Source organism: Salmonella sp. 32100201201700099SM, from assembly GCF_017572645.1.
Taxonomy (GTDB): Bacteria; Pseudomonadota; Gammaproteobacteria; order Enterobacterales; family Enterobacteriaceae; genus Salmonella; species Salmonella enterica.
Window position 1 is genome coordinate 286,533 of the sequence record NZ_JAGERQ010000002.1, and the last position, 57,671, is coordinate 344,203.

The following is a 57,671-nucleotide window of genomic DNA, read 5'->3' on the forward strand; positions in this document are numbered from 1 at the left end:
TCGATGGATTAATCGCTACCGGTTGTCCTTCACGTAATAAATCTGAGTCGCTATGAACGATTTTGCCAATCACTTCATGACCTAAAATCATTGGCGCTTTTACTGTAAAATTGCCGACTTTGCCTTCCTGATAATAATGTAAGTCAGACCCACAAATGCCGCCACGGGTAATTTGTACGAGTGTTCCTTTATTATTCCATTCAATATTTTGTTCCGTAACGGCAACAGCACGCTTACCCGCAACAACGCAGGATTGAGTTTTTACTTCCATAAATTCCTCACTGGTCAGGTAGTTACCCTGAACGCATTTAAGCGGTTTTATTTGTCATTATTTGTGACTTATGTCACGCTGGAAAATTGTTACACTACAATGTTACGCATAACGTGATGTGCCTTAGAGTTCTTCTCTATGGAAATTAAAAAACGTGAAATTGTCGAACGTAGAGGCGTAATATTGTGGAGTGGAATATGACTCAGAGGTATTTAAATGGCCGGGGAAAGCTATATTTTAATGGGTGTTTCAGGTAGTGGTAAGTCTTTAATAGGCAGCAAAATTGCAACATTATTTTCTGCGAAGTTTATTGACGGCGATGATCTCCATCCGGCGAAAAACATTGATAAAATGTCTCAGGGAATACCGTTAACTGATGAAGACCGCTTACCCTGGCTGGAACGATTAAATGACGCTTCATACAGTCTTTATAAAAAAAATGAGACGGGATTTATTGTCTGCTCGTCATTAAAAAAACAGTACCGCGATATTTTACGTAAGAGTAGCCCTAACGTACATTTCCTGTGGCTGGATGGCGATTATGCTACCATTCTGCAGCGAATGCAGCGTCGTGCCGGGCATTTTATGCCGCCAGACCTGCTGCAAAGTCAGTTTGACGCGCTGGAGCGACCGTGTGCCGATGAACATGATATTGCGCGTATCGATGTTAATTATGACATCGAGCACGTGACGGAGCAGTGCCGACTGGCTGTACAGGCTTTTCGTCAGGCACTCAGCGCTTCCTGATCATTGTCAAAGCGCTGAGTCAGGCGGTCAGAAGTCAGCTTTTAGCACTACACGATAGCGGGCTTTGCCGTCGCGAACGTGCTGAATAGCCTCGTTGATTTGTGACATTGCGAACAGTTCCGTGATGGGTGCGACTTTACTGCGTCCGGCAAATTTCATCAGTTTGCGAAGTTCATATGGCGTTCCGGTTGCCGAGCCTGAGATACTGCGATCGCCGGCAATTAATGTAAACGCCGGTACGGGCAGCGGCTTCAATACGGCCCCAACGGTATGGAAGTTGCCGCCATAGGTCAGCGCTTCGAAGTAGGGCTGCCAGTCGAGATCGACGTTAACCGTGTTAATAATGAGATCGAACTGGCCCGCCAGTGCTTTTAACGCTTCCGGATCGCGGCTGTTCACCACGTTATTGGCCCCCATCGCCAGCACTTCCTGCTCTTTCGATGGATTTGAGCTGAACGCGGTGACTTCGCAGCCCATTGCGTGTAACAGCTTTATGGCGATATGCCCAAGCCCGCCAATACCGATGATGCCAACGCGGCTGGTAGCAGTAATATGGTGCATCAGTAGCGGTTTAAAGACCGTAATGCCGCCACATAACAGCGGGCCTGCGGACGCCATATCTATATTCTCCGGAAGAGGAATTACCCACTGCCAGCCCGCGCGAAGCTTCTCGGCAAAACCGCCACGATTGAGGATAGTGGGCACTGCCCCTTCCAGGCAGTTAATTTGATTGCCGCTGATACAGGCATCGCAGTGTCCGCAGCTGCGCGCCGTCCAGCCGATTCCAACGCGCTGGCCGACTTTTAGTCCCTTATCCTGTGCCGCGCTACCGAGTGCGGCCACCCGACCGATGACCTCGTGTCCGGCAACCAGAGGGTATTGAGAGAACCCCCATTCATTGTCGATCATCGACAGATCGGAATGGCAGATCCCGCAGTAGTCGACCCGTACCTCGACATCTTCCGGTTGGAGTTCTCCCGCGTCATATTCATAGAGTTCGAGCTCGCCGCCCGCCTCTTTGGCGGCGTAGCTTTTTATTATCGTCATTGTGCTTCCCTTAATGTGGTGTTGAACTGAAAAGTGTAGAGCATGGAGGCAAGGGACGCCCGGCGTTAATCTGCTGGAGAAGGCGGGAAGTAGCCTGATTATTCTATTTAATCCTCAACGCTGCTGAAATTTTCAGCACTTAGCGATACAGGTGTATGCTCGTGCTTGCATGGCGGCGTATGACAGGTATAATCCACAACGTTTTCCGCATACCTCTTCAGTGCCGAAGTGGCGAAATCGGTAGACGCAGTTGATTCAAAATCAACCGTAGAAATACGTGCCGGTTCGAGTCCGGCCTTCGGCACCATTAGTACTTCCAAGACCATCCGAGAAAGTCCACCAACCCCTCTAAAATCAATGCTTGCAGCGATTTTTCCGGCCCGAGTTGTCCGAGGTAGTCCGTTGAAATCCGGATGTCATTGGGGGCATAATTGGGGGCATCTTAACTTCGATTAGAAATGTGCCCCCAAATGAAGCTGAACGCCAGACAGGTCGAGACCGCAAAGCCAAAAGACAAAACCTACAAAATGGCCGATGGTGGCGGTTTGTATCTCGAGGTTTCGGCCAAGGGTTCTAAATATTGGCGCATGAAATACAGACGCCCCTCTGACAAAAAAGAGGATCGCCTCGCTTTTGGTGTTTGGCCTACAGTGACGCTTGCACAGGCAAGAGCAAAGCGAGATGAAGCTAAAAAGCTGTTAGTGCAGGGCATTGACCCAAAAGCCGAACAGAAAGAAGCTCAGGCCGAGAATTCGGGGGCATATACTTTCGAAACCATTGCTCGTGAATGGCATGAAAGTAACAAGCGATGGAGTGAAGACCATCGATCGCGCGTTCTGCGCTATCTTGAGCTTTATATTTTCCCTCATATCGGTTCGTCCGACATTCGCCAGCTCAAAACCAGCCACCTGTTAGCCCCGATTAAAGAAGTTGATACTAGTGGTAAACATGACGTTGCACAGCGTCTTCAGCAGCGTGTCACGGCTATTATGCGTTATGCCGTACAGAACGATTATATCGACTCTAATCCAGCCAGTGACATGGCCGGTGCGTTATCGACAACCAAAGCACGACACTATCCAGCTTTACCCTCTAGCCGGTTCCCTGAGTTCCTTGCACGTCTTGCTGCATATCGTGGCCGTGTAATGACGCGGATCGCGGTCGAACTTTCCTTACTAACTTTTGTGCGTTCAAGTGAGTTACGTTTCGCGCGTTGGGATGAATTCGACTTTGATAAATCTCTTTGGCGCATTCCGGCAAAAAGAGAAGAGATTAAAGGCGTGCGTTACTCCTACCGTGGGATGAAGATGAAAGAGGAGCATATTGTTCCGCTTAGTCGGCAGGCGATGATTTTATTAGAGCAGCTTAAGCAGATTAGTGGTGATAAAGAGTTACTTTTTCCAGGAGATCACGACGCAACAAAGGTCATGAGTGAAAATACGGTGAATAGTGCTTTACGGGCAATGGGATATGACACTAAAACTGAAGTTTGCGGGCATGGATTTAGAACGATGGCGCGTGGCGCATTGGGTGAGTCGGGGTTATGGAGCGAAGATGCAATCGAACGTCAATTAAGTCATTCAGAGCGTAATAGCGTCCGGGCGGCTTATATTCATACTTCTGAACATTTGGATGAAAGGCGATTAATGGTCCAATGGTGGGCTGATTATCTTGATGCAAACAAGATTAAACCTATTAGTTCATTTGACTACGCAAAACTTCACTCTTAATCATTATGCTAATGAAAAGCCAATCTGATTATATGATTGGCTTTCTTTGCGCATCAGCTAACTACGATTTGATCTTTATTTTCTCTGGAGCGTAAATCGAGTGTATTTCCATTTAATATAGTGTCATACATCTCTTGGAGTATATCTTGGCTTGTGTTTTTATCTGTAAATCTAAATACAGAAGCCGCTACATATTCAGGTGAGAGCTCAAATGAAAGCCACTTGCGTTTTAATTGTTCAGCAGCACTTCCTGTTGTGTTTGAACCTCCAAAAATATCAACAACAAGATCACCCGGCTCAGTTAACATATTAATGAAAAACTCCGGTAATTTAGATGGGAATCGTGCTGGATGACCTTTAACACCAATTTTTTTACAACCGGATAAATATCCTCCGTTAGATTCGGAGTTGGGAATTTGCAATAGATTTGGAGGTATAGCACCGCCATTATCTTTGCCAAAGCTGCTGCTTATATCATGCCCTGATGGACGCATTTTGGGGGAATAAAATTTATTAGGGTCTTCAATAAGTTTTTTCATCCTGTCACTATACGGAACAAGAACTTTAGTTATATCAGACTTTGGCCATTCAGTTTTGCTAAACCACCAAATTGTGTTAACAGAATCTTTAACACGCAACTTTCTTTTGTTAACCCACTCAATAGGACTTGGTAGTTTTGAAGGGTTAAACCAATAGAAATCCTCGGCCAGATGGAATCCAACCTCATCAATCATCCTTATCAAAACTCGGAAGTTGTAAACACTTCTAACAGGTACGCCTTTCATGTAAGCGCCACCAAAATCGACGACAAAGCTACCATCATCTTTTAGCTTCTTAAAAACCAACTCGCCAAATTTTAAAAACCAATCGATGTACTGTTCTTGATCGTGATTTCCATATTCTTTCTTACGCTGTAAAGCGAAAGGTGGGCTTGTCATCACTAAATTTAGGCTGTTGTCGGGCATCGATTCAAGCATTTCAAGCGAGTCAGCAATGTACATTGCACCCAAATCTGTTTTGTACGCAGGTTTTTTATCGTCGAACATCATAACTGCTACTCATAGTCTGTAGATCTATTGTCATCAAAGCTGCATTGTCTCGCGAATGGAACGAAAGATAAACCCCTCAAGAGCAAGAGTGATTTTTGCCCATAACATCAGGAAGTTAAGGGAGAGACAAGGTCTGTCTCAAGAAGCCTTGGCTGACTTGGCAGGCTTGCATAGGACTTACATCGGGTCAGTAGAGCGATGTGAAAGAAACATTTCTATTGATAATATCGACCGAATTGCTTCAGCCCTTGGTGTCTCTCCTAGTTCACTACTGGAGAATAATCAGGTATGAAATTTGAGTTGCATCAAGATTGGTCAAATTTAATTGCACTTTGGCCTCAGGTTGAAGAACATCAACGGTTGGCTAATAAGCACGGAATCAATGATATATTCCAAGATAATGGAGGAAAACTTCTACAAGTTCTTTTACTTCTCAGTCTTAAGGTTCTTCCTGGGCGAGAAGGTAATGATGCAGTAGATGTCACTGGTACCGAGTTTGAATTAAAATCAGTTAATGTTGAGCTAACCAAGAGTTTTTCAACTCACCATCATATGAACCCAACAATAATTGCGAAATATAGACAAGTTCCATGGGTGTTCGCAATTTATAGTAACATCACTATTCGTTCAGTTTATTTACTCATGCCTGATGATTTGGAAGTCTTCTATGATAAATGGGAGAGACAATGGTATGAAAGGGATGGTAAAGACATAAACAATCCTAAAATACCGGTTAAGTATGTTATCGAGTATGGTAAATTGCTTTGGTCAAATGCTACTCCAGAAGAATTACTTTGGACTCCTGAAATCGAAGAACAAATCGATCTTGGGGGATTTGAAGCGGAAAATTAATAAGTTAGTATTAATTAGCCGCGCGCAATGCTCTCCCCGCCACGCCTGCCCGCTTAATGGGTCGCTTTTAATGCAGGTGCAAAGATGGTCTCAGGCCGCGCCACGACTGGCGCTGGTCTGGCATGCCGGAGCGAGAAAACGCATGCAAAACCATGCACCTTATGGATGCATGGCTTATTTCGTTAAAAATAGCGGGATTTACGGGGATTTTTTGACAGGCTACTGCGCGGCCAGTCCGGCGCGTCGACGGGTGTAAATCATGTTCTGTGCAGGGGTGAATTTTTCACGATTATCATCCCGCGAAGGCGCGTCAGGCCTGTATCCGATGGCCGTTAAAATATCTTTATCCTGTGCAGAATAATTAATTTCATCTCCAGCGGTCAGCCAGACGGAAAGAGCTTCTCTCAGGTAAGAGACTGAACGGTCAAGCGCGCGATTTTTTATCATCGCGGGCTGGTTTTTAATCCCCATCAGCTCCGGTGCCAGTGCGGCGGCCAGCTCTGCGCCGTTCTGCTGCATAAAATCATGCAGCCGGTTACGGATGCTGATGCGCTGCACCTCCTCATGCGAGAAGATGTAGCGACCGGCGGCCTGATTAACTTCCCATTTTTTTACGTCAATCAGGTCACGCAGCATCTGTAATCTGCGGGAGCCTGATACATTGTCATCCAGCAATAATTCCTGATATTCCTGCATTGCGGCGGCCAGTTCGGTTTTACGGTTAAGCCACGCGGTTTTGTTCGTCTGACAGGCGTCACAGGCCTGCTGTAAGGTCAGAGTGGTCACGGGTTGTCTCTCCTGATTAATGGCGGAACGGCGAGCTGTAGCAGCCTTTTACCCGGCGGGGTGCCACGGGGGCTGTCGGCACCGGCGCGGGTTTCTCATCGACGACCGGCGAACGTATCACTTCAAAGATGGACTCATGCGTTTTGAATGTCGCCGAGCAGTGCACATTCTGGCACTGCAGGTAACTCTCTTTGACGCTCTCAGACATATAGCGGCTGGTGCGAACGTGTGCCGCTGTGCGGCAGAAAGGACAGCGCATCATGACAGTAACCCCCGTGCTTTAAGGTTGGCTTCACGTTCACGCATTTTTTCCTGCCAGACTTTTCGCTGGCCGGGCGTGGTCGCAACATCATGCTCCATATGCGGCAGTGTGGAAGCCGACAGCCCTGTTTTAAACAGCACCGGTTCATCGGTCAGACGGATATTGCAACCCTTCACGGCCTGTTCAAGCCACGCTTTCACCTGCTGCATAACGGCCTGCTCTGGTTCGATATAGCCCTGATTACCGGTGGTATTAGCAAGCGGGTTATTCAGAACCAGTATGTTGAGTTTCATTGCTCTGATGAGGGCACCGCAGCTTTCACGCAGGGCTGCATCAAGTTCATGCTCTGCATACTGACTGAGGACGCCGTGATGTGCCTGACGGTATGCTCTGGCCGTGCGGTCACAGGCTCCTTTGAGCCTGTCCAGCTCAAAAGACAGTACCTCGTTCATGCTGTCACATTCCTGCGCCAGTTCCCGCCGTGCCACGCGCGCCAGATGGCGTTGTTTCAGCTCGTCGGTAATGACAGCACCACCGGCACGAAAGGCGGCGCGCCATGCGCCGGAATCATTGCCGTTTTCCTGCTCCAGTTCATTTTTTTGCGTTTGCACCTGGCTGATGGCCGTCGTGGTTTCATCCATACGGCTGGCATTGGCGAGATGCGCCGAGCGGGCAGTCTCAAGGCGTTCCATTGCAGGTTTAAGGTAGTCGGGAATAACAGCGGTTCGAGTCATGTCGGGTCTCCTCTTCGTTTCAATCTGAGGAGATTCTGCCGCGCCGGACACAACAACACGATTCATTGCCGTTGTGGCAAAAATGGCACAAACAGACCTTAAAACCCGGCTGGCCAGAGAAAGGTCTCAGGAAAATCTTACTCACCGTTTGTTTTTTTACTTATAACTATTCACTACTGTTCACTGAAAAGAAAAAGACAAGTAATACAGTCAGATAAAGGGTGAACAGTTGAGGCTGTAACTGTTCACCGACTGTTCACTACTGTTCACCTTTCTGTTTTGCACTGGCTATACCATTTAGACTTTATTTCGATTAAAAATTTAAAAAATATAACTAAAAGCGATAGAAATTGCTGCATTGTAATGCAGTGATTTGCATATGTTTGCCAGCGTTTGCCATTGTTTGCCAGAGCGAAAAGTCAATGTTTGTTTCCCCGAAAATCTCACATGACCTGAGGAAAAATATAGACATAATAAGGAGCTACCCGAAGCCGGACGGACACGACCGGCACTGTATGGACTTTGTGAGGTAGCCCGATGCACACTGCTTTTTCTTCCCCGTCTTCTGCCCCTGCCGCGCCGCTGATGCCGGTTTCTGATACCGTTCACGAGCGCTTTATCCGTCTGCCCGAAGTGATGCATCTGTGCGGCCTGTCCCGCTCGACCATTTACGACCGCATCAGCCAGGAAGCCTTCCCGAAACAAATCTCCCTCGGCGGAAAAAATGTGGCGTGGGCGCAGTCTGAAATCACTGCATGGATGGCGGATCGCATTGCCGAACGTAACCGGGGCTATGACGCATGATGATGACCGTTCAGCAAACAGCCCCTTTTTCTGGCTTGCTTCTTTTCGCCGTTTCCAGGTATAGTTTTCCCGCTGCCGCAAAATCGGCAGCCGGGATTGGCGTCCCGTTTACAACATTGGCGACACCGGACGCGCCTTGCGTCTTTTTTTGTGTCTATGCCTCAGCGCATCCATTTTTGATCCAGAGATTTATCTGTCTATGGATCCTTCGTGTAATGGTGGCTCAGGCGGGGGCTTCTCACGAAGCGCCGGTTTCCAATGTTGCCGGTTACGCCAACCCCGTCTGGGCTACCACCAGTGAAATTGGCGTTTCCAGTGGTAGCAGTCACATGCAAACATTGGAGGTTGCCACTATGGCTACGACCCTCACCACGTCACACTCGCAGTTTGTCTTTGTATTTGCCGCCGTTCGTCGCGCAGACCGTAAACCCCGTATTTGTATGCTTCGCACCGTTGCCGGTGATGAGCACGCCGCACGCCTTTCTCTTGTTCGCGATTACGTCCTCTCGTTTGCTGGCCGTCTGCCGGTTGCGGAGGAGCACGCATGAGACACACCACCATTACCGCCCGTGACCTCGAATGTCTGGAGCATATGCGCAATGTCGGCCAGCTCGTCAATGAGCTGATGCAGGTGCAGGACTGCGCCACCGTTCGTCGTGACCCGGCGCAGCAGTTACAGCTCACCTCCGTGATTTACCTCATGACCGCCCAGCTCGACGGCGTGGTCGAACGCTGCAATCAGCAGTGGCTGACCGGGGAGGGTAATGTATGAAAAAGCCATTACCGCCCGTATTACGCGCCGCGCTGTATCGTCGCGCCGTGGCCTGTGCATGGCTGACCCTGTGTGAACGCCAGCACCGCTACCCGCACCTCACCCTTGATGCGCTGGAAAGCGCCATTGCCGCCGAGCTGGAGGGCTACTACCTGCGCCAGCACGGCGAGGAGAAAGGCCGTCAGATTGCCTGTGCGTTACTGGAAGATTTAATGGAAGCCGGACCACTCAAAGCCGCGCCGTCGCTGTCCTTTCTCGGGCTGGCCGTGATGGATGAGCTTTGCGCCCGTCATATCACGTCGCCGGTACTGCACTGAGGGAGAAAATAACCATGAAAATGAACGTAACAGAAACGGTAAAACAGGCGTGCGGCTACTGGCCGCGCATTCTCCCTGCGCTGGGTGTGAAGGTGATTAAAAACCGCCATCAGTCCTGCCCGGTGTGCGGTGGCTCTGACCGCTTTCGCTTTGACGATAAAGAGGGGCGCGGCACGTGGTTCTGTAACCAGTGCGGCGCGGGTGACGGACTGAAACTGGTCGAGAAGGTGTTCGGTGTATCAGCCTCTGAGGCCGCCGGGAAGGTGAACGCCGTGACCGGCAATCTGCCGCCGGTTGCCCCGGAAGTGATTGCGGCCGCAGAAGCAGAAACGGAGGCTGACCGCAAAGCGGCGGCCGCGCTGGCCGTCAGGCTCATGGAGAAAACCCGACCGGCCAGCGGCAACGCCTACCTCACCCACAAGGGATTCCCCGGTCATGAGTGTGTCATGCTGACGGCCACACACAAAACCGGCGGCGTGACGTTCCGCGCCGGTGATATGGTTGTCCCGCTGTATGACAATGCCGGGGCGCTGGTTAACGTTCAGCTTATCAATTCTGACGGTCTCAAACGCACCCTGAAAGACGGAGCGGTAAAAGGTACATGCCATATCATCGGGGGGCAGAAACAGGCAGGAAAACGTCTGTGGATTGCGGAGGGCTATGCGACCGCGCTCACCGTGCATCACCTGACCGGGGAAACTGTCATGGTGGCGCTGTCCTCCGTGAACCTACTTTCTCTGGCGAGCCTTGCCCGTCAGAAACACCCGGCCTGTCAGATTGTCCTCGCCGCCGACCGTGACCTTAACGGCAACGGCCAGAGTAAAGCCGCTGCGGCCGCAGACGCCTGCGAGGGCATTGTCGCCCTGCCGCCGGTGTTCGGTGACTGGAATGATGCGTTTATGCAGAAAGGTGAAGAGGCCACGCGGAAAGCCATTTATGACGCCATCCGGCCACCGGCTGACAGCCCTTTCACTACCATGAGCGAGGCGGAATTTACCGCCATGAGCACCAGTGAAAAGGCAATGCGGGTGCATGAGCATTACGGCGAAGCGCTGGCCGTGGATGCGAACGGCCAGCTTCTGTCCCGCTATGAAGCCGGGATATGGAAAATCATTCCGCCATCAGATTTTGCCCGTGACGTGGCCGGGTTGTTCCAGCGTCTGCGCGCACCGTTCTCGTCGGGGAAAATTGCCTCAGTGGTGGAGACCCTGAAACTGATTATTCCGCAGCAGGACGCCCCTGCGCGCCGTCTGATTGGTTTTCGTAACGGCGTACTTGATACCGCCACCGGCACATTCAGTCCGCACCATAAATCACACTGGCTGCGCACGCTATGTGATGTTGATTTCACCCCGCCGGTGGAGGGCGAAACGCTGGAAACCCACGCCCCTCATTTCTGGCGCTGGCTTGACCGCGCTGCCGGTGGCAAACCGGAAAAACGCGATGTGATTCTGGCCGCGCTGTTTATGGTGCTGGCGAACCGTTACGACTGGCAGCTCTTTCTCGAAGTCACCGGCCCCGGCGGGAGCGGAAAAAGTATTCTGGCCGAAATTGCGACCATGCTTGCCGGGGAAGATAACGCCACGTCGGCTACCATCGAAACGCTGGAATCACCACGTGAGCGCGCGGCGCTGATTGGCTTTTCACTGATACGCCTGCCTGACCAGGAAAAATGGAGCGGTGACGGGGCAGGACTTAAGGCCATCACCGGCGGTGATGCGGTCTCGGTCGACCCGAAATACAAGGATGCGTACTCCACCCATATTCCGGCGGTGATTCTGGCCGTGAACAATAACCCGATGCGTTTTACCGACCGCAGCGGCGGTGTTTCCCGTCGCCGGGTGATCCTGCATTTCCCGGAGCAGATTGCCCCGGAGGAGCGCGACCCGCAGCTCAAGAACAAAATCGCCCGCGAGTTGGCCGTGATTGTGCGCCAGCTAATGCAGAGGTTCAGCGACCCGATGACCGCCCACGCCCTGCTCCAGTCACAGCAGAACTCCGACGAGGCGCTCAGTATTAAACGTGATGCCGACCCGACATTTGATTTTTGTGGTTACCTTGAAGCACTGCCGGAGCCTGAAGGTATGTATATTGGCAATGCCAACATCATCCCGCGTCAGCCGCGCCTGTATCTGTATCATGCCTATCTGGCGTATATGGAAGCCCACGGCTACAAAAATACCCTGAGCCTGACTATGTTCGGTAAGGGGTTGCCAGCCATGCTGAAAGAGTACGGGCTAAGTTATGAGAAGCGCCGGAAAAATCAGGGCATACAGACCAATCTGGCGCTAAGAGAGGAAAGCAACGCCGACTGGCTGCCGAAATGCGATGACCCCATAGCGAAATAACCTCCCCTGACCGGCATCGCCGGTCTTTTTTTACCTGCAAAACGGCAAAAGTGAACAGTAAAGTGTTCACTGTTCACCAACCGTTCACCGTGTAACATAATGAATTTTATAAATAAAAATGCACAGTGAACAGTGTGAACAGTTTTTCTGAAAAAAAGTTTTTTTGTTCTGGTTTGGATCCGTGCAACGGATCCAAACCGAATAGAGGATTTGTTATCTTTTCCCAGATAAACCAATTAGTTGAGCTTAAAAACATCAAAATAAATGGTGGGGGCACAAAAGGGGGCATTTCGAAGTGCTGTTTTTATTTTTTTATTGTTTTTCATTGTGTTACATGATGATTTGAGTCCGGCCTTCGCACCATACAAAGCTTTTTTCAAGTCTACTAACGTCTACTTTAATCCACAAAAACAGTAAGTTAAGCGAATTTCTGACTTGGCTTAGTCTGTTCACGTCTACTCAATTCCTTGAACATATACCAACCGATGATGGTATAACTGATGGTATTCCCGGTTCGATTGATTTTGGTACCAACACTGGAGGTATCAACTGATGGCTCTCACCGATATCAAAGTTAGGACTACCAAGCCCTCCGACAAACCCTTCAAACTCACAGATGGGCAGGGTATGCACCTGCTGATCAACCCCAATGGTTCAAAATACTGGCAACTCCAATACCGTTTCGGGGGTAAACTGATCCTACCCGCGTAATAGGGATACAACCTTAAGCGCGGTTCTGGTTTTCAAATTGTTCCGGACTGAGACCGCCACAGGCACTGTGGCGACGCCAGCGATTGTAATCGCACTCAATATAATTAAACACTGCTGCCCGCATTATTTCCCGGCTGGCAAAGTCCTCTCCATGCATACATTCCACCTTCAGCGTGTGGAAGAAGCTTTCCGCACAGGCATTATCGTAACAACAGCCTCTGGCGCTCATCCTGCCCCGCAGATTATGCCGTTTCAGTAAGCTCTGGTAATCCGCTGAACAGTACTTACTGCCTCTGTCTGTATATATGGTGACTTTTCCGGTCGTTTACGCCGCCACAGCGCTATGTGTAATGCATCGCAGGCAAACTGTGCCGTCATCCGCGAGGACATAGACCAGCCAGTGGCTGACTGCGGCCACAGGTCAATAACCACGGCCAGATAAAGCCAGCCTTCACCGGTGCGAAGATACATGATGTCACCCACCCATTTCTGATTCGGGCCACTGACGTAAAAGTCCTGCTTCAGCAGATTCTCTGGACTGGCAGACCATGTTCGCGGTAACTGACTGGACTGATCTTCCGTGAAGCTTTCGCCCGCAGCGCCTGCCGGCGCAGGCTGGCCGCTACGGTATACACCCGTCCCTGAGCACGAAGCTCATCCGTCAGGCGTGGCGCACCATAGCGCTGTTTGCGTCACTGAATGCCTCCCGGGCGACGTTATCACAGACAAGGCGGAACTGCTGACGCTGGTTTATCTGATGACGACGCTGATGCCAGACGTACCAGCCACTACGGGCAACCTGAAGTACACGGCACATGGCTTTGATACTGAACTCAGCCTGATGTTTTTCGATGAAGACATACTTCATTTCAGGCGTTTCGCGAAGTATGTCGCGACCTTCTGGAGAATAGTCAGTTCCTCATCCCGTTCTGCCAGTTGATGCTTCAGACGGACGATCTCTGCGGACATCTCCTATTCGCGTTCAGAAGAAGAGAGCTGATTTTGCTGTTTTCTTCGCCAGTTGTAGAGCTGCGATTCATACAGGTTAAGCTCGCTGGTAGCCGCAGCCATCCCAATGCGTTAGCCAGTTTCAAGGCTTCGTCGCGAAATTCAGGCGTATGTTGCTTGCATGGCTTTTTGGTGGTTGATGCTGCTTTTGTCATGTGAGACACCTCTTTCTTGAGAGTTTACTCACTTAGTCGCATGTCCACTCTTGCTGGGTAAGATCAGACAACCCATTCTCTCAATAAATAACATAAACATTTTTATTTGGATGTGTTTTTTTGTTTATGCTTTTTAAATAAAGGGTTGATATGAAATTTTTTAAACATGTGGATATTAGATATTCCACAAAAAGTATTAATGGATCATTCGCTTATTAATGGGGGTGTCGTGTAAAGATAAAAAAATAGTGATCCTTGTTTTTTTGCTTAAATTTTTAAAATGGCGTGAGTATATTAGCATCCGCACAGATAAATTGTGCGAATGCTAATAGTTGATTTTTGGAGATTTTGTAATATGCGTAAATCAGCATCTGCAGTAGCAGTTCTTGCTTTAATTGCATGTGGCAGTGCCTACGCAGCTGGCTTTGTTGGTAACAAAGCAGAGGTTCAGGCAGCGGTTACTATTGCAGCTCAGAATACAACATCAGCCAACTGGAGTCAGGATCCTGGCTTTACAGGGCCTGCTGTTGCTGCTGGTCAGAAAGTTGGTACTCTCAGCATTACTGCTACTGGTCCACATAACTCAGTATCTATTGCAGGTAAAGGGGCTTCGGTATCTGGTGGTGTAGCCACTGTCCCGTTCGTTGATGGACAAGGACAGCCTGTTTTCCGTGGGCGTATTCAGAGAGCCAATATTAATGACCAAGTAAATACTGGAATTGACGGGTTTGCAGGTTGGCGAGTTGCCAGCTCTCAAGAAACGCTAAATGTCCCTGTCACAACCTTTGGTGAATCGACCCTGCCAGCAGGTGCTTTCACTGCGACCTTCTACGTTCAGCAGTATCAAAACTAATTTAATTTAAACTTTATAAATGCCCTCAATATGAGGGCATTTGGATAATTTTATTATTTTAAAAATATCTATTTTGAATAGATAGGTTTTATGCTTCCATGCAAAAACTTAAAGAGGGATTATGTATATTTTGAATAAATGTATACGTATAACTGTTATCTTTTTCTTTTTTTGCTACCTTCCAATTGCTTCTTCGGAAAGTAAAAAAATTGAGCAACCATTATTAACACAAAAATATTATGGCCTAAGATTGGGCACTACACGTGTTATTTATAAAGAAGATGCTCCATCAACAAGTTTTTGGATTATGAATGAAAAAGAATATCCAATCCTTGTTCAAACTCAAGTATATAATGATGATAAATCATCAAAAGCTCCATTTATTGTAACACCACCTATTTTGAAAGTTGAAAGTAATGCGCGAACAAGATTGAAGGTAATACCAACAAGTAATCTATTCAATAAAAATGAGGAGTCTTTGTATTGGTTGTGTGTAAAAGGAGTCCCACCACTAAATGATAATGAAAGCAATAATAAAAACAACATAACTACGAATCTTAATGTGAATGTGGTTACGAATAGTTGTATTAAATTAATTTATAGGCCTAAAACTATAGACTTAACGACAATGGAGATTGCAGATAAATTAAAGTTAGAGAGAAAAGGAAATAGTATAGTTATAAAGAATCCAACATCATCATATGTGAATATTGCAAATATTAAATCTGGTAATTTAAGTTTTAATATTCCAAATGGATATATTGAGCCATTTGGATATGCTCAATTACCTGGTGGAGTACATAGTAAAATAACTTTGACTATTTTGGATGATAACGGCGCTGAAATTATAAGAGATTATTATTTTAAGGTGTAAACAAATGAAGAAAACCACAATTACTCTATTTGTTTTAACCAGTGTATTTCACTCTGGAAATGTTTTCTCCAGACAATATAATTTCGACTATGGAAGTTTGAGTCTTCCTCCCGGTGAGAATGCATCTTTTCTAAGTGTTGAAACGCTTCCTGGTAATTATGTTGTTGATGTATATTTGAATAATCAGTTAAAAGAAACTACTGAGTTGTATTTCAAATCAATGACTCAGACTCTAGAACCATGCTTAACAAAAGAAAAACTTATAAAGTATGGGATCGCCATCCAGGAGCTTCATGGGTTGCAGTTTGATAATGAACAATGCGTTCTCTTAGAGCATTCTCCTCTTAAATATACTTATAACGCGGCTAACCAAAGTTTGCTTTTAAATGCACCATCTAAAATTCTATCTCCAATAGACAGTGAAATTGCTGATGAAAATATCTGGGATGATGGCATTAACGCTTTTCTTTTAAATTACAGAGCTAATTATTTGCATTCTAAGGTTGGAGGAGAAGATTCATACTTTGGTCAAATTCAACCTGGTTTTAATTTTGGTCCCTGGCGGCTAAGGAATCTATCATCTTGGCAAAACTTGTCAAGCGAAAAAAAATTTGAATCAGCATATATTTATGCTGAGCGAGGTTTAAAAAAAATAAAGAGCAAACTAACAGTTGGGGACAAATATACCAGTGCAGATTTATTCGATAGCGTACCATTTAGAGGCTTTTCTTTAAATAAAGATGAAAGTATGATACCTTTCTCACAGAGAATATATTATCCAACAATACGTGGTATTGCGAAAACCAATGCGACTGTAGAAGTAAGACAAAATGGATACTTGATATATTCTACTTCAGTCCCCCCCGGGCAATTCGAGATAGGTAGAGAACAAATTGCTGATCTTGGTGTTGGGGTTGGGGTTCTTGATGTTAGCATTTATGAAAAAAATGGGCAGGTCCAAAACTATACAGTGCCATATTCAACTCCTGTATTATCTTTGCCTGATGGATATTCTAAATATAGTGTAACTATTGGTAGATACAGGGAGGTTAACAATGATTATATCGATCCTGTTTTTTTTGAAGGGACTTATATATATGGTCTGCCTTATGGGTTTACTTTATTTGGTGGAGTGCAATGGGCAAATATTTATAATTCATACGCCATAGGCGCAAGTAAAGATATTGGTGAGTATGGTGCTCTGTCTTTTGACTGGAAAACATCTGTTTCGAAGACTGATACATCCAATGAAAATGGTCATGCATATGGGATTAGATACAATAAAAATATCGCTCAGACAAACACCGAAGTATCTTTGGCTAGTCATTACTATTATTCGAAAAATTATAGAACTTTTTCTGAAGCAATTCATAGTAGCGAGCATGATGAATTTTACGATAAAAATAAGAAATCAACAACCTCTATGTTATTAAGTCAGGCATTAGGATCTCTGGGCTCTGTTAACTTAAGCTACAATTATGATAAATATTGGAAACATGAAGGTAAAAAATCAATAATTGCTAGTTATGGGAAGAATTTAAATGGTGTTTCGTTATCGCTTTCATATACGAAAAGTACATCAAAGATTAGTGAAGAAAATGAAGATTTATTCAGTTTTCTACTCAGTGTACCTTTGCAAAAACTTACAAATCATGAAATGTATGCTACATATCAAAACTCATCCTCTTCAAAGCATGATATGAATCATGATTTAGGTATTACTGGTGTGGCATTTGATAGCCAATTGACATGGCAAGCAAGAGGGCAAATAGAAGATAAATCGAAAAATCAAAAGGCTACATTTTTAAATGCTTCTTGGCGAGGTACTTATGGGGAGATCGGAGCAAACTATAGTCATAATGAAATAAATCGTGATATTGGGATGAATGTTTCTGGTGGGGTGATTGCTCATTCATCAGGAATTACGTTTGGTCAGAGTATATCGGATACTGCTGCACTGGTAGAGGCTAAAGGTGTAAGTGGGGCAAAAGTTCTGGGCCTACCAGGTGTTAGAACCGATTTTAGAGGCTATACAATATCCAGTTATCTTACTCCATATATGAATAACTTCATATCTATAGATCCAACAACGTTACCAATAAATACGGATATTAGGCAAACTGATATTCAAGTAGTTCCTACCGAAGGTGCTATTGTAAAAGCTGTATATAAAACAAGCGTGGGTACTAATGCATTAATTAGAATTACAAGAACAAATGGAAAGCCACTAGCTCTTGGCACAGTTCTTTCACTTAAGAATAATGATGGAGTAATCCAATCAACATCTATTGTTGGCGAAGATGGTCAGGCATATGTATCTGGATTGTCAGGAGTGCAAAAATTAATCGCTTCGTGGGGGAATAAGCCCTCCGATACTTGTACAGTTTTTTACTCTCTTCCCGATAAAAACAAAGGTCAGATTAGCTTTTTAAATGGAGTGTGCAAATGAATCAGTATAATTCGTCAATACCTAAGTTCATTGTCTCTGTTTTTCTGATTGTTACTGGTTTTTTCAGCTCAACTATTAAAGCACAAGAACTTAAATTAATGATTAAAATAAATGAGGCTGTTTTTTATGACCGTATTACAAGTAATAAAATAATAGGTACGGGGCATCTATTTAACAGAGAGGGAAAAAATCCTCATTAGTTCAAGTTTAGAAAAAATTAAAAATACCCCAGGGGCATATATTATTAGAGGTCAGAATAACTCAGCCCATAAGCTTAGGATAAGAATAGGTGGAGAAGACTGGCAACCAGATAATTCAGGTATTGGTATGGTATCTCATTCTGATTTTACTAATGAATTTAATATTTATTATTTTGGGAATGGAAACATTCCCGTTGATACCTATTTAATAAGCATATATGCGACAGAAATTGAATTATAATAAAGGGTGCGCAAATTGGCGCACCTATAACTCTTAATTATAAAGCATAAATGCAGCTTTTTCTCCTGTATTTCTATGCTTATATTTTAGATGGAATTGTTTTGGGGTTAAACCATAATAGTCAGAAAATAACTTAATGAAATATGATACGCTTGACATTCCTACGGCATATGATACTTTATTAATATGTGTGTCGCTATCAAGTACCAAACGCGCTGCTTTTTGCATCCTGGCATCTAGAAGGATTCTGTAAAAATTAGTATTTTCATTCTCAAGTTTTTTTCTGATAGTCACTTCTGATAAATTTAGTTTTTCGGATAATGTTTTTAATCTCCATTTTGTTGAAATGTCATTATCTATTGTTTTTCTAACAATATCAGAAAAACTACGTGAGACTGAAATGCACAGAGATGTGTATAGCTGCTCGATATTATTCACTTTTGAAAATAAGCAGGCAATTTCATAAATATCGTTGTTGTTATTTTTTCTCTTTTTTAAATATTCAAATAAAATTCCATTAATTCCACTGTCGGTTATAATAAAAACCTTATCGCTAAATGTTCTGTAGCGTATTGGTGATAAACTTTCTGAGCAATTAGAAGCCTCAAATAAGCATAAAACTCTACTTAATAATTCATCTGGTAAAGTAATAATATCAAATGATTCAATATCATCCATATATTCAATTTCCACAACAGCTTCTATATTTTTTTTCTATTAAGGCTATGTTGCCTCTAGTTATTTTTATTTCCTCTGGCTTTGACTTGTTCTTAATGGTAACAATACAGTTTTTCGAATGTAAAATAGCATAACGATATAGTTTTATTTTTATGGCGTTTTTTTTCAACATGGAATTGCACCTAATTTTTACGCTTCACTGCAGAAGCCGATTTTATATTATTGTAGGTATTGTTTTATGATATAAAAATAACTTTATTAGATATGATTAGCCGAAGATGATGTTTTAAAATATCTAAATACAGTGTAAGCCATGTGTGGTTGTTATAAGTGCTTTATAGGAGTTGTTGTTTCGTTATGCTCAATTAATTGTGTTCATCTATATCCAACGGAGAGCCATGTGATATTTCTTTTAATGCCGGTACTGTACAGTCCGGGCAGGCTTGATTGGACCTATAAAAATAGATATGACTATCTCCTAAGATTTTAAATACTCCGTATAAATGTTGAATGGGGATACTGAAATGCCTTTGATGTGACGTCTTAAAGGTAGGGCTTTATACATAACCAATACTCGAGTGACTCTGATGAAAGTGAATACGCATAAATGAACCATCAAAATATTCATATATTTTTACTTTTCGTCTTGGTTTGACCATATCGTAATGAGGTTGCTATAGAATGGATTAGTATTATTTTGTGGTAGTGGTAAATACATTTATTTTAACCTTGAAGAGTGGGGCCGTTTATGGGTGAATCCATCATTACAAACATCATCTCCATCATCCGGGAGCGTCAGAGTACGGACAACGCGCCTGTTAAAATCCGCGATATTGCTGATGCTGCCGGACTCAGTATCTACTAGGTCCGCTCATATCTTGAGCAACTCCGTGCTGTCGGGGTGCTTGAGAAAGTAAATGCCGGAAAGGGAGCGCCCGGATTATGGCGTCTGCTTTGACCGCTTTCCCGGAAGACGGGGACATCAGCCGGATATGGTACGATCGGCTTTGTATCGAATTTAACAGCGACGGCGGACTGAGTCCGGCTGAACTGCGGGTTATCCGACTGCTGCTGCAGGGCTATAACTGCGGGCAGATTGCTGCCCTCTGTTTTCGCAGCGTCAAAACCATTTCAGCCCAGAAAGGCCTGGCTTTCAGGCGCCTCGGCGTCAGGAATGATGCCACCCTGTTGCCAACCCTGATGCTTCTGGGGATGGTGACACTGTATACAGACCTGAACCGGTGTCATTCACTGGAGGAGAGCGGCCCGGAATGTGGGTCGGAAGCTGGATAAGTATCACTGAAAGTTATTTTATCATGTTCATGAAATTCGTTTATTACGCCTGTCTGGCCGTCGTCATATTAATGGCAATGGTCTTTTGTGTGTCAGTGCTTTTTATTCTGGAAAACTCATGACCGGAATATTCCGGCTGCCGGCTTAATGACCGTGCCGGATGAATTAAGATTTACTGCTGCTGTCAGGCGGTACCGTTAAGCGGCCTTTCATTCTGTATATCTGTTATCCATGGAGTGTTTCCGTGACGATGAATTATGCCCGGGAGCTGTTTTTCCTGAGGGGAATATTATTTTCTTTTTTTTACCTGGCCGCGCCCGTCCTGTGATTGCGCAGGAGTGGGAGTTCATAACTCCCTTGGTGGCTGATGCCCCCGCCGAGGTGGAACTATTTTCCTTTTACTGTCCGCCCTGCTATGCGTTCTCACAGACGATGGGCGTGGCCCGGGCCATCCGGCACGTACTGCCGCACGGTGACCGGATGATCAAGTACCATGTCAGCCTGCTGGGCCCCCTCGGCCATGAGCTGACACGGGCCTGGGCGCTGGCCATGATGATGAAGGAAACTGACGTGGTCGAGAAGGCCTTCTTCACGGCCGACATGGTGGAGAAACGCCTGCATTCCCCGGACGATGTCCGTCGGGTGTTTATGTCTGCTACCGGTATCAGTCGCGGGGAGTATGACAGAAGTATAAAAAGTCCCGCCGTGAATGACATGGTGGCATTACAGGAACGGTTGTTTAAGGAATATGGCGTGAGGGGGACGCCTTCCGTGTATGTCCGTGGCCGTTACCATATCAACAATGCCGCCTTCGGTGCATTCTCCGTCGAAGATTTCAGGAGCCGTTATGCCGCGGTGGTCCGGAAACTGCTGGCCGGTAACCCTGATGCCGACTGATGATAAAGGCACCATACAGGCCGGAGATATCCCCCCGCTCCGCGCGCTGATTCTCCTGCTGCTGACCAGCGTCTTTATCTCCGGCTTTCTGACCGGCGTCTTGGCCATGCTCTGGCTTATCTGCCGTGGGGCATGATGTGAAGTCCGGTCTCCCCTGTAACAGAAAACATAACTTTCACCACCACGATGTTCAGATATTTATGTAACCAGAAAGCTGCACTGCTGACCGCCATTCTCCTGATGGCGGCCGGCGTGCTCACCCTGTGTTTCCCGGAGTCCTGGTACCCGCAGGAAACAGAATGGCAGCTCACGGCAGAAAAAGAAATTACCGGGATACACGGCGGCCTCTCCGGCCTGACATGGAACCCGGACAGCAGAACGCTGTTTGCCGTGACCGACCACCCCTCCTCGGTGGTGGAGCTGGACACGGAAGGGAACGTGCTGCGGGTGATACCGTCAGACGGCGACCACGATTTTGAGGCCATCGAATACCTCGGCGGGAACCGCTATGCCCTGTCCCGGGAGCGGACGCTCACCACCCACTGCATTGACAGCAGCACGACCGTCCTCCCGCCGGCAACATACAGCCTGACGCTGGATGTGAACAGGCACAGCGACAATGCCGGTTTTGAAGGCCTTGCCTGGGGACGGGGAGAGCATGCCCTGATGGTGGCGCAGGAGAAAAAACCGCTGCGGCTTTACGTGACGGACCGGAGCCCTGATGCGCTGTCGGTGAGTGACTCGCTGACACACCGGGCGTCCCTGCCATGGTTCCTGAAGGATATCTCCGGTCTGCATTATGACCGGAACAACGGGCTCCTGTATGTACTTTCCCATGAATCTGCCGTGGTCGTGGTGTCGGATCTGGACGGCGGGAGGAAGGTGATGTCGCTGCGCCGGGGACACTGTGGCCTGCGAAGGGATATCCCGCAGGCGGAGGGGATAGCCTCAGATGACCGGGACACGCTGTGGATAGTCAGTGAACCGAATCTGTTTTACCGCTTCACCCGCACGGCTTCGTCCTGAGGATGAGGCGGCGCGGAAGGTGAAGTAAAATTCGCCGCGTGAAGCCGACCGGTGTTGGTGCCGGTGTCAGCGGTGGATTCTGACAGTGGAAAGATGATGAAAAACATAACATTCAGCGCATCTTTTTTCAGGGAATTATTCTGGTTTGTGGTGATGGTGGGAAGCTGGTTGATGACCTTCCCCTGACCTTCCCCCTGTAAACAGTGCCAGTCTAAACTGAAGTTTCCGGTCTTTCTTCCATCTCACAGAGAGGCGCATTGCCATGAAAAAGACCCGTTATACCGAAGAACAGACTGCATTTGCCCTGAAACAGGCTGAAACCGGCACCCGCGTCGGGGAAGTCTGCAGAAAGATGGGAATTTCTGAGGCCACATTTTACAACTGGAAGAAAAAATTTGCCGGGCCGGGCGTGACGGAACAGCGGCGTCTGCGGCAACTGGAGGATGAGAATCAGCGGCTGAAGAAGCTGGTCGCTGAGCTGAGTCTCGACAAGGAGATGCTGCAGGAGGTACTGAAGCAAAAGTTCTGAGGCCGGCTCAGAAGCGCCAGGCGGTTACATTTTTGCGGGAGGCTTACTGTATCAGCGTCCGGTGGGGATGCGGGTTGCTGATGCAGAGCAGAACCGTTTACCACTGGCAGAGCCGGCGTGACGATCGGGCGATAACCCTGCGTATCCGGGAAATAGCGGAAACCCGGATACGCTACGGTTGCCCGCGTATTCATATTCAGTTGCGGCGGGAGGGATGGCCTGTTAACCACAAGAAAACCAACCGGATTTATTGTCCGGAAGGCCTGAACCTGCGCAGAAAACGTCCCCGCAGACATGTCAGTGCAGCACGCCGTCAGCAGCGCCCGGTTCTGACGCATGTCGATCAGTGCCGGAGTATGGATTTTGTGTCAGATAATCTGTTTAACGGGCGGCGTTTTCGGGCGCTGGCTGTAGTGGATAATTTTAGTCGGGAATGCCTGGCGATCCATGCCGGAAAATCGTTAAAAGGCGAGGATGTGGTCAGAATAATGGAGGCACTGCGGGTGCCGGATAAGCGGCTGCCGGTACGAATCCAGACGGATAACGGCAGCGAGTTTATCTCAAAAAGTCTGGATAAATGGGCGTATGAACACGGCGTCACAATGGACTTCTCGCGCCCCGGAAAGCCGACAGATAACCCGTTTATTGAACCATTTAACGGCAGTCTGCGGGATGAATGCCTGAACATTCACTGGTTCCTGTCACTGGAAGATGCGCAGGAAAAAACCCGACAACTGGCGCAGGGAATACAATCATGAGAGAACGCATTCATCATTAAATGACATGACTCCGGCTGAATTTATCCGAAGTCTCCGGAAAGACGAAGCTCTCTGATTTAGCACTGTACTGAATTTGTGCCAGGGTCATTATCGACATGATTACCGGCAAGCGCACCACCGCCTGATGTTAGCCGCTCCCGATGTTTAATCGGGAGCGGTTTCGCATTAAGGGACTATCACCTGCACCAGCACATCGGTTGCCCAACTTTCCTCGCTGTTGACCACCTGACCTTCAACGCAGGCTTTTGCCATATTCCCGAGCTGGAAAGCCACATCATCGTTAAAATCAAAATCGCGATACGCTCGCGCAAAGACGATGCGCCAGTATCCCATCCCTTGGTCAAAACGGATCTTCAGCGCCTGACCATTACTGAAGGTCACCATCAGTTTACGATGGTGTGGAATATCACGCGGCGAGCCAACGGTGTTAACCACGACGGCTCTGCCCATAGATGCCGCAAACCACTGGTCGGCAAAATCCTGAAAATCCGCTTCACTCATCCAGTCATGGAACGGCTTGTTGCCTGGCCGCTCTTTACTCTTAAACAGCGTATCAATCGTCACTTGCGCATCCTGCGCCAGGATCGATTTCAGCGGTTTTAACAGCCCGCCTAATAACGCCAGCGCCACCGGGTTTTGCAGATAACGATCGCTATAGTGAATGCGCGTCACCTGGTTTTCCTTCAGCAGCGTCTGAATATCTTCCTGCGCCCCGGTTAACACGCCCCAGAAACGCTGACCAAACTGAGAAACCGGGCCATTAAGCTGCTTATGGATCTCAATATCGTTGACCAGGCCTCTGCTACCTGCGGCATCGGATAATAGCTCTGCTTTACTAAGCGTTATCGGCTCAAACGCATGGCTGCGAATAACCATCTGGCTATTCAGATGCCAGTTCGGGCCGGGGATGGTGGCCTCTGGGCTGCGAGAAATCAACGTCATCAGGCGATCGTTGAATGCTACCTGTGCGACAACCGGCGTATCCGTATTCAGCTCAGACTGGCAAAGCTGCACACCAATGGCGGCAAACTGCGCAATCTCCTGTAAAAGCTCCGGATCTTCAATATGACCGGGCACAACCAGCGTAACCTCAACCTCATCTTTCAGCCGATAGTTCTGGATCGCCGTTCGGAACTGGCGGGCATACAAATCCCACTCGTTAAGCGGCCCATTCATCCACAACGTGAGTTTGCGCGCCCCGTCGTTAATGGCACGACGGATAGCATCCTCAATGCTGCCTGGGCAATACTGCGCGTCGGCCAGGGAGAATTTTTCCGCCTCCGGCAAACCGATATAGTGACTGAAATCCTCCCCCAGCCAGGCCTGCGCGGCTTTACGATCCAGCTGATCGTGATCGTGGCGGGTCTGCGAATCGAGCAGACATTCGCTACAGGCGGTATCACAGTGGCGGCATCCCAGCTGTTTCACCATCCCTTTGAGGACCGCTTCAATATGCAATGGCGCACTGGAAGCAAACCCCGCACCGCCGCTGATAATGTCGTAAAGCTGCACCGCCAGGACCGATTGCTCATTATCCAGTCTGACCGGACGCACCGCATAGCCCAGTTCTGTCGCCGATACCCCCAGCACGCTGGCCAGCGCTCGACGTAGTGCAACCGCCAGCGTCATGGCCACAATACGGCCTTCATCAGAATTATCGGGGATATACTCCCCGTTTTGCGGACGGCGCAAAATGAGTTCAAACACATCGGTGCGCGCCAGCGCACCCAGCGTGACATTCTTATTCAGCGCCGTGGAGCCAGGGCAGATAATCCGCTGATTCTGGCTGTCGCGATCAGATTTACCGGGGCGCGGAGGATAATGCGCTTCCATCGATTTCGGCGTATCGGTGGCATTGAGCATTGACTCCGCCCGGCCGCAGCTCAGGCACAGCGCATAACCGTGTCCACCTTCGCCCATGCTCTGCTGGAAAACATGACCATCCGCGCCTGACGCCATAAAACCCATCAGCGGGTTTGGCAGTGGCACGCGTTCTGCTTTCACAAACACCCAGGCAGGCACCACCGGGATGAATTTCATTGTTTCAATGTTGTTCGTAACGGGAGTATGGGCATCGGTGACAAAACCGGCGGGCTGTAATACCTGACGTCGGTTATCCAGCGTGATCCGCTCCCCGCACGCGCTATTGGTACAGAATAAATCCCCCGAGCCACCAATACCTTCCTCATAGCCTAAAGTACCGCATTTATGGCAACGCCAGGCGCTGTCCAGACGCTGGGCTTCGTTAGTATCGGCGTTAAGGTTATGCCAGTGCAGCGAAACACCGGCCGAGCGGAATACCCGACCATCAAGGATAATCTCCGCGCCCGGCGCATACTCACGGATCGCAACGGAAAGGTTGCGCGAAGGCAGCCCTTTATAACGCGAAACGTTATCCTCCCGGTCATTCTTATCACTGCTTTTGTGCGTTTTCTCGCGGATATAATCTTCCATGGTGAAGTTATCAAAAGTGACAACATCCGTTGGGAAGCCATATCCGGGTAGGAAAGTTCGGGCCGCCAGATCGCGTAACAGGTATTCACCACAATGCCGTTTTTTCTCCAGTTCCAGTCGCCTGCGGTACGGCGTATTGGGCTGCGATTCACTTTCCTGTTTCACGAGATCGCGGAAGATCCCCAGCCAGCGTGTCTGTAAGACGGCAATAGCCTCCTGCGTTTTATCCCGCAGTTTTTCTGCCGTAACGCCGTGCAATGCCGTCCCTTTAACCAGACGCTCCAGCGCGTTATCAATGCTCAGCGTCGGACGTTCGAGCCAGGCTTTAAAACGATTGCATACCGACTGGTCGAGCTCTTCGCCAAAGAACCACTGGCTATTAAGGCTGGTACGCTCTTTTTCGGTTTCACCGACCACATGGCATAAGTATTCTGACAGTAACAGGGAATTGACGTGACGCTGCACCAGACGCTCTGAGTTCATTGCCACCATTGGAGCCGGGATCACCGTCTCAAACGGCCAGAGGGGATTAGCAAAAACCTGCTGATCGTGCGGGTTCCCTTTGCACAAGGTGTACGAAATAGCGCGTGACTCTTTACTACGCCCGGCACGCCCGGCTCGCTGTAAATAGTTGGCCGGATGCGGAGGAACGTTGTTCATCACCACTGCAGAAATACCGCCAATATCCACACCCATTTCCATCGTGGTTGAGCAGTTAAGGACGTTAAGCTGCCCGTTTTTAAACATTCTTTCGTAGCTTTGCAGGCGCTCCGACGATTGCTGTGCCGAGTGTTCTGCGGTGCGGTAGTAAAATCCACCTTCTACCACGCGATCGTTAATGTCCGTCCAGAGGTTTTGCGAGCGTAATGGTAGCACTTGCGGATCCTGGCTTACCCAGTCACGCACTTTTGTTAACCCGTCGACATAATCATCCTGAGAGCGATCGTGTTCCCAGATCGCTGGCAGCGTGACTTCCTGAGCCAAAAACGCGTCGTACTGTGCACTCGTCAGTCGCTCGAACTGGATATGCATGGGCAAATAGGGGGTCAGACCTTTGAAGGTTGTCGCCAGTAATTTATTGGTCACTGGACAAATGCGTGCTTTTTGCACCAGAGAGAATGTCAGATGCTCTTTCGGTAAATAAAAACGGTTTCCATCAGGCTTCAATACCGCCAGAGATCCTGTTAGCTGGAGCCAGGCTTCTTTCAGCCAGGCGTTAACAATATCAATAGTTACCGTATTTACGGTGTTAAATTTGGCCCCTAAAATCAACAGCTTGACCAGGCGCTGAGTCACATTACCGTGGCGAATTTGCGGCCAGCGTTTAACCTGGTTGTCATCTGGCTCTTTCGAATCTGGGTTGCGGACAAATTTGGAAGAGAAACGGCTACCGATCCAGTTTCTTAGATCGTCATCCAGTTGGATGTAGTTGCTTTCTCTGACATAGAAATCCAGCGCCACCTTCAGAAAATCGCGCCAGTCATCAAGGGTTAAGCCTTTAGCCTGCCAGTGAGTAGGAACACTGTGAGCCTTCTCCAGCCCCTGATAGCCAACCTGAACCAGCCCCTGGGTTTCCAGGCTGTTGGTTCGTTTCGGGCGTCGCATAAACTCACGGAAAAGCAGCATTTCGGCGAGTTTCAAAGGGCCGCCATTTTCGGTGAAAATTTCAGGCTTCAGATAATGGTTATATTGTAAAATTGGTCCCTGTATATCGGCTTTCTCTTTCAGATCATTGACCATTTCCGTCCAGGTTCGGCAAACTAAAATGGTTGCAGCCTTTCCCCCCGTCGCCGTCTGGATTGCCTGTTCAAGGCGTTCGGCCTGAGCTTCAGAAAGTTTTGCTTCCTCGGGCATTCCCCACTCGCGATACTCCCGGGCTTCTTCACGGTATTGTGTCACCCTTGCAACCAGTTTCATCACGTCAGCCTGGTCATTCGGAGCACTCGTTGGCTGTTTTCGTTGGTGCCAGCCAAGAATTTCTACTACGCTACCACGTAATCGGCTGCGCTCTGCTTCCTGCTGCATACGTACTGCCATTCGCGCCGTCCCCTGACGACTGTCGGTAAAGGTAATCAGGCGACGACCTCGACCAGGCAAAGAGAGCGGGCCGACACCATCTTTACCTTCATCACTAGTGAAGTCCTGACAATACTCCAGCACCGTAGGCACAATATTGGTGACATAAAAAGGCCCGCCCAGTAACGCCCTTCGGAAGGGCTGTTTACCCTTTCCGCCTTTATAGCCACAATTGCTGGCACTACAGATTTGTTCGATATCATTAATTGCCAGCGGAATACTGTCCGGGTTCACCACGCCGATACTGCGGGTCTGACGATCGAGCCGCTGCATAATATAGCCAGCTTCCGTATTACATTCCGCAGCAATAATTTGTGGCGACTGGAATACAAAATCCTTCTGAATCTTTTCTCCGGATGTTTCAAAATCGTCAGAAATTTCATCCTGTAGGGAGAATTCATCTCCACCTTTATTATCCCACTGTACGAGTTTGCCTTTTTTATCCCGTGCAAGAAGATGCGGTTCATTACACTCATTGCAGAATGCCAGTTCAAAAACGGGACTGCCGCACTCGCAGTTTTGCCGCTGATTTACATACACATTGCCAAAAGACCAGTTTTTTTCCAGCGCGGTATTTTTTTTAGCTGCACAGTTCTTATCCACACATGCCCAGATGCCCTGGGTGTTTCGCTGGAAAATATGTGCTCTGACTTTCAGAAATGCAGGATCCTTTGCATTAGGGAGTGTGCCAGAGCAAAGATCGATCCAGCGTAAAACATCCTGCTGCGTGTACTGATGTTTGGTCAGCTCGTTCAAACGCTGGGTCAGCGTATCAAGTTTCATTGGTCGGGGTTGGCTAACCAGCATTTCGCGTAAACAGCGCGCTTCCGGAGAGTGGGTCAACGCACTATAACGCTCCGGACTGATCCCTTCACTCTCCGAATCAGGGATATGCTCAATCTCATCCAGTGACAGAGAATATTGTTTGCAGGGTTCGAGCTCAGGAATAACGCGGCTTCCGCCCAGAACATCAATACGTTCCTGTGGCACTCCTGACAGCTCAGACAAGAATTTTTTCAGCTGCTTTTCAGCATCACTTCCGGCAATGGTGGCCGACGTCGCCACAAAGCGAACATCATCAGGCGTGACGCCAAATGCCGTCATGACGCGACGGAGCTGTAGAGCCAACTCAGCGGCCTGAGAACCAACGTAGGTATGGGCTTCATCCAGAACTATCCAGCGTAATGATTTTTCAGCTTTTGATTTCTGAATAATCGGTGCATCAACCTGACGAACCATCATGTATTCCAGCATGGTACCGTTGGTCACTAAAATGGGGGCGGGTTCTTCACGCATCTTCTCTCGTGACAAAACCTCATTAGGCCTGTTTGCCTGCTCACTTTTGACCAAAGCGTGCAATTCTTCTGTGTTACCGTTATACAGACAGTACCGAATTCCGGAACCAAAACTACGGGTCCACGCATCTAAACGCTCGCGCTGGGAATTAATCAGGGCATTCAGTGGGTAAAGAAAAAGTGCTCTCACACCTATCAACGGTTTTTTGTTCTTGACCTGAAGCTCACGATAGAGGTCTTCCAGTACCGGGACCATAAAGCATTCCGTTTTGCCAGAGCCTGTCCCGCTGGTCACCACGACTGAGTGTTTTTTCTCAAGTAATGATTGCCAGCTGGCTAACTGATGCGTGAAAGGTTTCCAGTCAGAGCCAAAACGATAACGACCATTTTCCTCACTATCCAGCGAGTCCACCACCTCCTTGCTTAGCAACGTTTGTTTTGTTGCAAGGTCTTTCATTGTGCTGTTGGACTCTTTCCAGCCAAATGTCTGTTCAAATACGGGGGAGGCAAGAAACGATCCTTCTTTCCCGCAATCGGCCGCCATTTGTTGCGTGAGATGCTCGCGAAGATTCGGGTTGGTCACCCCCATAATACTCAGCGTCGCCTCCGTAGAACGCGACAGTGATTGTTCAATCAGCGAAGAAAAATAGCGTGTAGTCATTCTTATTCCTTTTTATTTTTCAGTAACATTACGCAATAGACAGTATTGGAAAATGGCGTTAAACCATCGTGAGTCAAAATCTCTAACCTGTCTCAAGAAAAATACGGCGCCGGGCTTATTCTCAAAAACACTTTCAAATGTTGTTTTACCGCTGGCAACAGCAGCAGCAAATACGGGGAGCAAGGTGACGGAATAGCGGTAGCTGGCATCAGGGGAAATATCGATAACAGGATTTTGTTGCGACATATACCAACGTAAAAGGCCTGGGCCACCAAATTCTGGCCAGCGAGATTCACCATGTTCGCGTAGAAGTTCCTGATACCACTCAAGGATAATACCTTTCATCGTCAACTCAGGAAAAACCGGTGGTAATTTCCCTTGACTCAACCATAATTGCACCTCACTGGCATAAGTCGGGAATGTTGTGCCCAGCTGTTGATACATTCTGTCCAGCAGCCTTATCTGCATTTCCTCCGGTGCACCTTTATGAGTCAAAAAAGCACGAAAACGTGTGGCGGAACGTTTAACTTTTGTAATGGATAAAAACTCCCAGAAAACGGGAAACTCACTTTCAATACGGCTGAGATAATCAATGGACATTTCAAATTTGAACAGCGACATCGCCAACGCTTGTGGATGCTGAACAAGTGCCCGCCATACTTCAAAGGTAGCCAAAGGTAAATACCCGAACTGATCGTATAAATTGCGTAAGAACTGCCAGCCCGAGTGTGCCGGGTCGCTCGCCATTTGTTCCAGAACTAACATAATGGTGTTGACATCTGAACGAGGATTAAAAAGCTGCGTTGCTTTTTGTAAAGACTGTATTGCTGTCGCGTCGCTTTGAATTACCGGCTCACCTGCAATAAAGCAAGGTCGAAATGAGGCTTCTTCACCTGGTTTCGGCAGCACCAGCCATGGGCCATTCTTTTGTATTATCGAACTTAGTTCAAATTCACCAACTGGTACACCTTCGCTCATTCTTGACGTCAGCAGTACAACTTTTCTCTCCGGTTCGCTGAGTAACATAATGACGGGCGAAGGGATCTGGCCTGTACGATTACTTATTGAGTTTGCGAGAAGAATCTGCCTGCCACGATCATAGTCCAGACTATATTTATAACGTCGGATCTGCCAGGTAAAAGAACTACCACCTCCTTTTATGCGCATATCAACTGTTTGATCAATTCCTTCCTCCAGGGAGAGTAAATTATCAATATGTTCCCTTAAGCTATATAAAGTAAGCTCTACCGGACATTCTCCCGCACTGTAGTGCCACTCATACCAGGCCTGCATTCCACTACGCGAACGTAAACGTAGTTCAAGCTGGTATCGCGTAGGCTCACCATTTTTTCCGAAAAGATATGCTCTGGCACCCAGAAGATCGTTAATCGTTAAATTTTTCGGGAGAGGTTTCTCATCTTTATCGAACGCAAGACAGCCTCGTGCAGGAAATGGTAACCAAATAACAATCGGGTTTGCAGTGAGGTTTGGCGTTATTTGTAATGAAATTGATGCAGGAGGAATGCCCTCCGCCTTCATCATTATTTCTGTACTACCGGGCAACCGCTTCCGTCCAACTTCAAGTGTTTTTTCCTTCAAGCTATACAAACAAGGGTGCTGAGTAGTAATAATGACAGAACCTTCGTTCGCCTGTTGTCCATTTTTTATTTCCAGACTAAAATCATTGGGGAGAATGCCAATTTTCTTACGCAGTAACGTTTCATCATTTTCGTTACGCACCGAAATAAACTGTGCTCCCATTTTTTCTTGTACATCACAATTTTCTATAAATGTTCCGTTGAAAAAACGCTTGTAATGGCGCGTTGATAGATTCTCAGAATGTTGAGTAATTCCAGGAACACCGAGGAAGAGTTCATCCGGATAACTTGTCCAATTTAATCGCTTCCCCTGGAAAGAGAATCCAGTATGGATAATCTGATCTCTTCCTATCTTTATCCGGTACGTTTCATCGCCTTTAATGATGATATCCTGGCGACCTTTGATGGTCAGAGCATGGCATCCCAAAGCCGAAAAGCCAGAGTCACAATCCTCATGTTCTGAAGCCAGACAGCCATCCTTTGGCAGCACAATAAGTACATGGCTGCCACGTACGCTGCAAGAGGCTTGTCCCTGTAACAGCCATTCATTTTTATCAGAAACAAAAACCAATGGAACATCGCCAACCGCAACTTCACTGCCTTCTAAAAGATTGGAGCCGAAAAACATACCCCCAGCTCTCGCCACAATAAACAAACTGACCGTGGGATTTCTTCGGTAAAATTTAATCTCGCGCTTACGAACTTTTATTTTTGCCTGGGAGTTACTTAGCGTTGCATATGCAGGTCCCAGACTTGCGATTTCGTTACCATCTTCATAGATAGCAAGCTCGAAGCGCGTTGTTGAAGGCTCAATATCAATTGAAAAACTCAGTTCTTCAGGCAGAGAAATGAGAGCCTGGAGGGCTTCAGGATGATTTTCTGACCATAAAAACTGACAGAGAGTGGTTTTATTCTTTTGAAGGCGGGGTTTTGATTCAGTAGAAGCTGTTCGTAAAAGTCCATTAAGGAAACTGGTACCCGTATCATCATCGAGAGGGACAGGGAAACTGTCACGCCACTTAGGATGAACACGTTCAAGTTCTTTTACGGGTTCGGTATGATTACTTAAATTATAAATTTGAACAAGAGATACTAACTGTTCAGCCATCCGACTAATAAGCTCAACTGAAGTATCCTCTTTGAAAACGACTGGCAGGGATGATTTTTCTACCGCTGCATGGACTAACGCGAACGTGGAAATGTTAGAAGATTTAGCCTGATCGTATTGATTTAGAATGAGAGAAAACATCGACTGAAAACGGCTATTAGATTCCTTTAGCAACCTGAAAGGTAGACCGCCTTCACTGAATAAGGAGCCTAAGAAATTCCGCCTTTCTGTGTCATAAAACCGCACTGGACGCCCCCAGTAACCATCCAGGCCTTTAGGGATAATTTTCCCCATTTCCGAGGAAGATGCTGAGATACCTATCGTCTTGTAAATTGGCTCCCATGCCCATCCATACTCTCTTTCATAATCTCTTCGATACCACTCTGAGCAGAACAATGTGAAACAGGCTGCGTACCCTTTATCACTTTTATAACCATCGGGTACCCCTATAGCTCGCAGCAGCCGTTTCAATTCATCATATTCTTCACTCGTTGCGTGGTATTCATATAACGGACGATGGTCTGGTTGCTTCAATCCTCTGCGGGTGAGGAATTTAGCTAGCCATGGGGTACACTTTAGAATGGATGTGTATTCGGACTGACTCAAAGCAAGCTCCTTGCATTAGAACAGTGAATGGCTGAAAGTTATTATAACTTTTTGTTATTTTGAAAAAACAGATAACAATAATTGAATTATGAATTTAATTAAATTTGAAATTGATATTAGTTTGATTTTAATCAATAAGTTAAGTTTATTATACGGAGGGGCTACTCGCCATTTGTTTTAATCTGTAAGGAGATGATTTGTAGCTACAAATCTTTTCAACCCCATATCATCCCATTGAACCTCCGGCCGGAACCGTCTTTACGATGGTTCCGGCCTTCTTTTTACCTGCCTGCCTACAAAGGAGTGATATGGAGCTGAATAACGAATACCAAAACTACGAAGACGAGGACGACGAAAGCGCTGACGACCTCCCTCCATCCCACCACCCGCGCTCTTTCCAGTCCATCATCGGTTGGCTCTACGACAAAGCAGTCAGTGGTATCGCAGGCATCGAATCCGCTGAAATGCTTGCCGCCCGTTATCTTGAGGACGCGAAAGGGTGATGCACAGCTCGCCGTCCGCACCATGATCCACTGGGAGAGCATCATCGCAACTATGTGCTCATGAATTCTTCAATGTAATGACCTCTGACAAAACCCTAAAGCAAGCGATATCAAATATTACTATTTGGCGCAAAGGCGAACAGCGAGCGCCGCATAAGCCGTTATTGCTGTTATATGTTCTCTCGCACTATCGGCAGGGTCACGATCGTCTGTTTGATTATGGTTCTGAAATTCATGAGCAATTGCTGGATTTGCTGGAGCGCTATGGGCCACAGCGCCGTGAACAGCGCCCGGATATGCCGTTCTGGCGTCTGAAGGGCGATGGTTTCTGGGAATTGCAAAACGCGGAATTCTGCTCAACGAGTGGTAGCCGCCAGCCGCCCAAGCGCGAACTCATTGAATATAATGTCGCTGGTGGGTTTGATGCCGTCAATTTCGCGCTGGTAACAAAAAAACGTAATCTAATCGACGCGCTGGCGCAGCAGATCCTTGAGGCGCATTTTCCGACCAGTATTCAGGAAGACATCGCTGACGAGATGGGTTTTGATATTCGCGCCTCTCTCAGGCAACGCGATCCGAAATTCCGCCTGGCGGTGCTACGAGCTTACAATTATCAATGTGCGGTCTGCGGCTTCAATATGCGCCACGACAACGCCCCTATAGCCCTTGAAGCAGCCCATATCAGATGGAAGCAGCATCATGGTCCTTGTGAAGTACCTAATGGCCTGGCGTTGTGCGCAATTCATCATAAAGCGTTCGATCGTGGTTCGATTGGCCTGGATGAAAATATGCGCGTGGTGGTTTCCGACGCGGTGAATGGTGGCGGGGTGGTACAGCGGCTGTTCTGGGATTTTGCGGGGAAAGAGATCGCGTTGCCGCAGATGAAAGAAAATTATCCGGGTGAACGGTTTGTGGAATGGCACAAGAGGGAGGTGTTCAGAGGAGGGCATTGATCTGGGGGAGTATTTTGAGTGGGGTATACGTTATCTGTAAAAAATAGCTCCACATCAAAGGCATCAAAGTAATCGGCCACGGTTCTCGCACTATGGTCTGTAGCGCGCTGGTGGAGTCACACCTGTGGTCAATCGACGCGTAGAGCGCCAGATGAGCCATCATGAGCGCAAGCGGAATTTATGAGGCGCGGCACCTTAAAGAGCACAGGGAGATTGTAAGTAGCCCGATATTGCTGGCTTTTGCTTAGCTTGCTGACGGGATTCGTCGTATGAAGCATGAAAATTACCTCATGTTTTATATAAGGATTTGACACCATATCAAAACCGGTAACTCTCAACCTTTTAAGGCTATGTGTCAGATCAGGTCGTGATAAGACACATAAATTTAAAAATCTATATATCTGGCCAAATAGACTTTTTTATTACAGCTTTATAAATTAAACAAATCTGCCATAGAGACAGATTTGTTTAATTTATAATTAGAGGTTTGCAACGTTATGATATACTTTTTGCACATCATCATCATCTTCAAGGGCATCAACAAGTCCTTCAAAGATTTCTAAATCTTCTGGTGAAAGTTCAACTTCTGATTGAGCAATCATTTCTAATTCTGTTGTTGAGAATTCAGTAATTCCAGCTGCTTTTAGCGCTGCAATTCCTTTGTGCAGGTCTGTCGCTTCAGTATAAATAACGATGTTTCCTTCTTCTTCGGTTACATCACGAACATCAACTTCAGCATCAAGCAAAATTTCAAAAATATGGTCAGGGTCTGTTCCTTTAAATACAATCACTCCAGTATTGTCAAACATATAGCTGACAGCACCTGCCGCTCCGATATTCCCGCCCTTTTTATTAAAAATTGTGCGAATATTAGCAATCGTACGGTTAACATTAGACGTCAACGTTTCAGCGATAACCATTGAACCATTGGGTCCAAAGCCTTCATAACGCCCTTGCACGAACGTTTCATCTCCGCCACCTTTGGCTTTATCAATGGCTTTATCAATAACATGTTTTGGAACCTGTGCTTGTTTCGCACGTTCAATAACGAATTTTAAAGCTGAATTTGATTCCGGGTCTGGTTCACCTTGTTTAGCCGCAGCATAGATTTCTACACCAAATTTTGCATATACTTTAGACGTTGCACCGTCTTTAGCCGTTTTTTTAGCAACAATATTTGCCCATTTACGTCCCACTGGAAACATCTCCTCAAAGAATTATTTACATTAATGGCAGGTTAATAACCTGCATATTTTTCTACCGTATTATATCATAATATATAAATTCTCGTCTATGAGAAATAAATACATCCAGCTTTTACGAGGGATTACTTTGATTTTAACAATAGCTAATATGGTGGATAAGTCATTTTTTAATTTTCTTCTGGTTCTTTTTTTATTCTTAATAATTGAATTGCAGCAATAACGTCTTATTGAGGGGGGGGCGCTCAGCAGGTGAGGTGGAACGCTTGCACGTCTTGCGACATATTGTGGCAGAAACTTAATGGCGAAATTAAGGCGATATATTCCCGCCTTGAGCCGTGTTAATTTGTTGCATACTTTTAAACGGAGGTATACCTCTTGTAGGCTATACCTCCTGCTTCACGTTATCGCGCGATTAACGCAAATACGCCCCAGCCAAAGTATTCTCGCGTCCAGGTGACGTGACGTTTGGGGGCTGCCGTCAGTTCTGTTCGAACCTCTTGCGCAAACTCATCGTCAGGGTTTTCCTCCAGCCAGCGGCGCATGGTCATCCACTTAGCGGCTTCATATCTGTCCCAGCCTTGCGGGTCCGCCAGCACCATTTCCACTACGTCATAGCCGAGTTGGTCGAAAAAGACGACCAGCTCGGGCAAGGGGCGAAAATCGGCGACGGATGAGACGCCACAGGCGTGGGCGATCTCTTCCGTTGCGGGGATCCGACGCCAGTATGGTTCACCGATGAGAATGATCCCGCCTGGTTTGAGGCTTTTGGCCAGCAGATCTATTGTCCCCGCGACACCGCCCGCAATCCAGGTAGCGCCTACGCAGGCCGCCACGTCATATTTTTCCTCATCAATATAACCGGCCGCGTCGTTATGAATAAAATGTACATATTCACTGACGCCGAGCTCTTCTGCACGTTGTTTTGCCTGTGTGGTGAAGAGCGGGCTTATGTCAATGCCAGTACCTGTAACACCGTAATCGCGAGCCCAGGTGCGGAGCATCTCACCCGAACCGCTACCGAGATCGAGAATCCGCGTGCCTGGCTTCATGCGTAACGCATGGCCCAGTGTGGCGTACTTTTCCGCTGTAAACGGATTATGGATACGGTGTTCGCTTTCGCTAATGGTAAAAATACGTGGGATATCCATTGGGTTATTCCTTTTACTGAGGGCGATTCCCTCAGCGAGAGGGGCTTTTTCAGCCAGCAGCGCAAACAGCTTGCCTGCAAAAGTCTCGCCGACCGGCCAGGTGTGACTGTCCGGGCGCTGCAACACAGTGAAGCCAGCATCACCAAGCAGGCTGATATATTCATCATCGCGCCAGGCCTTCATTTGACTGCCGAAACGGGTGGTACAGCCGTTTTCCGCTATCGCCCAGAACTGCGTTGAGCTGGTTTGGGCCTCTTCATCCCAGGCATTTTCCGTTAACAGCAGATGGGGCACGGCAAGAAACAGGCCGTGCGAACAACGCTGCCAGCCTGGCTGCTCCATGCCCTGGCGTTTAACTTCATCGAAGGTATGCACTTCAACAAGCAGTTTGCCGTCCGGTTTCAACCACTGCGCGCAATGACTGATGAGGCTTTGCGCATCCGCAGCGCTAAAGACATTCAGTTCCCCAAACGTCATCATAATGAAATCGAAAGGTTCCGTGGGGTGGTATGTACGAATATCCTGCTGAATGTAGTCAATATTCAGGTTTGCGGCTTGCGCCTGCTGGCGAGCCCATGTGATGGATGCCGGAGAGAAATCTACGCCTGTGCAGTGAAACCCACGCTCCGCTAACAGGCGGGTATAAAAACCGGGTCCACAGCCGAGATCCAGAATGCGGGCGCCAGCGGGTAACTGACGGGTAATCCATGTTACCTGTTGCTCAATCACGGTTAGCCGGCGGCTGGCCCAGTCGTGGTCCTGTGACAGATGATTTTCCAGCATGCGTTGGCTGAAGGCTGGCTCGTCCCAGGGGATTTTGCCTTCATCGGGTAATAGCCGAATGCGATGCGTTGCAAAAATAACGGCGCTGATATCCATCATCATCTCCTTAGCGATTATCAGGCTGGGCGCGAACGTTGTTCAGCCCGGTTGTATTAATGCGGTAGGGCTGACCGTTAACGGATTTGATCAGCTTTTTGGTTTTGAGTTTTTTGAATACAGCGAGCGTGCAATCGGCGAGCAACAGCCCTTCGCGGCTATAGCACTCAACGGCGGTGACGCGGCCTGACGCATCGCGGATGTGCGTAATGCGTCCGCCTTTGGCGAGAACGTGTAAGGTACGTTGTTCCTGGCGGGATAAATTCATACTGAAGAACCTGTTTAATCATCATAGGCAAAACGTGCAAACACACTGCGGTGTCCGCATTCGATTTCGGCGCATTGATAATCAGTCCGGCCTGAAAAGGTCGGGGAACTGATTATCAGATGATGACATTCTCCAGCATCAAAGCCTCGGGTTGAGTTGAAATGTATTTACGTCGTGAATGATAACACCTGATTTCTGTAAGTGAATAACCGGGAGTGAAAAGTGTGATCTCAAAGGGAGGATCATGCGTTTAGTAAGTCAGTTGAATAGATCCCGCCGCTACCATAATGAATATTGATTAAACTCATATACCCGATAATGGCCGCTTTGATAATCTCGGCGTATCTTTTTAGCCATTGACAGGGTTGTTGCGTTGGAAATCTTTTTTTAACCCACTGAAAAATATCACTTAAATATTTTTCATACATAAACATTTATGGTCCGCTGAGTTCGGATCCGGTTTTGTATGGGTTAAAAAAAGGTACGTTATGAAAGTCATATGGACTGTCACTCCTGTGGGGTATCAGCGCATAGCGAAACGTTGCCCTTCATGCAGCGTAAAACGGGACTTCACGCCTTCTGGGGCATTTCGGGTTAATTCGCAAAAGAAGGTACTCGATGTCTGGAGTATCTATAAATGCACACACTGCGATTACACCTGGAATATCTCCCTGTTCTCGCGCTTGCCAGTCAGCAAAATTAACCGCGATCTTTATGGCCGACTGATGGCGAATGATGCTGCCACGGTGCAATATTTTGCTTATGACAACGCGATCCTGAAGCGAAACAATGCTGAATTATCGGGGCAGCCTGATTTTCACATTCAGGAACGGTGGCTGGTCAGTATCGCCTCCCACAAGCAGGTCAGTGTTAGCGTCAGGATTTCCCGTTCTTTTCAGGTCAGCCTGCTGTCCATTTTGAAGAGGCAACTCCTGTTAAGCGCAGCCGAAATCAAGAGACGGATTGAAACAGGGCAAATAAGTGGCGTCACGATGAAAATGCTTAAATCGCGAAAACTGAAGAATGCGAAATATGACTTGCAGCTCTCTGTTGAAACACTGTATGACCGGCGAAGGATTGTTCTGACCCGTCGATAAAAACAATAAGCTCACCTTACGTTTAAGTGTGCTGGTATGGCAACGAAGTAACGGAATGAAAGAAGGGTTAAGGGACAGGTGAGCTTTAGTTGAATAACCCTTGTCTGTGGCATTCAGTGAAGACTGAATGCCATGGTTAATCCAGATTTTCGCACCAGTGATGATATTGTATGGATTCTTTGCGCAAGCCAGCAGAATGACAAAGGGCGATGGGTTACAATTATCTGTAGAGTAAATAAATATTCACGCAACACCATTAAAAAATAATAAAAGATGGCTCACTGTTGAGCTGATATTAATACCTGAACCACTTAATTAGAGTAATGTGGCGCTATTCATAGCGTAATTTTTTCTGTTGCGGTTACAGGGGGAGGAATGCACACCTTTAGACCATACTCACTAAGGCATAGCGATCTGTTATATGAAGATATTCCGTTAGAAATACGCGAGCAAATAATCTTATTGATTATTAATACGTTAGGGAATTGCTCCTCTTTTTATGATATGACATTATACTGCTATCATAATAGTCATTCTGACGAAGTTTATCGAAGAATATGTAAAACGTTGCGCAAAGAGTATGGCTTATTCACCTTATATGCGCATTCAACGTCATATCTGGATGAAATGAGTAATCTGTTATTAAAAACAGATGATAAAAGAAAGCATATTGATACCATTGAGCTTGCTTTTAACTATATAGATACCTACCTTCGAACCTATGAAGTTACGCTTGGGTTAGAACCGGATAAGGCGATTAGTGAATTAAACAATATATTTCATGAGCATAGTTTAAAATATCGCTATGAAAATGGTAGAATTGTAAGGTTGCGCAGAATAAAACGGCTTAAAAACATATGTTATTATTTGTACTCTCCTGGAGAGTATGGCTTTGTCGAATATGATCTTATGGAAGCGTATAATCGCCTGATACTTAATGATTTTTCCTGTGTCGTAAAGGAATGTCATGCAGCCTTCAGAAGCGTTCTTCTCAGAATTCATGAGAGAAAAGGTATCGTGTATCATGAACAAGATAGTTTAAATACACTAATGGCTAATCTGATGGCGAGAGGCGTTATATCTGCTGAATATGTACATAAATTTCATTTTTTAAGTGACGTGCTGGAGTCAGAAATATTTCTGCCGATGGCGCCAGAAAAATCGCATCATCATTACGCAATGATGCTCCGTATCTCTGAAGAGTTGGCCTGTAGTATTTATTATCTTACTGAGCGGAGTATATTCTTTCTTACCCAGCGGGCTGAAGAAGATGGTGTCGCGCCATAATAATGATCGCGCTGTCGCTCAGTCAGACTGGATCATCGTTATTTAAATTTGTTCAGACGTCGGAATTTTTTGTTCTGCCGTCTGTTTTTTTAGTGATGAGCTGTTCAGTGCAATAATAAGGGGTACAGTACGATGACTGATTTTTAAACCGCATATCATCTGTGTCGCATTTACTCATGGGTATTGGGTCAGGGAGAGAGAAGAATGAGTACTATTTTAAAGCCTTTTTTATCGGCGGTAACCCTGATGTTAATCTTAATAAGGCCTGGCTTTGCAACGGAGGATGGAGCGATAACCATGGTTAAAACCTACAGCGCTTATGACTATTTGCAGACCCGAGCGCGGTTGATGCACGCTGTCGCCGATCACGGTCTGGTGTTATTTGGGGAATTTGACCATGCCAGAGCGGCACAGAATGTTAACCTGAAAATGCCGCCGACAACGGTTCTGGTCTTTGGCAATCCTAAAGGCGGAACGCCTCTCATGCTGGCGCATCCCGAACTGGCGCTGGATTTACCGTTTCGGGTGCTCATTAGCCAGCAGGCCGATGGGCGAACGTTGGTCAGTTATCATCCCGCCGAAACGCTGCAACGTTATAGTCTTGATGCCGCAGACATACAGGCTTTGAAAAAACTGGAACAGCTCGTTGAAAAAAGTCTCCACTAAAGCTGAAAATCTGGCTTCAATCGGGCGATGTGTTTGCACGAGTGATGTCGCGAATAAATGCGCTCACATCGTCCATTACCTGATGCGATAAGGCGGCATCGAAGGTGGCGCTATCAGCATCACAGAACCCGTGCCGCGCATCGTACATTTTACACTGCACCCGGGGGCGCTTTTCCAGCGTCTGTCGCATGGCGAGGGGATCAAACGCCGGCTCATAACGCGCGATAATAACCAGTGTCGGACAGAGAGGCGCAAGATGAAGGTACTGGCGTATACGGGAACCGTAATAGCAAATGACGCCATCGCATAACCCACTGGCTGCACTTAGCCATGCGAGCGTTGCGCCGACGCTATACCCTACGACGATTAGCGTCTCGTACTGCGTTCTGAGCTCGTGGAGTAATGTGGTAACGACGGCGGGATCAAAGCCGACATTTGCTGAAAAGTGACGGTAAGCCTCCTCCTGCTGTTCATAGCGAAAGGGGGTATGGTGAGGAAACAGCGCGGGAATATAGATGTCGAATCCGCGCGTCATCCATTCATGGCCTGCGCGTTGGATATGAGCGTTAATACCATAAATTTCATGCAGAATAATCGCTGCCCGGCGATGGCGGCTCGACAGACTGGAGGCGTTGCTTCCCCCGGATACGCCTGGGGCGAAAAACACGGTGTCTTTTATCATAACGCGTTCTTGATACAAAGAGAGCGGCTGGATTTTCGCCGATCACGCTATGTCAGAGGCGTTGTTCCTGTCAATGTACAGACACATTTTATGGCGTAATTTTTGGTTGATAAATTTCATATTGGTAAACCAATATGCTGTTCATATTCAGGCGTCAGGGCTAAAGGTGGAACATCAGTCGTGTATTGTCTACTGCCTTTCCTTTCATCTGGCTTCACTAACGAAACGGGGCGCATTATTGTTTTGTTGGTTGACCAGTTTCGCGTTTTTGGTGTGCTACGCGTGCTATCCCCCTTTACAAATGCTATAGTCTGATACAGGGAAATCGCATCGGACGGGCACGACCAATATGAAATCAAACACTTCTCAGCAAAGACCTTACCAGGAAGTGGGCGCAATGATACGGGATCTGATTGTGCAGACGCCGTACCGCCCCGGGGAGCGCTTGCCGCCGGAAAGAGAGATCGCTGAGAGGCTCAATGTGACGCGTACCGTCGTGCGTGAAGCGCTGATCATGCTGGAAATTAAAGGTCTGGTTGAAGTCCGCCGCGGCGCCGGGATCTACGTGCTCGACAGCGCGGATAATAACGAGATGGAAGGCGCTGACGTCAATCACTGTAATGACGCCGGGCCGTTTGAACTGTTACAGGCGCGTCAGTTGCTGGAAAGTAATATCGCTGAATTTGCCGCTCTGCAGGCCACCCGCGAGGACATCATTAAAATGCGCCAGGCGTTACAACTGGAAGAGCGAGAACTCGCCTCCAGCGCGCCGGGCGGCTCAGAAAGCGGCGATATGCAGTTTCATCTGGCCATTGCCGAAGCGACCCATAACAGTATGTTGGTCGAGCTCTTCCGTCAGTCCTGGCAATGGCGTGAAAATAATCCGATGTGGCTCCAGCTTCATAGCCATCTGGGCGATACGCTTTACCGTAAGGAGTGGCTGGGCGATCATAAGCAGATCCTCGCGGCGTTAATTAAGAAAGACGCCCGCGCAGCGAAGCTGGCGATGTGGCAGCACCTGGAAAACGTGAAGCAGCGTCTGCTGGAGTTTTCCAATGTTGATGACATCTACTTTGATGGCTATCTGTTTGAGTCATGGCCGCTGGACAACGTTGATGCCTGATTATACCTGGAATAGCGTGGGCAGACCCAGTCCACGTTTTACTTCCTGTAGCGTCTTTTGAGTGACCTCATGCGCCCGCTCGCTACCTTTTTTCAGCAATTCCATTAGCATTCCCTTATCCGCAATAAAGGTTGCCCGTCGTTCGCGTATTGGCGCGATCAGTTCTTGCAGGCAGGTCTCCAGCTCATTTTTACAGACACGATCGCCTAATCCGCCTTGTTGATAATGTGCTTTCATCGCCGCGACTTTGGCTTTATCCGGATGGAACGCATCCAGCCACGTAAAGACGACGTTACCTTCTATTTTTCCCGGATCGTTAATTTTTAAATGATTGGGATCGGTGTACATCGCGCTGACCGCACGGTGGATGGTCTCTTCGCTGGCGGAAAGAAGCAGGGTATTGCCGAGCGATTTCGACATCTTGGCGCTGCCGTCAATGCCTGGCAGACGGCCCGTATCGCTCAGGAGCGCCTGACAGGGTCGCAATACCGGCGAGGAGAAAAGACTATTCATCTTATGAACGATCTCATTCGTTTGCTCAATCATGGGCAATTGGTCGTCGCCAACCGGTACCATTTCGGCCTTAAAGGCGGTGATATCTGCCGCCTGGCTAATGGGATACGCCATGAACCCGACCGGCAGGGAACGGGTAAAGCCTTTTTGGGCAATCTCATTTTTTACCGTAGGATTACGCTCCACTCGGGCGACGGTAACAATATTCATATACAGCACCGTTAATTCAGCGAGGGCGGGTAATGCGGATTGCAGGCAGATCGTCGTTAGCGCGGGATCGATGCCGACGGCCAGATAGTCAGCTAACACTTGCGGAATATTATCGCGGATTTTTTGCGGATTACTGCCGTTATCGGTGAGTCCCTGCAGGTCGGCAATCAGGACATACTGTTGGTGATCCTGCTGTAGCGCGACGTGCTGGCGCAGTGAACCGACATAATGGCCGAGGTGCAGCGAGCCGGTGGGGCGATCGCCAGTCAGAATGATAGGAAGGGTGTTCATTAAGGACTCCTTTATGCTTACTGTAAAGCCGAAAGACGTCCCGAAACGCAGTAGCCGCCTTTCGGCGGCTACTTAAAAAGGGATAGTGATCCGTGCCGCCTTCAGGAAGGCAGCCACCAGCGGAGATGACGTTGCGTAGCGTTGGATCGTTTCGTGTTCATGTGGTCTAACGTATCACGACTAAACGTAAGGGTAAAGCGGCTGGCGTGTCGTCCGGGCATAAAGTCATATCGCCTGCACAGAGAACATGTCACTGACTTTGAAACGCGATTTTATAATTTGCTGCCCAAAAATACGTGGCGCTGAAAGGCGCATTTTTGATGCAAGTCATTTATTACTGTGATAACACTGCGCGCGATAAAAACATTAAATATATTCACATAGTAAATATGTTCTATTGGAATGGTTGTTTTCGATATGACAAAAGTCTAAAAAACCCATTGATGTGAAAAGGAATAAGAATTGTCTATATTCCGATTCTGTGGAATTAAGTAATTTCTCGGATAAAAATAAGAAATGATATTGATATTTCTTTTTTGATATGGTTCTTATAGCGGCTATGGTTATTCAGGAAACGATGCTTGAATGCCAGGCGTAATAGATTTCAGGTCAGTAGCGCTATTGTAAAATGGATTGTTGATGGCAGAAGGTATTTAGCAAGAATCCAGTTATAGCAGATTGTCGGTATTTAATCTGGTATACAGAGACACCAACGAAATGGCTGGAAAATGGAACGTTCTTTCATTGTTGGCGTTCCGTCCTTGTCAGCCTGCTTTGCCGCATGATAATCACGGAGGGGGGATGGACGCCATCTATTTAAAACTGGACGGTATTGAAGGCGAAAGCCAGATCAAAGGTTTTGAAAACCAAATAAAACTTATTGCTTACAACCACAACCCGACGAAACGGGAGTCCGGCGAAGCGAGAGGGACATATATTGGAGGGTTGACGCTGACAAAGCCAGTCGATCTTGCTACGCCTGGCCTCTATGAGCACTATTGTAACGGGAAAACGGTGAAAGAAGGCGTGCTGACATTATGCCGTAGTGATAAGGGCGCAATGCTGCCATTTATTATTTATACGCTCACCAATGTGCGAATTTCACGCATGAGCAATCATGGCGACGCCGAAGGCAGCGCCATGGAGACCGTGGATTTGGTTTATAGCCATATTCGCTGGGATATTCCCGCATTGGCGTCGAAAAGCAAAACACGGCGGCCCCTTCACCGACAGGCGCTGTGGCGATGAGGATAAAACAAGCTTGCGGACTCGCAGTGGGCGATGCTGTATAGCGAAATGGCATTTAGCGGCTTGCGAAGGTCGATGAGCGCTCATGTAACCAATCGATTGCCTGAAAAGGCGATAACGCGTGACCCTTACACCCGTTATGATTTTTACGCATAGCCGCTAATAAAACGGCATTTTTTATATACACATCAAGTTGATAGTGTGTTTCTGACCTTGACGTAAATAAGCGGGAAAAGCGATGAAACACACCATTGGGATACTGGGGGGGATGGGACCTGCGGCAACGGCGGATATGTTGGAAAAATTTGTTGAATTGCGACATGCCAGTTGTGATCAACAACACATCCCGCTCATTGTCAGCTCTATCCCTGATATTCCCGATCGTACAGCATGTCTGTTATCCGGCGGGCCTTCGCCATACCGTTATCTGGAGCGTTATCTGCATATGCTGGAAGACGCCGGGGCGGAGTGTATCGTTATCCCATGCAACACTGCGCATTATTGGTTTGATGATTTACAGAACGTCGCGAAAGCGCGAATGATCAGCATCCTGGACGCCACCCTGGGGGATATTCCGCCATCGGCGCGGCACGTTGGTCTGCTGGCGACCAATGCGACGCTGGCGACCGGGTTATATCAAAAGAAAGCGCTGGCGCGGGGGCTGACGTTAATTCAGCCAGAAGACGCGGGGCAGGCGTTGGTAATGCAGGCTATTTATACGCTTAAACGTGGCGATAAAACTGCGGCGCAAGCGCTGCTGCTGCCGCAAATCGATAGCCTTATTGCCCGTGGCGCTCAGGCAATTATTATGGGGTGTACCGAAATTCCGCTTATTGTGGCCGGACATGAACGCGCGATAGCGTGCCCGATGATTGATTCCACAGCGTCGCTGGTGCGCGCGGCGATTCGTTGGTATGAGTCCTGGCCAGACACCCGCGCCTCTTTGACCGGGGAACAACGCCTTACCGCCTGATGTGTTTACAGCGCGGCCTGAAGCCCACGCAGGTCGCGCCAAAATGTTTCGGCTACCTGACTCATGCGGGTATTCATGCGATAAGCATAAGCCTGGATCGGGATAACCAGTTCGTCGGCATCAAGCACTATCAGGCGCCCGTCGGTAATCTCCTGACGGATAGCATACTCGGGTAACCAGGCGATTCCGCAGCCGTCCATCGCAACCTGTTTTAACAATTCACTCATCGAAGAGACGAAAAATGTACTGAAACTCAGTTCAGCATGGCGAGTCAGGGTACGATTTATCAGCCGGCCCATATAGGAGTTTTGACTGTAATTAAGCAGGGGAAAGTGCGGCTGCTCAAGCGTATAGCGCGGCTCGCCCCGGCCATTGTTGGCGCAAACCGGAAACAGTCTCGACTCAAACAGGCGGATATTATCAAACGGCGCTTGTTGCAGGTTTTCATCGTGATAGGAAAAGATAAAATCGCTTTGCCCCTCACGTAACATATCCACCGCCTGGTCGACATCTATCGCCTCAACGGCGTAGGTAAACTGCGTCGGCATCTGCTTAACGATGGTCGGTAACAGGCCGAGGGAGAGCGAGTGGGCGGCGGCAATCTTGATTTTACGCAGCGTATAATCGCTGCCGCCGCGCAGTTCGGTCAGATTACTTTCCAGCTGCTGTAACAGGTGGCGAACCTGGGAGTGAAAGATTTTACCCTGTTCGGAAAGCTGTAGCGGCGAGACCTGTCGGTTAAACAGTTCAACGCCCACGGCATGTTCCAGGGCGCGAATCCGCCGGCTAAAAGCGGGTTGCGATACGTTGCGGATAATGGCGGCCTGAGAGAAATTGCGGCACTTTTCCAGCGTCAGAAAATCATATAGCCATTTTGTCTCAATATTGTGCAAACCTGCTCCAGTTACATCCATTTACCGTTATCCTGTCAGCCGTCCGAAGGGGCATTCTACGTCCATTCGGGCGGCTGACAACCACTTATCCCGTCCTCTTTCAGAATGCCGTGATGGGGCAGTCTGAAACTAGCGGGAATTACGCCGGTTCAAAGGTACCTTTTACGCAGGCTTTCCCCTCATTGACCATGCGTTTGCCGCGCGCATACACCTGCTCAATGCGTAAATCTGCGCTAAAGACGAGCAGATCCGCATCGTTACCGGGACGGATTTCGCCTTTGCCGTCCAGACTGAGGAAGGCGGCTACGCTGGTTGTCAGCGGACGCAGAGCATCGGTCAGGCTGAATCCGTAGTGGTTAACCAGCGTCTGCAACGTCTCCAGCAAACTTTCGAAGCCCGCGACGCCGATACCCGTCAGATTTCCGGCAGCGTCAAATAGCGGCTGGCTGCCGTTGCCGTCTGAACTGAGCGTCACCCGGGAAAGCGGGACGCCGGCTTTTACCGCTCTGGCAATGCCCTCCGCCGGCGCGACGGGATCCGGGATACTGGTGGTAATGTCGATCACGCCGCCTTTAAGCGCAAACGCCAGCGCCTGCTCGAAAAGCGATTCGCTACGGTTGACGTGGGTAGGCAGCAGTTTACCGATCGGCACGTCGCTGTTTTCCAAGATGTCATACAGCGGCTGTAACCCTTTTTTGCTGCTGCCCATATGAAAAACGCTGACACCGGGTTTGCCGCCCAGCAGGCCGCCAACGCGTGATTCGGCGGCCATGCTGGCGAGTTGATTCCCGCCGGGCGCGGCGGAACGGTGGTCGGAGACTGCGCATTTCACGCCAATGACGCGATCGATCAGCGCGACGTCTTTTTCTACCGAGCCAGTAATGGTCGGCGACGGAACGTGATAAGCGCCCGTGAGCATCCAGGCGGTGATCCCCTCCTCATTTAGCGCTCGCGTTTTGGCTAACAGCGACGCGGGATGACGGCTGACGGAGTCGGTGCCAAGCAGGCCGACGACCGTTGTTATCCCGGCTTCCGTCAGGCGGCTCAGAGAGACTTCCGGCGTCCGCGTCGTCGGCCCCGCTTCGCCGCCGCCGCCGATCAGATGAACGTGTTGGTCGATAAAGCCCGGGCACAGCATACGACCGCTAAGATTAATCACCGCACAGTCCGGTACGATATCGCCGGGGATGTCAGCGCCGACGGCAATAATTTTGCCATTCGCGAGCAGAACATCGCAGATGCCCCGGTCTTCTGGCGCAAACAGGTGCGCACCCTGTAACAAGGTAAACTCCGCGGCGGATAAATCAGGCATGATAACTCCTTATTAAACAATAAGCTGCATGACCCAGATCGACAGCAGCGCATTGATGGCGCAGACTGCGATAATATGCGGGTAATATTTGGCGTTGACTTCGGCAGTACCGAGACAGCGGCCGACATTCTGTACCGGGTTTCCCATCAGGTAAATGGCTGGCAGTAGTACGGTAACATCGTGGCCGCTTAGCGCGCCGGCGGTAGCCAGACTGGCCGCCACGCCAACGGCGCCGCCCATACTCATCAGCGAAGCCAGAAGCACCGTAGCCGCTTCGCCGGGAAGCCCCCACAACGCCATCACGGGCTGGCAGATATGGCCTACCCAGTCGAGCAGACCGGTAATTTTCAGCGCCTGAATAATGACAAATGCCATGACCACATTGGGTAACAGGTTGGTCGTGGCGATGGTAAAACCGCGGCGTGCGCCATCGATAAACATATCCATGACATTCTTACGTACCTGAGTCGTCATGATTGGGCTCCTTGCGCAGGATGACGGCGTTCTTCGATGTTAATCCAGATGCGCAAAAGGTTTGCGCCGATAAATTTGAATAGCAGAATGACCACCAGCGGAATGATGACTGACGTTCCCAGAAAGGCGAATACCGCAACGCCGGAGGAGAAATAGTTGGTGATAATAGCGCTGCCGCTGGTCTGCCAGGCGGCAAAAATCACTTTATCGCGTTCGGTGATTTCGCCTTCCTGCGCCAGCTCTTTGGTCATACCCGCCGCGGCGTCGGTATTTTGCAGGTTGGCGATCAGCGCCAGTGAGCAAATGCCGGGAATGCCAAGCAATGGTTTCAGGATGGGCGTCATCAATTGCTGTGCCGCCCGCAGACCGCCAAGCCCATCCGTAATCGCGATGATACCCAGAGAAAGGATAACCGACGGCGCCAGCTCCAGCGCAAAAAGGAAGCCATCTTTCGCGCCCGTTCCGCCCGCGCCGCGAAAGGTCTGCGTACCGGTCACATGACCGAATGACCCGTTGAGTACGGTAAAATCAAAAACGCGCCACCAGCCTTCGCTTCCGGAAAATACGCCGGAAAAGAAAATAATGGTGAGAAAAAACGCCAGGTATCCCTTTATCCCGACCTTTTCTGTATCAAGCGGCATGGCCGCCCCGTCCACTTGTTGCGCCATAGCGATCCCCGAATTTTTTTGATGATGTGTTGGTTGTAGCCACAGGCCAAAAAGCCCGAAACAGAAAGACCTTATCAGCCATAAGGGTAAGGACAAAATGCAAGTATGTATCGTGCTATGCGTTTCTTGCATAGCAGCGCGAAAAATCACCATCCTCGCTACTGCCGGAGGCGCGGGGAACCGTGGACGGTATAACGCGCGGTAAAAAAGCAAAGAAACAGGTGTTGACGCAGGCCAGAGCCGGGAGCAGGAAAAAGGGGAAATAAATTTGACGTTAGTCAATTTCACGCCACTTAATTATCGTTGTTAAAAAATAGGGTTTTTTAACCTAAATTTTACTTTTTTACTGTAATTTTTCACGCCTTAAGAGGAATTGTCACGGTCAGGTCAGTAGCCGCTGATGGGTCAGCTTGCGCCCTAAGAATCCTACGGGCAGGTAATAAAAAACGAATAATCGAATTAATTTCATGATGTGATTTATTTATAATTGTGATGATTTGAGAGGGAGCGATAATCATCATAATGGAATATATAGCCAAAATAATTCGAGTTGCGTAAAGGCGGCAAGGGAGTGAGTCCCCAGGAGCATAATAACGATGTGACTGGGGTGAGCAACGGCCCGTCAGGGCGAGGCCCATGGATGGGCCGGGTAATCCGTAGCCAACACATAAGCCACTTGAAGTAGGAAGGGTATATAAAATAATAGACAGATTGATAACACTAAAAACCATAGAATAAGTATAGTTTTTAGTGGCATCTTTACCTTGAAATAACGTGTTGAGGATGTGCTATTAAAAACAGATCCGCATTGCGCCGCGAATAGCATTAAAGATACAACCCGGTGCGGATAGCGCGGGTTTACTCTACCGCTTATTCACGTATCACAAACCGTTTTTGTTTTATCTGCTGCGCGGCGCTGATCAGCGCGGCAAAAAAGAGCGCCGCGGCGCCGCAAAGCGTGGCGTTGATAATTGCCGACGCGCCATTGCCTGACAGACTGGCGGCGAGCGGACCGAGAATTTGCCCAATACCATACGTTAGCGTCACCAGGCCTAACAAATTAATATTGCCCGGCGCGCTGAGCTGGCGGGCAAGCGGCATCACCAGTGAGGTTGTGCCCATAAACGTGGCGCCAAAACCAATACTGCTCAGTATTAACAGCAACAACGAGTCGCTGGCGAGAGACAGCAGCACGCAGGCGCTCTGGATCAACAGGTTCGCGGTCAGACATGGCAGGACGCCCCAATGTTTTGCCGCCCACAGCCAGCCGAAGCAGCCGGGAATGATCGCCAGGCCGACCAACGACCAAAGGTGTGCCGTGAGTAGCGAAGAGCCCGCGCTTTTCGCCATCAGTGGCAAATAGGTAGCGACAATGATGTAGCCGAATCCGGCGAAACCGTATAACAGCGCCAGTTGCCACCAGGACATAGGCTGATTTTCGATTCTTGCTAAGGGCGCAGGCGGCAGCGCATGAGCGCGGGGGGGAATCAACATTGCCACGATTAATAGCAATATACCGGCGAGCGCTCCGGCCCCCAGCCATAGCGAATGGGCCGAAAGCGCATAATGTAAACCGCCAATGACATATTCGTTGCCCAGTGCAATCCCGGCCCCGACGCCGGAAAAGAGCGCGGCGATCACAAACGGATGGCGGGTATGATGCAACACAATCATTGATCCAAAAATCATCATTCCCGCACTCGCGACGCCTGCCAGGAAGCGCACCAACATGACGACCGCGGGCTGAGTAAATATCGCCATAGACAGAATAAGAATACCGGTGGCGACCGCCGAAGCCAGCAGCATGGGGCGTAGACGAGAGGGGAGATGAAAAAGGCCAAAGGAAAACAGTAAGCTTCCCGCCAGGTACCCTGCATAATTGGCGCTGGCAATCCAGGAGAGTTGGTTAAACGTTAGCTGCTTTTCCGCCAGCATTACCGGCAGCATGGGCGTATACAGAAAGCGGCCAACTCCCATCCCCAGCGTCAATACCATCATACCGAAAAGCGCCGTAAAAATGGGATGGCGAGGTGAAGCGCTCTGAGCATGAACCATGGTTTTTCTCTTTGCTAAAGTAAGGCAGGAATGCCGGATTGTCGTTGTAAGTGATAATAAAAAGTAAAATTAATGTTTCAAATTTGCAAGAAAAGAAAGTGAAGCGCAGGCGAATAACGGATTGAGAAGAGGGGCATCGGTGGGAAATGGCATTAAATTAATGCCTCCCACGTGCGGGGTTTGGTAGTTAATCTGAACGAGAATTGCGCCTTCCCCTTCTTAGATACTGAGCAGTGCCGGTATTTGCGACAGTAAATATAACACCAGACCAATAGCGCCGCCGACCAGCGTGCCGTTCACGCGGATAAACTGCAAATCTTTACCGATATTAAGCTCAATCTGCTGCGACATATCGCGCGCATCCCAGCCTTTTACGGTATCGCTGATGTGGCGCGTCAGGAAGGCGGCGAATTCCGGCGCGACGCGGTGCGCGGCCTGTTCCAGATGACCGTTAAGCGAGGCGCGTAATGCGTCGTCGGCGATCAGCGTCTCGCCAAACCATTGTCCGGCATGAGCGATGCGCTGCTTCACCTTTGAGTCTTCGGCGTTGATATCTGTTTTTAACCACTGGCGCAGATCCGCCCAGCTCTCGCCGAGATAACGGTTAAACGCCTCATCTTCCTTCAGGTAACTTTTAATGTTTTCTGCCCGGGCAGCCATTTCCGGATCATGTTTAAGTTTATCGATCAGCTTATACGTCGCGCGATCGAAGGCATGACGAATCTGATGCGCGCGGTCGTGACTGATATCATCCAGCAGAGAATTTACCGCGTCGGAGACCAGTTCAGCGCTGTGTTCTCCCAGCCATTCGGTCGGCAGAATCTTCGCTTTTAACGGATGTTCGGTCTCCAGCCAGCGTATGATCTGTCTGGCGATAAATGTTCGGGAGCTGTCACGCTGTAACAGGGCGATAAGCTGGGCGATCAGCGTATCGAGTAACACCTGGTGACGATCGTTTTTGGTCATGCTTTCCAGCATCAGGGCGCTGGTGCTGGAAAGATCCACTTTATCAATCGCCTTATGTACCGCTCGCTTGAGCAGCCGCTGAATACGGGCGTCATCGGTTAGTTCCAGAAAGCCGCTCATAATTTGCAGCAGATGCTGCCCGACCCGGCTGGCGTTGTCCGGCTGGCTGAACCAGTTTCCGATAAGCAGCGCGGGTTCATGGCGGCGGATTAGCGCGATCAGTGACTGCGTATCAAGGAACTTCTCCTGCACAAATTGCCCAAGATTTTCGCCGATTCGGTCTTTATTACGGGGAATAATCGCCGTATGTCGTGAAATAAACGGAATGGGAATGCGGCGAAACAGCGCCACCACGGCAAACCAGTCCGCCAGCGCGCCAACCATCGCCGCTTCGGCAATAGCTTTTACGCCCAGCACCCAAAAACTGGGCGGCAGGAAAAGCGTGGTTACAAACGTCGCGGCGGCTATCAGCAACAGTGAGAGCGCCAGGCGTTTGGCGCGTTTGAGTTCGGCGATTTTATTCATAGGGTTAAGGATAGAGCCAGACGGCAGGAGCGTGCAAAAAAACATCAGATTATCCTGTGCCGGATAAGCCTCTATCCGGCAGAGTGTTTACTTCTCAGCGGCCAGTTCTGCCGCCTCATGCTGGCGCACGCGCTGTAATAGTGTCGCCAGAGTGAAGACCACAATCACCCCGGCCACCGCTGCCAGCAGGTGAAACGGCAGTCTCCCGCCGTGAAACCACAGCCAGCGGCCAACTTCGACCGACACCGCCATCACCGTCAGAATCACCATGTTCAGTGAGGCTGAAACCGTCCCTTTTGGCAAGTTGTTGGAGAAAAGCGTGAAGCGAAATAGCGTCGGGAAAATCATTCCAATGCCGAACGCGTACAGGCTGGTGCCCAGCACAGACCAAAGCCAGACGTGCGGCAGAAGAAGATTACCGAGGAGTAATGTCGCCAGCCCGCTTAACTGGATTGGTACGGCGCGCCAGATAAAACGCGGTCGGGTTGGATCTTTCACCAGGCGCACAACGATCATATTGGCCACGATCACCGCGCCGAATACGGGCACCTGCGCCCAGGCGAATTGCGAAGTACTCATCCCGCCGGCATCGATCAGGATCACCGGTGACACCGCCACCCAGCTCATCATCGGGATGTAGCTCAACGACAGCGTCGCCGCCCCGGTGAGAAAAATCGGGTTGCGAAACACATTACGAAAATCGCGCAGTACGCTCACCGCGCTGAACGGCACCGCGCCGCGTTGCACCGTTTCTGGCATCGCCAGCAGCAGGCCGCACAACGCCAACAGTCCCATCACCGCAATAATACCAACAGTACCTTCCAGTGAACGAAGTGCATCAGCGCGGCGCCGGAGAGCGGGCCGATAACCGGAGCGACCAGCACAATGGAGGTAATAATCGCCATCAGCTTAATGGCTTTGGTTTGACCGAAGGCCTCCTGTACCGTGACGTAGCCGACCGTTGCGATAAAGCAAATGCTGGTGCCCTGCGCAAAACGGGCAACCAGAAACTGCGTCATTGAGGTCGTCAACAGCGTTGCCGCGCAGGCGAGAGTAAAAACTAATGCGCCTGCAATCAGCACTGGCCGGCGGCCAATCCTGTCGGATAGCGGCCCCAGAAGCCATTGCAACGCCATTCCGCCTGCCAGATAGAGACTGACCGAGGCCGGCGCAAGACTGACGTCAGCATTAAAATCGCGCACGACGTTAATGATGCCAGGCTGAATCAGATCCGTCGTCAGATAGGCGGCAAAATCGTACAAAATCAGCGCCATCGGGAAAAATAACGTTGTGGCGCGTTGGGAGAAAAACTGAATAATCCGTTGCATAAAAAATGCGCTCCATGTCGGAGAACCCTATGATGGGACAGCGAAACTCAATACCGTCATCGTGACGTCAGGCAGGCGATGGAAACAGCGGCTGCGGATGTACTGAATTTCATGTAATCAAAAACGCTGCCGGTGAAAACACAGACAGGAAGAGACGCGTTCTGAATCTCGTCAGAACGTGTGGCGATTACAGATAACAATCAGCACATCACACCTCGGGAAATTTACGTTGCACGGAAAATATACACATTAAGTGTAATTAAATTTTGATGTTAATCAAAAGAGTTTGTCTGGTTAATAAAGATAAAGGCAGGGCGCGCAGGCTGGTATTTTGCGTGTTCAGTTCCGAAAATGCATGTGCATTACAGATAACAGGATTTATCTTTCGTCGCGCCTCGCAATGCTGAAAAGGTACGGATGAGAAAGGAATTTTCAGGAGGTAGAGTCGCAGCATCCTGGTTTGGGGTGACGGAGCGCCATGAAAAAATCGACGACCTCAACACCGCATGATGCGGTGTTTAAAACCTTTTTGCGCCACCCGGAAACCGCACGCGATTTTATGGAGATTCATCTGCCGGTGTCGTTACGCCAGCTTTGCGACCTGCGGACGCTAAAGCTGGAGCCCGGCAGTTTTATTGAAAAAAATCTGCGAGCCTATTATTCCGATGTGCTTTGGTCGCTGAAAACGCGCGAGGGCGACGGTTATATCTATGTCGTGATTGAACATCAGAGCACGCCGGATGCGCATATGGCGTTTCGGCTGATGCGGTATGCGATGGCGGCAATGCAACAGCATCTGGATGCGGGGCATAAGCATCTTCCGCTGGTGGTGCCGATGCTGTTTTATCACGGTGTTGATAGCCCGTATCCTTTTTCGCTGTGCTGGCTGGATGAGTTTGCGAACCCGGAAGTGGCAAGAAGACTCTATGCCGCTGCCTTTCCGCTGGTCGACATTACGGTGGTATCGGATGATGACATTATGCAGCACCGCCGCATTGCGCTGCTGGAGCTCATCCAAAAACATATCCGCCAGCGCGACCTGCTGGGACTGGTTGAACGAATTGCTTCGCTGTTAGTTACTGGTTGCGCTAATGACAGGCAGCTTAAAGCGCTGTTTAATTATCTTATGATTCAGCACGGACATACGCCTCGTTTCACCACGTTTATTCGTAATGTGGTAGGGCATGTCCCGCACACTAAGGAGAGACTGATGACGCTGATAGAGAGGATCCGCGCAGCGGATCGCAGAAAAGGGGAACGGCAAGGAAGACAGCTAGGTCTGGAGGAAGGATTAGCAGAAGGATTAGAAAAAGGGCTGGAAAAAGGTCAGCACGTTGCCGCATTGCGTATCGCCAGACAGATGCTGGTGGACGGACTTGACCGCGAGACTGTCCAGCGGTTCACCGGCCTTACGGCTGAAGAGCTTCAGGATGTTAGTCACTAACGCGGCTCCAGTCTGAATGTTGCAGGCCCGGTGCCCGCCGGGCAACGCTCTCTATAATTATCGTTGATAACCGCACGAATATACCGAACTTTACCGATAGCGCCAGCCATCTCTACTACCCTTATTGTTCTGAGCGGCATTTACGGCTGCCTTAATGACGATAACAAGGAGACATGTGATATGGCTTACCAGACAGTGAATCCTGCCAATAATCAGCTCATTAAAGAGTACCCCCCGCACACGGACGCGGATATTGAAGCCGCGCTGCAAAAAGCTGACGCGCTCTATCACTCCGACTGGTCCAAGGGAGAGATTGACCAACGTCTGCCGGTACTGCATAAGCTGGCTGACTTGATCGACAGCCGTGTTGAAGAACTGGCAAAAATCGCCAGCCAGGAGATGGGCAAGCTCATCGAGCAGAGCCGTGGCGAAGTCAAACTGTGTGCGCAGATCGCTCGCTATTATGCGGATAACGCGAAGCAGTTTCTTGCCCCGGTGCCTTATAAAACCGAGTTTGGCGACGCGTGGGTAGAACATCATCCGATTGGCGTCATCATGGCCGTTGAGCCGTGGAACTTCCCGTACTATCAGTTGATGCGTGTGCTGGCGCCGAACCTGGCCGCTGGTAACCCGGTGCTGGCGAAACATGCCAGCATCGTACCGCACTGCGCCGAGACGTTTGCCCATCTGGTGCGTGAAGCTGGCGCGCCGGAAGGCGCATGGACCAACCTGTTTATTTCCTCCGATCAGGTGGCGAACATCATCGCCGGCCCGCGCGTGCAGGGCGCGGCGCTGACCGGATCTGAAAAAGCGGGGAGTGCCGTGGCGGCACAGGCGGCGAAGCACATTAAAAAATCGACGCTGGAACTGGGCGGGAACGATGTGTTCGTCGTGCTGGACGATGCCGATCTTGAGAAAGCGGTGAAAATTGGCGTGCAGGCACGGCTCACTAATGCGGGGCAGGTATGTACGGCGGCGAAGCGCTTTATCCTGCATGAGAAAATCGCCGATCAATTCCTCAGCCAGTTCACCGAGGCGTTCAGGAAGGTGAAGGTGGGGGATCAGATGGACGCTTCTACCGAACTGGGGCCGCTGTCATCGAAAGATGCTCTGGATACACTGACCAGACAGGTCGAGGAAGCGGTGAAAAATGGCGCGACGCTGCACGTTGGCGGCACGTCGCTGGAAAGCAAAGGCAACTTCTTTGAGCCGACCATTCTGACCAATATTACGCGTGACAACCCGGCGTACTTTGAAGAGTTCTTCGGCCCGGTGGCGCAGATGTATGTGGTGAAAGACGATGATGAGGCGGTAAAACTCGCCAACGATTCCCACTACGGCCTGGGCGGCGCGGTGTTTAGTCAGGATATCGAACGCGCTAAACGCATGGCCTCCCGGATTGAAACCGGGATGGTTTATATCAACTGGCTGGCCGACACCGCAGCGGAGCTGCCGTTCGGCGGCGTTAAGCGTTCGGGCTTCGGACGTGAGCTATCGGATCTGGGGATTAAGGAGTTTGTGAACCAGAAGCTGGTAGTGGTGCGCCGCTAATCCCTGTTGCCCCTCTGAAAACGGGAGGGGCTGGCTTTTTTGCAGCGAAGGACGCGGATCTTAAATCAGAACGAAATAAGCGAACAAAACACCCTCAATCGCCCTCCTTATTTATCCACGTTGCACTAACCGTGCTTTTGATCCCGATATTGTTTGTACAGACATTCATGATGCCCGCATTTTCTGTTCTATGCGGAGG

48 protein-coding genes, 1 tRNA gene and 6 pseudogenes (2 of these 55 cut by a window edge) are annotated in these 57,671 nt (G+C 48.8%); 32 read left to right on the forward strand and 23 right to left on the reverse strand.

Annotated features, from left to right (window positions below; all coding sequences use genetic code 11):
* Window positions 1-271 carry the 5' portion of an L-idonate 5-dehydrogenase gene (gene idnD / locus J4685_RS04750; protein ID WP_000453352.1) on the reverse strand. It extends 761 nt beyond the left edge of the window, so the window shows 271 of its 1,032 coding nt (coding positions 1-271); it begins with the start codon at window positions 269-271; its stop codon lies beyond the left edge, outside the window.
* Between the two features lie 216 nt (window positions 272-487).
* Here idnD and idnK point away from each other — a divergent pair, with 216 nt between their 5' ends.
* Window positions 488-1,018, forward strand: coding sequence for a gluconokinase (idnK, locus tag J4685_RS04755; RefSeq protein ID WP_000896759.1), 531 nt, complete (start codon window positions 488-490; stop codon window positions 1,016-1,018).
* Between the two features lie 27 nt (window positions 1,019-1,045).
* Here idnK and J4685_RS04760 read toward each other — a convergent pair whose 3' ends face one another.
* On the reverse strand, window positions 1,046-2,065 hold the full coding sequence (locus J4685_RS04760) for an NAD(P)-dependent alcohol dehydrogenase (RefSeq protein ID WP_000152556.1): 1,020 nt from the start codon (window positions 2,063-2,065) through the stop codon (window positions 1,046-1,048).
* A gap of 222 nt (window positions 2,066-2,287) precedes the next feature.
* Here J4685_RS04760 and J4685_RS04765 point away from each other — a divergent pair.
* Together J4685_RS04765 and J4685_RS04770 are read left to right on the forward strand one after the other, a co-directional pair.
* Window positions 2,288-2,372: transfer RNA gene (locus tag J4685_RS04765), tRNA-Leu, on the forward strand.
* 163 nt (window positions 2,373-2,535) lie between these two features.
* Entirely contained in the window at window positions 2,536-3,795 is a 1,260-nt protein-coding gene (locus tag J4685_RS04770; RefSeq protein ID WP_000772671.1) for a tyrosine-type recombinase/integrase, read from the forward strand.
* A gap of 53 nt (window positions 3,796-3,848) precedes the next feature.
* On the opposite strand, the gene J4685_RS04775 is transcribed toward J4685_RS04770, so the two are convergent.
* Window positions 3,849-4,844, reverse strand: coding sequence for a DNA-methyltransferase (locus tag J4685_RS04775; protein ID WP_000970946.1), 996 nt, complete (start codon window positions 4,842-4,844; stop codon window positions 3,849-3,851).
* Between the two features lie 55 nt (window positions 4,845-4,899).
* On the opposite strand from J4685_RS04775, the gene J4685_RS04780 reads away from it, so the two are divergent.
* Both J4685_RS04780 and J4685_RS04785 read left to right on the forward strand, forming a co-directional pair.
* Window positions 4,900-5,136 carry a helix-turn-helix domain-containing protein gene (locus J4685_RS04780; protein WP_010376679.1) on the forward strand — a complete coding sequence of 79 codons (237 nt, stop codon included), beginning with the start codon at window positions 4,900-4,902 and terminating at the stop codon, window positions 5,134-5,136.
* On the forward strand, window positions 5,133-5,696 hold the full coding sequence (locus tag J4685_RS04785) for a type II restriction endonuclease PvuII (protein WP_000667328.1): 564 nt from the start codon (window positions 5,133-5,135) through the stop codon (window positions 5,694-5,696). The genes J4685_RS04780 and J4685_RS04785 overlap by 4 nt, the downstream gene beginning before the upstream one ends.
* A gap of 219 nt (window positions 5,697-5,915) precedes the next feature.
* Here J4685_RS04785 and J4685_RS04790 read toward each other — a convergent pair whose 3' ends face one another.
* The 3 genes from J4685_RS04790 to J4685_RS04800 are packed head-to-tail and all read right to left on the reverse strand — an operon-like array spanning window position 5,916 to window position 7,478.
* Window positions 5,916-6,482: a phage polarity suppression protein gene (locus J4685_RS04790; protein WP_000210078.1), complete on the reverse strand. Its 567-nt coding sequence runs from the start codon at window positions 6,480-6,482 to the stop codon at window positions 5,916-5,918.
* Window positions 6,483-6,498: 16 nt separating this feature from the next.
* Complete coding sequence (locus J4685_RS04795; RefSeq protein ID WP_000984211.1) at window positions 6,499-6,744, reverse strand: ogr/Delta-like zinc finger family protein; 246 nt, start codon at window positions 6,742-6,744, stop codon at window positions 6,499-6,501.
* Window positions 6,741-7,478 carry a hypothetical protein gene (locus tag J4685_RS04800; RefSeq protein ID WP_000198637.1) on the reverse strand — a complete coding sequence of 246 codons (738 nt, stop codon included), beginning with the start codon at window positions 7,476-7,478 and terminating at the stop codon, window positions 6,741-6,743. Before J4685_RS04800 ends, J4685_RS04795 begins: the two co-directional genes overlap by 4 nt.
* Window positions 7,479-8,015: 537 nt before the next feature.
* On the opposite strand from J4685_RS04800, the gene J4685_RS04805 reads away from it, so the two are divergent.
* From J4685_RS04805 to J4685_RS04830, 6 genes and pseudogenes are all read left to right on the forward strand, one after another.
* Complete coding sequence (locus tag J4685_RS04805; RefSeq protein WP_000556591.1) at window positions 8,016-8,282, forward strand: helix-turn-helix transcriptional regulator; 267 nt, start codon at window positions 8,016-8,018, stop codon at window positions 8,280-8,282.
* Entirely contained in the window at window positions 8,279-8,830 is a 552-nt protein-coding gene (locus J4685_RS04810; protein WP_000980371.1) for a host cell division inhibitor Icd-like protein, read from the forward strand. The genes J4685_RS04805 and J4685_RS04810 overlap by 4 nt, the downstream gene beginning before the upstream one ends.
* Entirely contained in the window at window positions 8,827-9,054 is a 228-nt protein-coding gene (locus J4685_RS04815) for a hypothetical protein (RefSeq protein WP_001216601.1), read from the forward strand. Before J4685_RS04810 ends, J4685_RS04815 begins: the two co-directional genes overlap by 4 nt.
* Entirely contained in the window at window positions 9,051-9,371 is a 321-nt protein-coding gene (locus tag J4685_RS04820) for a DUF5375 domain-containing protein (protein WP_000743148.1), read from the forward strand. Before J4685_RS04815 ends, J4685_RS04820 begins: the two co-directional genes overlap by 4 nt.
* 14 nt (window positions 9,372-9,385) lie before the next feature.
* The gene (locus tag J4685_RS04825; protein WP_000783718.1) at window positions 9,386-11,719 is read left to right on the forward strand and encodes a primase-helicase zinc-binding domain-containing protein; all 2,334 of its coding nucleotides are present in this window, start codon (window positions 9,386-9,388) and stop codon (window positions 11,717-11,719) included.
* A 552-nt stretch (window positions 11,720-12,271) separates the two neighbouring features.
* Window positions 12,272-12,412: pseudogene (locus tag J4685_RS04830) on the forward strand (Arm DNA-binding domain-containing protein); the annotation flags it as partial.
* Between the two features lie 31 nt (window positions 12,413-12,443).
* On the opposite strand, the pseudogene J4685_RS04835 reads toward J4685_RS04830, so the two are convergent.
* Window positions 12,444-13,593, reverse strand: a pseudogene (locus J4685_RS04835) (IS3 family transposase).
* Between the two features lie 355 nt (window positions 13,594-13,948).
* Here J4685_RS04835 and sefA point away from each other — a divergent pair.
* The 5 genes from sefA to afaD all read left to right on the forward strand — a co-directional run bounded on the left by sefA (window position 13,949) and on the right by afaD (window position 18,210).
* Window positions 13,949-14,446: an SEF14 fimbria major subunit SefA gene (gene sefA / locus J4685_RS04840; protein WP_011233254.1), complete on the forward strand. Its 498-nt coding sequence runs from the start codon at window positions 13,949-13,951 to the stop codon at window positions 14,444-14,446.
* A 121-nt stretch (window positions 14,447-14,567) separates the two neighbouring features.
* A complete protein-coding gene (sefB, locus tag J4685_RS04845; RefSeq protein ID WP_001772663.1) occupies window positions 14,568-15,320 on the forward strand; it encodes an SEF14/SEF18 fimbria chaperone SefB in 753 nt (250 codons plus the stop codon).
* A gap of 4 nt (window positions 15,321-15,324) precedes the next feature.
* Window positions 15,325-17,769, forward strand: coding sequence for an SEF14/SEF18 fimbria usher protein SefC (sefC, locus tag J4685_RS04850; protein WP_000753923.1), 2,445 nt, complete (start codon window positions 15,325-15,327; stop codon window positions 17,767-17,769).
* Window positions 17,766-17,969, forward strand: coding sequence for a hypothetical protein (locus J4685_RS22465; protein ID WP_001077815.1), 204 nt, complete (start codon window positions 17,766-17,768; stop codon window positions 17,967-17,969). Before sefC ends, J4685_RS22465 begins: the two co-directional genes overlap by 4 nt.
* Before the next feature lie 43 nt (window positions 17,970-18,012).
* The gene (afaD, locus tag J4685_RS22470) at window positions 18,013-18,210 is read left to right on the forward strand and encodes an AfaD family invasin (RefSeq protein WP_230374043.1); all 198 of its coding nucleotides are present in this window, start codon (window positions 18,013-18,015) and stop codon (window positions 18,208-18,210) included.
* A gap of 33 nt (window positions 18,211-18,243) precedes the next feature.
* Here afaD and J4685_RS04860 read toward each other — a convergent pair whose 3' ends face one another.
* Complete coding sequence (locus J4685_RS04860) at window positions 18,244-18,888, reverse strand: AraC family transcriptional regulator (protein ID WP_011233255.1); 645 nt, start codon at window positions 18,886-18,888, stop codon at window positions 18,244-18,246.
* Between the two features lie 748 nt (window positions 18,889-19,636).
* On the opposite strand from J4685_RS04860, the pseudogene pefI reads away from it, so the two are divergent.
* From pefI to J4685_RS04890, 6 genes and pseudogenes are all read left to right on the forward strand, one after another.
* A pseudogene (gene pefI, locus J4685_RS04865) lies at window positions 19,637-19,846 on the forward strand (transcriptional regulator PefI).
* Window positions 19,831-20,181 carry a helix-turn-helix domain-containing protein gene (locus tag J4685_RS04870; RefSeq protein ID WP_000135400.1) on the forward strand — a complete coding sequence of 117 codons (351 nt, stop codon included), beginning with the start codon at window positions 19,831-19,833 and terminating at the stop codon, window positions 20,179-20,181. The pseudogene pefI and the gene J4685_RS04870 overlap by 16 nt, the downstream one beginning before the upstream one ends.
* A 244-nt stretch (window positions 20,182-20,425) precedes the next feature.
* Window positions 20,426-21,078: pseudogene (locus J4685_RS04875) on the forward strand (DsbA family protein).
* Window positions 21,068-21,214, forward strand: coding sequence for a hypothetical protein (locus tag J4685_RS04880; protein WP_001141719.1), 147 nt, complete (start codon window positions 21,068-21,070; stop codon window positions 21,212-21,214). The pseudogene J4685_RS04875 and the gene J4685_RS04880 overlap by 11 nt, the downstream one beginning before the upstream one ends.
* Before the next feature lie 50 nt (window positions 21,215-21,264).
* Window positions 21,265-22,104, forward strand: coding sequence for an SdiA-regulated domain-containing protein (locus J4685_RS04885; protein ID WP_000490325.1), 840 nt, complete (start codon window positions 21,265-21,267; stop codon window positions 22,102-22,104).
* A 262-nt stretch (window positions 22,105-22,366) separates the two neighbouring features.
* A pseudogene (locus tag J4685_RS04890) lies at window positions 22,367-23,467 on the forward strand (IS3 family transposase).
* A 110-nt stretch (window positions 23,468-23,577) separates the two neighbouring features.
* Here J4685_RS04890 and J4685_RS04895 read toward each other — a convergent pair.
* Together J4685_RS04895 and J4685_RS04900 are read right to left on the reverse strand one after the other, a co-directional pair.
* Window positions 23,578-29,898, reverse strand: coding sequence for a DEAD/DEAH box helicase (locus J4685_RS04895; protein WP_000213429.1), 6,321 nt, complete (start codon window positions 29,896-29,898; stop codon window positions 23,578-23,580).
* Between the two features lie 12 nt (window positions 29,899-29,910).
* The gene (locus J4685_RS04900; RefSeq protein ID WP_000083328.1) at window positions 29,911-33,210 is read right to left on the reverse strand and encodes an STY4851/ECs_5259 family protein; all 3,300 of its coding nucleotides are present in this window, start codon (window positions 33,208-33,210) and stop codon (window positions 29,911-29,913) included.
* Window positions 33,211-33,518: 308 nt separating this feature from the next.
* On the opposite strand from J4685_RS04900, the gene J4685_RS04905 reads away from it, so the two are divergent.
* Window positions 33,519-33,713: a hypothetical protein gene (locus J4685_RS04905; RefSeq protein WP_000422446.1), complete on the forward strand. Its 195-nt coding sequence runs from the start codon at window positions 33,519-33,521 to the stop codon at window positions 33,711-33,713.
* Between the two features lie 77 nt (window positions 33,714-33,790).
* Complete coding sequence (locus J4685_RS04910; protein ID WP_000199882.1) at window positions 33,791-34,666, forward strand: phosphorothioated DNA-binding restriction endonuclease; 876 nt, start codon at window positions 33,791-33,793, stop codon at window positions 34,664-34,666.
* Between the two features lie 479 nt (window positions 34,667-35,145).
* On the opposite strand, the gene J4685_RS04915 is transcribed toward J4685_RS04910, so the two are convergent.
* The 3 genes from J4685_RS04915 to J4685_RS04925 all read right to left on the reverse strand — a co-directional run bounded on the left by J4685_RS04915 (window position 35,146) and on the right by J4685_RS04925 (window position 38,166).
* A complete protein-coding gene (locus J4685_RS04915) occupies window positions 35,146-35,862 on the reverse strand; it encodes a YebC/PmpR family DNA-binding transcriptional regulator (protein ID WP_000532939.1) in 717 nt (238 codons plus the stop codon).
* Between the two features lie 410 nt (window positions 35,863-36,272).
* Entirely contained in the window at window positions 36,273-37,904 is a 1,632-nt protein-coding gene (locus J4685_RS04920) for a class I SAM-dependent methyltransferase (RefSeq protein ID WP_077905021.1), read from the reverse strand.
* 4 nt (window positions 37,905-37,908) lie between these two features.
* Complete coding sequence (locus J4685_RS04925; RefSeq protein ID WP_001054380.1) at window positions 37,909-38,166, reverse strand: YjhX family toxin; 258 nt, start codon at window positions 38,164-38,166, stop codon at window positions 37,909-37,911.
* A 488-nt stretch (window positions 38,167-38,654) separates the two neighbouring features.
* On the opposite strand from J4685_RS04925, the gene J4685_RS04930 reads away from it, so the two are divergent.
* From J4685_RS04930 to J4685_RS04940, 3 genes are all read left to right on the forward strand, one after another.
* Window positions 38,655-39,263 (forward strand): DUF1062 domain-containing protein, encoded by a 609-nt coding sequence (locus J4685_RS04930; protein WP_000864867.1) that lies wholly within the window; start codon window positions 38,655-38,657, stop codon window positions 39,261-39,263.
* A 375-nt stretch (window positions 39,264-39,638) separates the two neighbouring features.
* Window positions 39,639-40,550 (forward strand): STM4504/CBY_0614 family protein, encoded by a 912-nt coding sequence (locus tag J4685_RS04935; protein ID WP_000556774.1) that lies wholly within the window; start codon window positions 39,639-39,641, stop codon window positions 40,548-40,550.
* Window positions 40,551-40,754: 204 nt separating this feature from the next.
* Complete coding sequence (locus tag J4685_RS04940; protein ID WP_011233258.1) at window positions 40,755-41,216, forward strand: DUF302 domain-containing protein; 462 nt, start codon at window positions 40,755-40,757, stop codon at window positions 41,214-41,216.
* A gap of 16 nt (window positions 41,217-41,232) precedes the next feature.
* Here J4685_RS04940 and J4685_RS04945 read toward each other — a convergent pair whose 3' ends face one another.
* Window positions 41,233-41,898, reverse strand: coding sequence for a dienelactone hydrolase family protein (locus tag J4685_RS04945; protein WP_000588695.1), 666 nt, complete (start codon window positions 41,896-41,898; stop codon window positions 41,233-41,235).
* A 349-nt stretch (window positions 41,899-42,247) separates the two neighbouring features.
* Between J4685_RS04945 and uxuR the strand changes: the two genes are divergently transcribed.
* Window positions 42,248-43,021: a Uxu operon transcriptional regulator gene (gene uxuR, locus J4685_RS04950; protein ID WP_000841652.1), complete on the forward strand. Its 774-nt coding sequence runs from the start codon at window positions 42,248-42,250 to the stop codon at window positions 43,019-43,021.
* Here the strand turns inward: uxuR and trpS are convergent, their stop codons facing one another.
* Entirely contained in the window at window positions 43,022-44,035 is a 1,014-nt protein-coding gene (gene trpS / locus J4685_RS04955; protein WP_001094605.1) for a tryptophan--tRNA ligase, read from the reverse strand.
* Between the two features lie 717 nt (window positions 44,036-44,752).
* Between trpS and J4685_RS04960 the strand changes: the two genes are divergently transcribed.
* Entirely contained in the window at window positions 44,753-45,283 is a 531-nt protein-coding gene (locus J4685_RS04960; protein ID WP_000907668.1) for an Hcp family type VI secretion system effector, read from the forward strand.
* Between the two features lie 238 nt (window positions 45,284-45,521).
* Window positions 45,522-46,256: an aspartate/glutamate racemase family protein gene (locus tag J4685_RS04965; RefSeq protein WP_000683247.1), complete on the forward strand. Its 735-nt coding sequence runs from the start codon at window positions 45,522-45,524 to the stop codon at window positions 46,254-46,256.
* A 5-nt stretch (window positions 46,257-46,261) separates the two neighbouring features.
* On the opposite strand, the gene hypT is transcribed toward J4685_RS04965, so the two are convergent.
* The 7 genes and pseudogenes from hypT to mdtM all read right to left on the reverse strand — a co-directional run bounded on the left by hypT (window position 46,262) and on the right by mdtM (window position 54,477).
* Window positions 46,262-47,170, reverse strand: a complete 909-nt coding sequence (gene hypT / locus J4685_RS04970) for a hypochlorite stress DNA-binding transcriptional regulator HypT (RefSeq protein WP_000383509.1) — start codon at window positions 47,168-47,170, stop codon at window positions 46,262-46,264.
* A gap of 118 nt (window positions 47,171-47,288) precedes the next feature.
* Window positions 47,289-48,461, reverse strand: a complete 1,173-nt coding sequence (gene iadA / locus J4685_RS04975; RefSeq protein WP_001113051.1) for a beta-aspartyl-peptidase — start codon at window positions 48,459-48,461, stop codon at window positions 47,289-47,291.
* A 12-nt stretch (window positions 48,462-48,473) separates the two neighbouring features.
* The gene (locus J4685_RS04980; RefSeq protein WP_000211979.1) at window positions 48,474-48,935 is read right to left on the reverse strand and encodes a YjiG family protein; all 462 of its coding nucleotides are present in this window, start codon (window positions 48,933-48,935) and stop codon (window positions 48,474-48,476) included.
* On the reverse strand, window positions 48,932-49,603 hold the full coding sequence (locus J4685_RS04985) for a nucleoside recognition domain-containing protein (RefSeq protein ID WP_000068750.1): 672 nt from the start codon (window positions 49,601-49,603) through the stop codon (window positions 48,932-48,934). The genes J4685_RS04980 and J4685_RS04985 overlap by 4 nt, the downstream gene beginning before the upstream one ends.
* Window positions 49,604-50,473: 870 nt before the next feature.
* A complete protein-coding gene (locus J4685_RS04990; RefSeq protein WP_000233271.1) occupies window positions 50,474-51,658 on the reverse strand; it encodes an MFS transporter in 1,185 nt (394 codons plus the stop codon).
* Window positions 51,659-51,877: 219 nt separating this feature from the next.
* Window positions 51,878-53,149, reverse strand: coding sequence for a DUF445 domain-containing protein (locus J4685_RS04995; RefSeq protein ID WP_024132438.1), 1,272 nt, complete (start codon window positions 53,147-53,149; stop codon window positions 51,878-51,880).
* Window positions 53,150-53,236: 87 nt separating this feature from the next.
* A pseudogene (gene mdtM / locus J4685_RS05000) lies at window positions 53,237-54,477 on the reverse strand (multidrug efflux MFS transporter MdtM).
* A gap of 478 nt (window positions 54,478-54,955) precedes the next feature.
* Here mdtM and J4685_RS05005 point away from each other — a divergent pair.
* Both J4685_RS05005 and J4685_RS05010 read left to right on the forward strand, forming a co-directional pair.
* The gene (locus tag J4685_RS05005) at window positions 54,956-55,921 is read left to right on the forward strand and encodes an Rpn family recombination-promoting nuclease/putative transposase (protein WP_000749998.1); all 966 of its coding nucleotides are present in this window, start codon (window positions 54,956-54,958) and stop codon (window positions 55,919-55,921) included.
* Between the two features lie 180 nt (window positions 55,922-56,101).
* Window positions 56,102-57,472: an NAD-dependent succinate-semialdehyde dehydrogenase gene (locus J4685_RS05010; RefSeq protein ID WP_000331419.1), complete on the forward strand. Its 1,371-nt coding sequence runs from the start codon at window positions 56,102-56,104 to the stop codon at window positions 57,470-57,472.
* 94 nt (window positions 57,473-57,566) lie between these two features.
* On the opposite strand, the gene J4685_RS05015 is transcribed toward J4685_RS05010, so the two are convergent.
* Window positions 57,567-57,671, reverse strand: the 3' portion of a protein-coding gene (locus J4685_RS05015; protein ID WP_001581776.1) for a hypothetical protein. The gene runs 39 nt beyond the window's last position; 105 of the gene's 144 nt are visible here — the last part of the coding sequence; its start codon lies beyond the right edge, outside the window; its stop codon occupies window positions 57,567-57,569.

What these genes read in the sequence shown, in the direction of transcription:
- idnK (WP_000896759.1), top strand. Translation starts at nt 488, where the DNA reads ATGGCCGGGGAAAGCTATATTTTAATGGGTGTTTCAGGTAGTGGTAAG.
- J4685_RS04760 (WP_000152556.1), bottom strand. Translation starts at nt 2,065, where the DNA reads ATGACGATAATAAAAAGCTACGCCGCCAAAGAGGCGGGCGGCGAGCTC.
- J4685_RS04770 (WP_000772671.1), top strand. Translation starts at nt 2,536, where the DNA reads ATGAAGCTGAACGCCAGACAGGTCGAGACCGCAAAGCCAAAAGACAAA.
- J4685_RS04775 (WP_000970946.1), bottom strand. Translation starts at nt 4,844, where the DNA reads ATGATGTTCGACGATAAAAAACCTGCGTACAAAACAGATTTGGGTGCA.
- J4685_RS04780 (WP_010376679.1), top strand. Translation starts at nt 4,900, where the DNA reads ATGGAACGAAAGATAAACCCCTCAAGAGCAAGAGTGATTTTTGCCCAT.
- J4685_RS04785 (WP_000667328.1), top strand. Translation starts at nt 5,133, where the DNA reads ATGAAATTTGAGTTGCATCAAGATTGGTCAAATTTAATTGCACTTTGG.
- J4685_RS04795 (WP_000984211.1), bottom strand. Translation starts at nt 6,744, where the DNA reads ATGATGCGCTGTCCTTTCTGCCGCACAGCGGCACACGTTCGCACCAGC.
- J4685_RS04800 (WP_000198637.1), bottom strand. Translation starts at nt 7,478, where the DNA reads ATGACTCGAACCGCTGTTATTCCCGACTACCTTAAACCTGCAATGGAA.
- J4685_RS04805 (WP_000556591.1), top strand. Translation starts at nt 8,016, where the DNA reads ATGCACACTGCTTTTTCTTCCCCGTCTTCTGCCCCTGCCGCGCCGCTG.
- J4685_RS04810 (WP_000980371.1), top strand. Translation starts at nt 8,279, where the DNA reads ATGATGATGACCGTTCAGCAAACAGCCCCTTTTTCTGGCTTGCTTCTT.
- J4685_RS04815 (WP_001216601.1), top strand. Translation starts at nt 8,827, where the DNA reads ATGAGACACACCACCATTACCGCCCGTGACCTCGAATGTCTGGAGCAT.
- J4685_RS04820 (WP_000743148.1), top strand. Translation starts at nt 9,051, where the DNA reads ATGAAAAAGCCATTACCGCCCGTATTACGCGCCGCGCTGTATCGTCGC.
- J4685_RS04825 (WP_000783718.1), top strand. Translation starts at nt 9,386, where the DNA reads ATGAAAATGAACGTAACAGAAACGGTAAAACAGGCGTGCGGCTACTGG.
- sefA (WP_011233254.1), top strand. Translation starts at nt 13,949, where the DNA reads ATGCGTAAATCAGCATCTGCAGTAGCAGTTCTTGCTTTAATTGCATGT.
- sefB (WP_001772663.1), top strand. Translation starts at nt 14,568, where the DNA reads ATGTATATTTTGAATAAATGTATACGTATAACTGTTATCTTTTTCTTT.
- sefC (WP_000753923.1), top strand. Translation starts at nt 15,325, where the DNA reads ATGAAGAAAACCACAATTACTCTATTTGTTTTAACCAGTGTATTTCAC.
- J4685_RS22465 (WP_001077815.1), top strand. Translation starts at nt 17,766, where the DNA reads ATGAATCAGTATAATTCGTCAATACCTAAGTTCATTGTCTCTGTTTTT.
- J4685_RS04860 (WP_011233255.1), bottom strand. Translation starts at nt 18,888, where the DNA reads ATGGATGATATTGAATCATTTGATATTATTACTTTACCAGATGAATTA.
- J4685_RS04870 (WP_000135400.1), top strand. Translation starts at nt 19,831, where the DNA reads ATGGCGTCTGCTTTGACCGCTTTCCCGGAAGACGGGGACATCAGCCGG.
- J4685_RS04880 (WP_001141719.1), top strand. Translation starts at nt 21,068, where the DNA reads ATGCCGACTGATGATAAAGGCACCATACAGGCCGGAGATATCCCCCCG.
- J4685_RS04885 (WP_000490325.1), top strand. Translation starts at nt 21,265, where the DNA reads ATGTTCAGATATTTATGTAACCAGAAAGCTGCACTGCTGACCGCCATT.
- J4685_RS04895 (WP_000213429.1), bottom strand. Translation starts at nt 29,898, where the DNA reads ATGACTACACGCTATTTTTCTTCGCTGATTGAACAATCACTGTCGCGT.
- J4685_RS04905 (WP_000422446.1), top strand. Translation starts at nt 33,519, where the DNA reads ATGGAGCTGAATAACGAATACCAAAACTACGAAGACGAGGACGACGAA.
- J4685_RS04910 (WP_000199882.1), top strand. Translation starts at nt 33,791, where the DNA reads ATGACCTCTGACAAAACCCTAAAGCAAGCGATATCAAATATTACTATT.
- J4685_RS04920 (WP_077905021.1), bottom strand. Translation starts at nt 37,904, where the DNA reads ATGATGATGGATATCAGCGCCGTTATTTTTGCAACGCATCGCATTCGG.
- J4685_RS04925 (WP_001054380.1), bottom strand. Translation starts at nt 38,166, where the DNA reads ATGAATTTATCCCGCCAGGAACAACGTACCTTACACGTTCTCGCCAAA.
- J4685_RS04930 (WP_000864867.1), top strand. Translation starts at nt 38,655, where the DNA reads ATGAAAGTCATATGGACTGTCACTCCTGTGGGGTATCAGCGCATAGCG.
- J4685_RS04935 (WP_000556774.1), top strand. Translation starts at nt 39,639, where the DNA reads ATGCACACCTTTAGACCATACTCACTAAGGCATAGCGATCTGTTATAT.
- J4685_RS04940 (WP_011233258.1), top strand. Translation starts at nt 40,755, where the DNA reads ATGAGTACTATTTTAAAGCCTTTTTTATCGGCGGTAACCCTGATGTTA.
- J4685_RS04945 (WP_000588695.1), bottom strand. Translation starts at nt 41,898, where the DNA reads ATGATAAAAGACACCGTGTTTTTCGCCCCAGGCGTATCCGGGGGAAGC.
- uxuR (WP_000841652.1), top strand. Translation starts at nt 42,248, where the DNA reads ATGAAATCAAACACTTCTCAGCAAAGACCTTACCAGGAAGTGGGCGCA.
- trpS (WP_001094605.1), bottom strand. Translation starts at nt 44,035, where the DNA reads ATGAACACCCTTCCTATCATTCTGACTGGCGATCGCCCCACCGGCTCG.
- J4685_RS04960 (WP_000907668.1), top strand. Translation starts at nt 44,753, where the DNA reads ATGGCTGGAAAATGGAACGTTCTTTCATTGTTGGCGTTCCGTCCTTGT.
- J4685_RS04965 (WP_000683247.1), top strand. Translation starts at nt 45,522, where the DNA reads ATGAAACACACCATTGGGATACTGGGGGGGATGGGACCTGCGGCAACG.
- hypT (WP_000383509.1), bottom strand. Translation starts at nt 47,170, where the DNA reads ATGGATGTAACTGGAGCAGGTTTGCACAATATTGAGACAAAATGGCTA.
- iadA (WP_001113051.1), bottom strand. Translation starts at nt 48,461, where the DNA reads ATGCCTGATTTATCCGCCGCGGAGTTTACCTTGTTACAGGGTGCGCAC.
- J4685_RS04980 (WP_000211979.1), bottom strand. Translation starts at nt 48,935, where the DNA reads ATGACGACTCAGGTACGTAAGAATGTCATGGATATGTTTATCGATGGC.
- J4685_RS04985 (WP_000068750.1), bottom strand. Translation starts at nt 49,603, where the DNA reads ATGGCGCAACAAGTGGACGGGGCGGCCATGCCGCTTGATACAGAAAAG.
- J4685_RS04990 (WP_000233271.1), bottom strand. Translation starts at nt 51,658, where the DNA reads ATGGTTCATGCTCAGAGCGCTTCACCTCGCCATCCCATTTTTACGGCG.
- J4685_RS04995 (WP_024132438.1), bottom strand. Translation starts at nt 53,149, where the DNA reads ATGAATAAAATCGCCGAACTCAAACGCGCCAAACGCCTGGCGCTCTCA.
- J4685_RS05005 (WP_000749998.1), top strand. Translation starts at nt 54,956, where the DNA reads ATGAAAAAATCGACGACCTCAACACCGCATGATGCGGTGTTTAAAACC.
- J4685_RS05010 (WP_000331419.1), top strand. Translation starts at nt 56,102, where the DNA reads ATGGCTTACCAGACAGTGAATCCTGCCAATAATCAGCTCATTAAAGAG.